The following is a 42,301-nucleotide window of genomic DNA, read 5'->3' on the forward strand; positions in this document are numbered from 1 at the left end:
AACTTCTTCGTCAATATCGTCGTAATTGCCGCCGTAAGCGTAGTCTTACCATGATCCACGTGCCCTATCGTTCCAACATTTACATGTGGCTTCGACCGCTCAAATTTACTCTTTGCCATGTCTTGTTTCCCCTTTACGTGCTTTAACCATAAAATCCATTCAACCTATGGAGCCCATGGCCAGAATTGAACTGGCGACCTCTCCCTTACCAAGGGAGTGCTCTACCACTGAGCTACATGGGCAAGCATACACAAACAACCATTAATACAATTGATACCATTCAAACTGGAGCGGGTGAAGGGAATCGAACCCTCGTCGTAAGCTTGGAAGGCTTCTGCTCTACCATTGAGCTACACCCGCATTACAAACTTTGCAAGAAAGCGCAAAATCTACCCATCAAAGCATGGCGCCCACTCCCTAAAACTAATGTTATTACTATTCTATTTGGTGGAGGGGGAAGGATTCGAACCTTCGAAGGCAGAGCCGTCAGATTTACAGTCTGATCCCTTTGACCGCTCGGGAACCCCTCCGAACGAAACGGGAGATTATGAATATATTGCCATCATAAGTCAATCTTGTTTTATATTAAGTAATATAAAAAACCAATAATATTTCAAAAATCATTAATACAAACCAGAAACGCCTGGTTTGACAAATCTTGTTGTCAGAAAATCAAGCCTAAGTAAGCCGAATTCTTGGATCAACAAACGTATAAGAAATATCGGTTAGAATCAAACCCACGATATAAAGCATTGAGCCCAAAAAAACCATCGCCCTGACAATCGCAAAATCCTGTGAATTAATCGCATCAATTGTATAACTGCCAAGTCCCGGGATACCGAAAAAAGACTCAACCAGCAAGCTGCCCAAAAACAATAGAGGCACCACAACAACCGCACCGGTTAGAATTGGAATTAATGCATTCTTGAGCACATGTCTGAACAAAACGATACGCTCCGATAACCCTTTCGCTCTAGCTGTGCGCACGTATTCTTTGTTCATCTCTTCTAAAAATATTGTACGATACCAACGAATATGGGATCCAGCACTAGTAATAATCCCGATTAAGACCGGCAGCACCAAAAATTTTGTTGCATCCAGCCCAGTTCCATAACCTGATATGGGCACCCAATGCCATAATTTGCTCACTAAAAACTGCCCAACGATAATATAGAATAAACTTGAAATAGACATCAACGCCACACATAGAACCACGCCCCAGAAATCGATATAAGTAGCACGAAAAAAAACCATCAGCAATGCGAAAGTAATATACACAAGCAATCCCACTACGAATACAGGTAGCGCAATGGCAAGACTTGGCATCATGCGTGATTTGATTTCTCGCGCGATATCCCGACCATCATCGGAACGCCCAAATTCAAAGACAAACATTGAAATTGATTTCTCAAAGAAAATGGTATTCGTCAGCTTTCCCAGTTTCTCAGCTTCAGAATTGAACAATAAAGGTTTATCGTAACCTCGCTCGACTTTCCATTTCTCAATTGCTTCGGGTGTAACATACTTAATACCCAACTGCATGCGCGCCATGTCGTCAGGTGTATTCACTACAAAAAACAAAGTGAATGTAAGCAAATTAACCCCGATTAAAATTGGTACCGCATAAAACAAACGCCTAATAATATAACTCAACATTATTAGTAGCTTATTGTCAATTCAGACTGCACGTATCGCAACACTACTTTCATGACGACGGAAAGCCCTTACAGCAGGGATAATACTAATCACCAGAATGAATGATATCAATGCGATAGGCCAAAATACCGGTCGATTCCATTCCTGCCGCTTAGCCTCTCGCAAATTGGCATCGATCTTGAAATATTTAAGATTATTATTCGATATTCTGTTAGGTTTAACATTCTGATACCAAGAATGATACAAACCATAGTCTTTGGGATGATACCCCCACAACCAAGGCGCATCGTAACGCAATATCTCCACCATGCGATCTATGATCAGCTGTCGCTCCGATCCATTCTCCATATTCTTCATCTTCTCAAATAACTGATTATATTCATTATTGTTATAATTCACAGCATTCTCACCGCTATTTCCAACCTTGCGTTGAGGACCATATAATAAAAACAAGAAATTCTCCGGGTCAGGATAATCCGCATTCCAGCCCCATTCGAAGATTTGTGCGTTACCTTTTCGAATTTTATCCTGGAAACGATTGTAATCTGTACTTCTGACTACCAATTGTATATTTAATTTTTGAAATTGCTTACGCATCCAATCAAGCTTGGACCTATCTTCAGAACTACGCGCTGTAACATCAAAATACAAAATTAATGGCGCCCCCGTTTTCCGATCAATTCCATTTGGATACCCCGCCTCCGCAAGTAAGGCCTTGGCGGCTTTTATTGATTTTCGCTGTGGCTGATCGCCAATCCAGTCATATACTATTGGATTAATACCTGCTCGACCATCACGATAGCCAAAAATCCCAGGAGAAATGGGGCTTTGCGCAGGTATCCCGCGACCATTTGCAAAAATTGAAATAAATTCTTCGTAATCTACCGCAATCGAGATTGCTTGCCGAAGCTTTCTAGCTGATTCACGTTCGCGATCATCTCTTCCGCCCACCACAGGATCCAACATGTTAAAACCCATGTAATAAGTTGAGACCGCCACGGTTGTTTCCAATCTGATCCCTTGTTCTTCCATTTCTCGAGTGACCGTAGCCTCTCCTTGTCCTACGAGCTGAACTGCTTGATCAAAACTGTCTGAGCCTATGCCGGTAGCATCATAATAGCCTTGTAAGAATTTATTCCATCTTGGAATGCTTTCTTTTTCCCGGGTATAAACAACTTTATCAATAAACGGCAGTTTTTTTCCTGCATCCTCTAGCAATCCATTTTTTTCATCTTCAGACATACCATTTGCCGGATAGTATTCGTCACGAAAATTTGGATTCTTTTCTAATACCATGCGCAGATTGGGATCATTTTCAGTGAGCATATAGGGGCCTGTACCCACCGGATACCAATCTAGCGTTATGTTCTTTTGCACTAATCCCGGCTGAGAATAAAAGCGATCTGCTTCCCAAGGAATCGGCGCAAAAAAAGGCATGGCCAACCAATATAGAAATTGAGGATACTTACCGTGTATCTTTATGCTATAAGTATATTTGTCAATTAGTTGAATCCCTTCTAACTGATACTTCCTCAGATCCAAGTATGTCTCATCCTCGGGCCGATTCTGTTCTGCGTGTTTCAATTTAACAGCGTAATCCTTCAACCCTACTATGTAATCCGCCATGAGCCCATATATTGGAGAATGCAATCTTGGATGAGCCAGACGCTTAACCTGATATACATAATCTTCGGCCTCTAATTCTCTAGTATCCGCGTATGAAAAATCGGACAGCTTAAATATCGATGTTAATGCGTCCTCGCTCAGTACATGATATAGCCAATTACCTTGTTCATCCATTACAAAAGCTGGATGTGGTTGAAAGGAAATCCCTGGTTTAATCGAGATCTCATAAATACTATAAGCAATATCGTCGGAATGCGCTTCATCCGGCAATTGATTACCTTCGGCATCAAAATATTTCACAACCGGTATTTTTTCCGCAGTTGCCGGAATTAAAACAAAAGGCCGTTTCAAATAATGATACTGCAATGGAGGCTCGTAAATCTGGGCAGTAAACTGAATTTCGTTTGAACTGTAAGATTGCACCGGATCAAGATGCTTAGGGCGTTCACTAAATACGCTATAAAGAATATTTTTCCCTGCATCCGACGCAGCATAAGGATTATTCCAACTATACTCGCCGCATGCGGCTAACTGCACAATGATAGCAATCAACAACCAAAATTTAATTAATGAAATCTTCATTGCACACGCGGCTTGCCGGAATCTGTTTAAAGCCAATAATGATACTCGCATCTTCAACTTATTCTTGTGTTTAACGCCACCTTATTCAACCCTTCGGCTATAATTTGCCAAAATGTTCAACTTTACAAGGAAAATTTATGGGATTTCTCGCAAATAAACGTGTGCTCATTACAGGATTACTCAGTAACCGCTCGATTGCTTATGGTATCGCCAAGGCCATGAAACGCGAAGGCGCATTGCTAGCGTTTACTTATCAAAGTGAAGAGCTTCGTGGACGAGTTGAGAAACTGGCCGCTGAATTTGATAGTAGCTTACTTTTTCCCTGCAATGTAGCTAGCGACGATGAAATATCGATGTGCTTTGAGCAACTGCAAAAACATTGGGATGGGCTGGATTGTATTATTCATTCAATTGCCTTCGCGCCCCGTGAAGCTCTAAGTGGAGATTACCTGGAAAATGTTAATAGAGAAGCTTTTCAAATTGCACACGATATCAGTACTTATAGTTTCTCAGCTCTCGCCAAAGCTGCTCTGCCATTAATGCAAGGTAGAAATGGCGCACTTTTAACATTAAGCTACTTAGGCGCTGTTCGCGTCATGCCCAACTACAATGTAATGGGATTAGCCAAAGCCAGCCTTGAAGCAAATGTTCGCTTCATGGCTTCCAGCTTGGGCCAGAAAGGAATACGCGTTAATGCTATCTCTGCTGGACCAATTAAAACTCTGGCAGCTTCCGGTATTGGAAACTTTGGAAAACTATTAGGTTATACCGAGAAGGTCTCCCCGCTACGGCGTAATGTCACCATCGAAGAAGTTGGCAATGTCGCCGCCTTTTTATGCAGTGATCTGGCTAGTGGAATTACCGGTGAGATAACTTATGTGGATGCAGGCTTTAATACAGTCGCATTTAGTCTCAATGATTAACCAAAATCAGAGATTATTCTGTTTGATTTTGACATCATACCGTTGCCTGATTGCAGCCAGATAAGACGATACTTCTTCTTGCGTTATCATCTGCTGCAATTGTTTAGCGAAGTTTTCAGATGCTATTTTTTCATCTGACTCAGGTTCTATGACTTTGCTAATCCGTATCAAATTGAATCCGCCTTCCGGCTCAACCACGCCGACATAAGCCGGAAGCTCATCAACTTCTGCCCTAAAAATAGCCCCTAAAGCCTCATGATCCAATTCCTGGGGCTGCATATAAGAAATCAACTGCGCATCATCCCAAGCAACATCATCAAGAACCTCTCCCGCCTGCAATCGAGCAAGCCTTTCTTGTCCCTCTACTACAGCCATTGATACAGCCATTTCTTTCTTGAGTTTCTCTACAATCTCATCCTTAACAACCGTTAATGATTGCGAAGTAGCCGGTTTATATTCAATAATACGAGCAGAAACAAACGTATCAGGCTTAACCTCGATAGCCTCCGTATTACGGCTATTTGAAATAACATCATCTGAGAAAATTGCTGACAACAAATTTTCATTGGCAAGGATTTCAGGCTCTTCTTTTAAATCTCTTGTAATCCAATCACTCTTTTCTATGGTTAATTCAAATTTTTCTGCTGCTGCTTGCAGGCTTTCACCTTGCTCATAGACAACATTACTAAAATCTTCAACAATCTCACCAAAAACACTTTCTACCATTTCAATCTTGAGCGTATTCTCAATTTGTTCGCGAACTTCTTCCAGTTCTGGATGTTGCTCTTCTTTAATTGCGGTTAATTTGATTATGTGCAGACCAAAATCTGTCTCCACTATGTCGCTGATTTCATCCAATTGCATCGAAAAAATATTATCTTCAAAAGATTTAACCATGACTCCACGGCCAAAGAAACCAAGATCGCCTCCTTGCATGGCTGAACCAGGATCATCTGAATGCTCCTTAGCTATTTCTGCGAATTGATCTGGATCTTGTTTAACCTGCTCCAAAATTCTCTCAGCCTTATCTCGCGCTATCTGCTTTTCTTCCTCCGGCACATCTGCAGATACACTGATTAATATGTGACTAGCCTTACGCTCTTCAGGTTGACCAAACTCCGATTGATGTTCTGAAAAATATGTATTGATCGCTTCGTCACTCACAAACTCATTTTTTGCTGCCCTGTCCAACGACAAAACCAGATATTCAACTTTGGCACGTTCCGGCAAATCAAAATCCGTTTTATGTTGTTCATAATAAGCCGAAATATCTACTTCTTCAGGTATGGCCTGAGAAAGGAACTGATCCGGTGCAATTTTCGATTGACTGATTTCACGCCGCACCTCACTAAGATACTGTACCTTTTCAGTAGCAGTTCTTGGCGTAATGGCATTTTCACTATATCCATCCAGTAATTGTTGCAGCAATAATTCATTACGCACACGCGATTCAAATATTGCAGGAGTAAGACCCTGATTACGCAACAATTCTTCATACTGCTGCTTGGAGAACTTATTATTCTTTTGGAATGCCTGGATATCTTGAATTGTCTTGATTAACTGTGAATCCAAAACAGCGAAGCCATTTTTAACAGCTTCTTGATACAATAACCGTTGCTGAATCAGTCTTTCAAGTACAGAATTTCTTACTTCAAAATTATCAAGTATCGCACTATCGAAATTTGCGCCAAGCATCGCCCGTAGTCTTTCATGGTGATCACGTAATGCTTGTTCAAATTCTCGTCGAGAGATCTCTTCACCTTCGACGACCGCAACATAACCTTCGCTACCATCGTTCCTATAGGATTCCACACCCCAAAACATAAATGGTAAAACCGCTAAGCCCAGAATTACTTGAACAACACGCTTTTTTCGATTGACTAGATCAAACACAATTAGAATCTGCGAAAACTATTTTAGTGGAAAAAACTCGAGGAATTAAAATTTTATTACTCATTTTTGTTTTTGGCGGAGTGGACGGGACTCGAACCCGCGACCCCCGGCGTGACAGGCCGGTATTCTAACCAACTGAACTACCACTCCCAAACTGGCTTATCGATTGGTGGGTGCTGACGGGATCGAACCGCCGACATTCGCCTTGTAAGGGCGACGCTCTACCAGCTGAGCTAAGCACCCCAATCAGAAAGTGCGCTAGTTTACTGCATCTTTGAGTGCTTTACCAGCACTGAATTTAGGAACCTTAGCCGCTTTGATCTTAATAGCTGCACCAGTGCGAGGATTACGACCCGTACGCGCAGCTCGTGTACCTACTTTAAAAGTCCCAAATCCGACCAAAGTTACACTCTCATTCTTTTTAAGCGCTCCCTTTATTGCAGTTAATGCTCCATCCAATGCGCTTCCTGCCGAGGCTTTGGAAATTTTAGCCGATTTTGCGATAGCTTCAATAAGTTCGGATTTGTTCATATAATTCCCCTTCTAAGTTTAATGGTAATTAAATCACAAGCAAATACTGCAGTCGCACTTATATCAAGCCGTTAACGCATGGTCAAGCAAATTAAGGCATTTCGGCAACATCATTTATTGATTGATCAACGTCACGAAAAAACATGTTTTATATTACTCAAATAAAGACATATAAAAACAATACCCTATGAAATAGGATAAAAAATGCCCACACTTCCTCACATCGATTAATTATCAATAAATTTCTGATTTCTGTTCACGATTTAACAACACCTCGACAGCACGTCGCGCTGACACACCTTCATGTAAAATACTGCAAATTGCCTGTGTGATGGGCATTTCAATATTTAATCTCTTACCTAATTGCAGCACTGATAGCGCTGCATGCACACCTTCAGCAACATGTCCAAGTTCATTTAAAATATCATGTAATGTTTTCCCTTCGGCTAACATCAATCCTACTTGTCTATTACGTGATAAATCACCAGTACTTGTCAGAATCAAATCACCTACACCCGCTAACCCGATAAAAGTCTCCATCTTTCCGCCCAGACTAAGACCCAGCCTAGTGATTTCCATTAATCCACGTGTGATTAATGCGGCACGCGCATTGTGACCAAACCCAATGCCGTCAGAAATACCTGCAGCGATAGTAATTACATTCTTTATCGCACCCCCAGTTTCTACACCAATAATGTCTTCACTTGTATAGATTCTCAGTCTTGGGCTATGTAATTCTACTGATATTCTGCTTGAAAACTCATGATCGTTAGAGGCAAATGTTAAAGCTGTCGGTAATCCTTGTGCAACTTCTTCCGCAAAACTGGGGCCCGATAAAACTCCGCAACAAGAAAGCGTTGCGTCATATTCTTCCGCAACGATCTGATGCGGAAGATAAGCAGTTCCCGTCTCTAAGCCCTTACATCCCCATATAAGCGGCACTCTGATATTGCCTGCAACGATAGTTCGTAAAGTTTCGCGTAAACCTGCAATGGGAACAACAAGCAAAGCAAGATCAACATTATCAAGCGCTTCAGTTAGTTGCGAGGTAATATTTAGCGATTCAGGTAACGAATGCTCTGGCAAAAAGGATTGGTTAATGCGCCTGCTATCCATGTCAGTCGCATGATCTGGATTCTTAGTCCACAAATTTATTTGATGACGTGCAGAAAAACTAATTGCTAATGCGGAACCCCATGCACCTGCGCCCAGTACAGCAATTTTCATGAACCCCAAACCTGATTGACTTTGATGTAGCCTGTCTGACCATCTCTATGCCGCACTTTTACCCATCCTTGGATATCCGACTGCATCCACTCCATAACAATATTCTCTTCAACCTGAAATATTAATTCTGATTTAATATCAGCAGACTGGTGAACATCAGCCAATGGTGCTGTCACAATAACATAGCGTTGCTGGCTCAGATCTTTCTTTTGAACCCAAGCAAGACTCCCGCTACTATCACGGACTTTTGTCCATCCATCGACATCCACTACGACCTCAACCGGAAGATGACGACCTGCAACAAATAATTTATCAGCTTGTAGAGACGGAGCATCATACATAACGATTGCATTCTCGGCTATTGAAAGAAATTCCATATCAGCCGCGACATACCCTGGATATAAAAGCAATATGCTCATCATCACAGTCAGCATTTTATATTCCAATCTAAGTGTTAGCGCCTGGAATCCTTTTTTCATCGTCAAATCACTTCTACTTTTCAAGTTTTTTTATTCGTTTAATGTGTACTGGGTTCTGCTTTTTTTTGTTGATAGATCGCTTCAAAATTTACCGGATTAAGGATTACTGGCGGAAAACCGGATCTAGTCACAATATCCGATACTACCTCACGCAAATAGGGAAAAAGAATATTAGGACATCCAATACCCAGAACGGGATCTATTTCCTCATTCGGAATATTTTGAATACGAAAAATACCGGCCTGCTGAGCCTCAACCAGAAACATTATCTTATCTTTAATCTTAGCAGTAACCGTTACCGTTAACTGCACTTCGTACAACCCAGTGTCAATACTCTGATTTCTAGTTCCAAGTTGCAGATTAATCTCGGGCGTATCCCTTTCTAAAAAGATATTGGGCGCATTGGGGATCTCTAAAGACAAATCCTTTACATAAATTTTTTCTATGGCAAAAACTGGTTGTAGTTGCTCACTCATATTTAATATCCAGGTGAATAAAAAGTTAACTTATATTTAAATCGCAATTAAATGCTCTGATTATGTGTTCACATTGCCAGTAATGCCGCCAACTCCCCCTTACGATCAAGTTGTGTTAAATCATCATAACCTCCCACATGATGTCCGTCGATATAAATCTGGGGAACAGTGCGTCGACCAGTTTTATCCATCATCTCAACACGCTGATCAGGCTCCAGGTCAATACGAATTTTCTCAATTACCTCAACGCCTTTTGAACGTAATAAGCTTTCCGCCATTTTGCAATAAGGGCAGAAACCTGTCGTATACATAATTACTTTGGGCATAGGATTCCCTAGCGCTTGGCAATAGGTAAACCAGCGCGTTTCCATGCGTCAATGCCACCCATGAGATTAATTACCTGAGCAAAGCCATTTTTCCTCAAAACCAAGCTGGGATTATTCGATCGAATACCACCACGATATATTACGATAATGGGTTTCTCTTTAAACTTCTGAATCTCTGTCCAGCGTTCCGCAATTTTTTCAGCCGGAATATGCTTAGAGTTGGGTAAATGACCTGCGGTATACTCGCTATCATCACGAACATCAAGCACTAGTGCATCCTGGTAGTTGATTAATTGTACAGCCGCTCGCGTATCAACCTCTTTTATGCCACGCTGTGTAAACATTGGCCAGAGCAACAACGATCCGCTGACCAATGCCGTAATAACAAAGAGTAAATTTTCCAATCTGAGCAAAAAATGATCTTGAAATAGTGATAATTCCATATAAATTTTATTCTGTTTTTAAACGACGATTTTATCAGAAACTAAAAAACTGCGGGATTCCTTTATCTTCCTACAAAGAACAAATTACTTAATTCAGATAACGCGCTGACTGAGTTCGGAAAATTAAATCTAACAAAGCTTGTGCTTACGCACAGCTTTGCTGCTCGGATCAAACTCATTCACTGATGAATAATAAAAATTTAACCGTTATTATGGCAGGTTAACCGCTCGTCCAATAATTCAATCCAGTGTTTAACGGGTACCGATATGCCGTTTTGCAGATGCATCAAACACCCGATATTCGCAGTAGCAACCTGAGCCGGTTTTCCGGACTCAAGAGCAATGACTTTGTTTTTCAATAACTGCTGCGAAAGTTCCGGCTGCAAAATTGAATACGTACCTGCTGAGCCGCAACACAGATGCGCATTAGGCACAACGGTTAAATCAAAACCGGCAAGAATCAGAATTTGCTCCACTACACCACGAATTTTCATGCCATGCTGCAAGGTACAGGGAGAATGAAAAGACAATTTCGTGTGATTCGGCTCTAATCTCAATTTGATCAATTCTTGGAGATTTCCGGCTTCAGCCAGTAGTACCTCACTAATATCTTTGGTCAAAGCTGAAATGTTTGCCGCTTTTTCTGCATAATCCGGATCATGGCTTAATAAATGTCCATATTCTCTGACCGTTACGCCACATCCACTGGCAGTCATCACAATCGCCTCGATCTCTTTTTGCTCAACTATAGGCCACCAAGCATCAATATTACGCCGCATATAATCGAGTCCATCCTGCTGAGCATTCAAATGAAAAGTAACCGCGCCACAACATCCCGCATTTTTAGCCTTGATCAGTGATATACCCAAGCTGTTCAGTATGCGTGCAGTAGCGATATTAATATTAGGTGCCAATGACGGTTGCACGCAACCAGCAAGAACCAGCATTTTGCGCGCGTGCCGCTCTGCAGGCCATGCGTTGATGAAACCAGACTTGACCGGAATTTTTCTTTTGAGACTTTGTGGCAAGAATGGTCGAACAACTTGACCAAGTCTTAATAATGTATTGAACAATAATGGATTAGGTAGAATTTTTCGTAATGTATAACGAAAAACTTCTGATCTAAGATTGCGTTTTACCTGTTTCTCGACAATATCACGGCCGATATCCACCAACGCGCCGTAACGCACTCCTGATGGGCAAGTTGTTTCACAGGCACGGCAAGTGAGACAACGATCCAGATGCAATTGCGTTTTTTGCGTTACCGGTTGCCCTTCCAGCATCTGCTTCATCAGATAAATACGACCGCGCGGACTATCCAGCTCATCCCCCAGAATCTGATAAGTGGGACAAGTAGCCAAACAAAAACCACAATGTACACAACTACGCAGAATAGCATCCGCTTCCTGTCCTTGCGGTGAATTCCTTATAAAATCAGCGAGCTTGGTTTGCATTTAAAATTCTGGATAAAGTCGACCGGGATTAAGGATTTTTGATGGGTCAAACTGCTCTTTCAACAGACGATGAATTTTCATCATAACTGGATCTAGCGGATGAAATACAGCATCGCGAAATTCATGGCTACGAAACAAGGTAGCGTGACCACCCGCATCTTTAGCCGTTTTACGAATAATTTTCTGATCCACACTTGCGTCGCAAAGCAACCACCGTAAACCGCCATTCCATTCCAGTAATTGTTTCCCAGGCAATGCAACCGGTATTGTTGTTGATTTAATTGATAAACGCCACAGAAGTTTATCTGACTGAAAAAAATCGTGCCACTGCTCACGCACCGATTGCCAGAAGTCCCTGTCTTCAACCAGCTCTTCACCTCCCAATTTTGCCTGCGCTGCGCGCACTGCTGATTCAGCACCAGACAGTCTGAGAAACAGCACACCCTCAACATAACAAGTTGCCGAAATTGGCAATGGCTTGCCAGCCCATTGATTCATTCTCTCGATCGCTGCAGCTTCATCCATAGGCATTCGCAATGTTATTTCAACCGGTGGTTTCGGCAAAACCTTCAATGAAATTTCCAGCAACACACCCAAAGTACCCATGGCACCCACCATTAATCGAGAAACATCATAACCAGCAACATTTTTCATCACCTGCCCGCCAAAGCGCAAATCTCTACCTTTCCCATCGAGCAAGCGCATACCCAATACAAAATCACGTGCCGCACCCGCAGCAGCACGGCGCGGACCCGATAAACCAACCGCCATACAACCGCCCAAAGTTGCATTAGCACCGAAATGGGATGGTTCGAATGCTAGCATTTGCCCATGCTGCGCCAGCAAAGACTCCAGATCTGTCAAGCGTGTTCCCGCACATGCTGTAATTACCAATTCCGTCGGCTCGTAATCAATAATACCGTGATACATCGTCGTATCTAACAATGTATCCCCCCGCCCAAATGAGGAATTACCATAAAAATGCTTGGTGCCACCGCCACGTATTTGCAATGGCGATTTGTTCTCAGATGCAGCACGAATGACTGCCTTATACTGATCGATAATAGCTTGTCGCATAGATTCTAAAATCGCGGTAATTCCGCAAACTTCTCCTCACCTCGATGTACATGCATGGCGCCCAATTCCGCACAACGATGCAAAGTCGGAACTGCCTTACCGGGATTCAACAATCCCATCGGATCAAATGCCGCCTTCACAGCATGAAACATTTCCAGCTCCTCCTTGCCGAATTGGATGCACATCTGATTGATTTTTTCTATCCCCACGCCATGTTCCCCGGTTATCGTACCACCTGCATGAATGCACATCTCCAGTATTTTTCCACCAAATTCTTCTGTCCTTTCTAATTCGCCAGCCTGATTGGCATCATATAAAATTAGAGGATGTAAGTTACCATCTCCGGCATGAAATACATTCATACATCGTAACCCATATTCCTGGGATAGCTTCTCAATACCGCGCAATACATCGGCTAACCGTTTGCGTGGAATCGTCCCATCCATGCAATAGTAATCCGGCGACACCCTTCCAGCGGCTGGAAATGCTGCTTTCCGTCCGGCCCAAAACCTAAGGCGCTCGGCTTCATCGCGCGAGGTACTGATTTTGGTTGCGCCACCTTGCTGCATAATGGCATAAATTCGCTTGATTTCATCCGCCACTTCTTCTGCGCTGCCATCGGATTCGCATAGTAAAATTGCCGCCGCATTCAGGTCATAACCCGCATGTAAAAATTCTTCCACTGCATGAATAGTAATTTTATCCATCATTTCCATCCCTGCCGGGATGATACCTGCGCCAATCACATTCGCCACCGCATTGCCTGCCTTGATCACATCATCAAATGCCGCCATCACCAGTTGCGCTTTTTCCGGCGTTGGAATCAGTTTCACGGTAATTTCCGTGACTATGCCGAGCATGCCTTCGCTTCCGGTCATTAACGCGAGCAAATCATACCCCGCACTGTCCAGACTTTCGCCACCGATTTCCAAATACTCTCCGTCAATCATCAGCACCCGCAATTTAACAATGTTGTGCACAGTAAGGCCATATTTCAGACAATGCACACCACCCGAATTTTCCGCCACATTACCACCAATCGAGCAAGCAATCTGCGATGAAGGATCAGGCGCATAATATAAACCATACATCGCCGCTGCTTCACTGATTGCCAGATTTCTGACCCCCGGCTGCACACGCGCCATACGCGCCAATGGATCTATCGCAACGATTTGATTTAACCTGGCCAATGACAGCAGAACACCTTGTGCATGCGGAAGCGCACCTCCTGACAAACCAGTACCCGCACCTCGTGCCACTACAGGAGTTCTCGTTGCATGGCAAAGCTGCAAAATTTTGATGATCTGCTCTTCCGTGTGCGGCAACACAACCACCAGCGGCAAAGCCCGATACGCTGATAAGCCATCGCATTCATACGGTTTCAAATCTTCGATTTCGTATAGCACCGCCTCATGCGGCAATATCATAAACAGTTTGTTAATAAGTTCTTGTAGAGCCATGCGGTTAATTATTCCAAATGCTTCCGGATTTCGTGATCAGCAAGTTTTTCCAGTATTTTCACAAGAGCGGAATTATCCCATTTTGCACCGCCATGTGCGATACAAGCAGAAAATAATTCACGCACAGTTGCAGTATTCGGCAAACTTACACCCAAGGCGGATGCGCTATCCAACGCGATATTCAAATCTTTTTGATGTAATTCAATGCGAAAACCGGGCTCAAAACATCGATTAATCATGCGTTCCCCATGTACTTCCAACACCCGAGAAGCCGCAAAACCACCCAACAAAGCTCGCCGAACCTTATCCGGATCTACTCCTGCCTTGGATACAAACAAGAGCGCTTCAGCCACTGCTTCGATCGCTGAAGACACAATAATTTGATTGGCAATCTTACAAACCTGACCTGCACCATTTTCCCCCACATGAGTTACATTTTTTCCTAACAATCCAAGAATAGGCTTCACTTTCTCGAACACTGTCACGCTCGTACCCACCATGATCGTCAGTGCCGCATTTTGTGCCCCGACATCACCGCCAGATACGGGCGCATCCACATAATCATGACCCAACGCATTAATACGCGCTGCAAATTTTCGCGTTTCCAGTGGCGAAATCGAACTCATATCCACAATCGTTTTAACCTGCCCCAAACCAAGCCTCAACCCTTCGACAATGCCATGCTCGCTAAACAAGACTTTCTCAACATCTGGTGTATCTGGCAACATAGTCATAATAATATCTGCGTGCTGTGCTACTTCCTTGGATGAAAGAAATTCCCTTCCACCCAATGCGATCAAATCTCCGGAAACCCCACTGCGCGAGTGCAGAAAAAGACTATGCCCACCCTTGATCAAATGCCCTGCCATAGGCTTCCCCATAATACCCAGACCGATAAAACCGATATTTGCCATAATTAAAATACAAGCCGGATTTTAAAAAAGATTAAATAAAAGAAGTTAATTACACCATACTTTAGCCATTTTTTAGAAACCATTTATTGGAGCAATTGTATCGGTAATCCTTCCATTTCTAATAGAAGCATGCAGTAGAGAGTTTAATTTGTAAACTTCTGCCGGTAATCCCTCGAATATTAAAGGAGCAAAGCAGTAGAATTTTCTATCCCAGACGAAGAGGAATTTTACTGATGAAGAAGGAGCGATTTACGGAAAGCCAGATGCAGAATGAATTGTTGAAGGAGGCACTAGGAAAAAAGTGGCAAAGCCCTTACAGCGCAAGATGATAGCGCAGAGGTGGTACAGAACAAGTCTGTTAGTATTGTTTTAGCCTGTGCAACATTTGGCATTTCTGAGAGTTGCTATCGTTATCGGCCGGTTCTCAACGATGAGAACGAGGAAATCGCCGATTGGTGGTTACTACGTCTGACGGCCTGTCACAAGCGCTGGGGCTTTGGTTTGTGTTTCCTTTATTTGCGTAATGTGAAGGGTTTTGGATGGAATCACAAACGTGTGTATCGTATTTACCGTGAGCTGGAACTGAATTTACGGATCAAGCCGCGCAAGCGGTTAAAGCGGGAGAAGCCGGAACCACTGGCTGTGCCAGAACGGCCCAATGACACATGGTCGATGGATTTCATGGCTGATCAACTCACCAATGGGAAGTCTTTCCGCACCTTCAATGTGCTGGATAACTTCAACCGCGAGGGATTGGGAATAGAAGTGGATATATCGCTTCGATCAGAACGGGTTACGCGCACCCTGGATCAGATTATTGAATGGCGTGGCAAACCAAGGAAGATTCTCTGTGACAATGGACCGGAAAATATCAGCGGTACGCTCAAAGTTGGGCAAAAAATCGCGAGGTATCCAGCTTGATTACATCCAACCAGGAAAGCCGCAACAGAATGTTTACGTAGAACGCCATAACAGAACTGTTCGGCATGAATGGTTGGAGATGAATGAATTTGCAACCATTGAAGAGGCACAGCTTACCGCTACACAATGGTTATGGATTTACAATAATGAACGTCCGAGTATGGCACTTGGAGGTATCACGCCAGCAATGAAGTTGGCATAAACTTTAAACTAAAACTCTCTACTGCAAGCCCCTATTAAAAATGGGAGGATTACCGCATGAGTCGCGCCGGAGATTGTTTCGACAATGCTGTGGCTGAAAGCTTCTTCGGCAGTCTTAAACAGGGACGAGTCCAGTAGGCGGCATTACCAAACCCGTTATGCAGCACAGCAAGATGTGTTGCAGTATATTTCCATGTTTTATACAGTCATCGACTGCATTCATACTTGGGATACAAAAGCCAAATCAATATGAGGTAGAAACGGAAGATTGAAAAAAACCGCTTAACTGGGCTGTTCGGTTTTATTTAACCAAACCAACCAGCACAATTACACAGCGATATATACAAATCTACTCACTGCATAAGCCAACAGACTTAATTTTAACGACACATCTCACTACTTCTAACTTCAGTCGATAAGAAAAGTACTCCTCACATTCTGACAAAACAGTTTATTGCCAGATCAAATGGAAACAGATACCTAATACTCATTCAACGACCTACCCACGGTTGATTCTATGTGTTGAAAATGTTGCTTAGCATAAGCAAATAAGCTGAATCTATTTTTAATTCCCAATTTGCTAAAAATAGAAGTTAAGTGATTACGCAAGGTATGTTCACTCATGCATAATTTCGCTGCAATTTGCTTGTTTTGCTCTCCACCAGTCCCATCTGAAAATGCTCTAAGAATTGTACACTCCTTACGAGTCAGCATCGTAATCTTATTAGTACTAGTATCAGGAGAAAATTTACCTCTTATACGTGAATTATGAAGTAAAATGCGACCTGTCGTTATTCGATCAAGCCATAATTCACCATCATGAATTTTTTCTATAGCCCTAAGCATCGTTTGCGTCGATTCTTTTCTATGAACAATACCTCGTGCACCACTTAGTACTGCACGATCAATTACCTCTTTATCATGTGTATCGGTAAAAATTACCACTCGTGTATTCCCATTACTAGAAAAATCTGAAATATAATTTACACAATCAATATCATTCAAATATGTATTTAGTATAATAATATCAGGTCTCTTCTTAATCGTAAGCTGTTTAGCATCAGAAATATTTGATGCTGTACCAATAACCACCATTCTTGGCTGCTTACTATTTATTAATTTCTCCAATCCCCATAATACTATTTGTTGATCATCAACCAGCAGAACTTTAATCGGCTGTACTACAAGCTGGTTGACCATACTATTAGCATCATCAATTCCAAAATGCCGGCAAAGACAAGACTCAAAATCAGCAGCTCTCTTCTCTGTACCATACTTATTGATACTACAACCCATCGCAGTAGCAATCATTGTTATATGTTGCACAATTGTATCACTTGTATAGGCCGTAAAATATATGCAAAGATTCACATTGTCCGATTGTAAATTTAAATGTTGTGTTAAATCTATTCCATCACAACTCTTTAATTCCATATCCGTTAGAATAAGATCTGGCTTATCTTTATTTATTCTTACTAAAGCTTCTTGACTTGAAGTACAGATACCGATGATATTGTATTCCCATTCTTCAGCTATATTCTTCAAAGTCTTACCAGAAACATATTTGTCAACGATCACCAACACGTTGATATCAACTTTATGTTTATGCGAAATTCTTACTAGTGCTTGCTCTGCTTTGTTGGCCATTATCTTTACCTTTAAACAGGTTTGCTACATATTTATTTTAACATATATCTCTTCATCTTACTGCAAGAGATAATTATTTAACCAATTGAATATAATATTAATTATATAAATATTTTTAGATGGCTATTACAATCATCAAAGTATATTTGTTTAAAATAAAGCAACCTCTAATAAGCTTCTCTGCTTAACATTTTTATTTTAATAATGTGTAATTAATAATCTAGATACTATAATTCAATATTAAAAATAATCATTAAAAACTTCTTTCTCATTAGATACTAAATTAGCATTTCAGAATCTAATTAAAAGATAAATACGGATTTTTTTGATATAACTTTAAATATTTTAATGTCACTTGTGAAAAGTTTTACAGATACGCATGTTATCCTTTTATTGATGGATTCTTTAAGATACAAATTAATCGCCACGCTGCCCCAGCTTATAAATTCTTAATTTTCAGTCAATTCTTAATCGATCTATCGGATTACATTCACATATTAACAAAATATACATAATTAGAATGTGACAAAACCCACATGACAAAACTGACATAGATGCTCATTGAATGGTTTTGAGAAAAAATCAATGCTCTTTTATTCATCTGCTTCGATCAGGGCTACAGCAGCAATTTCTTGTTGCGTGCACTATCAGCTTATGCGATCAATTCTCTAGTTCAGCCTTTTCTCGACAAAGCTAATAGCTATCGCACTCCATAAATCAAACAAGGCTCGTCGGTGCGTATTACCTCGCTTACTGAAGCCAAGTAAAATCTGCTTACCGCACTAGGGTCTATTGACACTTTACTGATCTGATCAGTTGCATGCTAGCCGCTGCAGTTTTTATTTCGTAAGCTACACGCCACATATATACTTTTTTGGCACTTTGATATTGTTGGAGTAGTAAGCACCCGTTTTATCAAATAACCTCCCGCAATTCGGAACGAGAACTAATCAGCGATCGTTTCTCATGGTTCAGCTGTCTTATCCTTATCTGTGTTTTCACTTGATAATCACTTTGATTTTCACAATGAACTATTGAACACACATCTTATAGTTATCCATATTTTTTCCGATTTCGCCGCCTGCGATTATGTGCGCGTCTCGCTTCTGCTTCAGTTGGCGGAGCAGGTTTTTTATCAGCGTATGGATTATGACCAATTTTAAAATCAACCCGTAATGGAGTACTCCACAGCTTAAAAGTTTCACGAAATGTATTTTCCAAATATCGTCGATAAGTTTCCGGCACATGATTCAGCATACTGCCATGTACAATAATCAATGGTGGATTAGATCCACCTTGGTGCGCATAACGCATTTTGGGACGCGACATGCCACCACGTGGCGGCGGGTGTTTCTCAACCGCAGCAATCAAAGCACGCGTCAACTTTGGAGTCGACAAATCGGCCATAGCTGCTGCATATGCTATATCTATCGAAGGCAGCAAATTTTTTATCCCGATACCATGCAGTGCAGAGATATAATGCAATTGTGCAAAACTCAGAAAAGCTAATTTGCGATTCAAGTCACTTTTGATAGTAGCGCGCTGGTATTCATCCAAGTTATCCCATTTGTTGACTGCGATGACCAACGCACGCCCCGTTTCCAGTATGAATCCGGCAATATGAGCATCTTGATCAGAAATCTCATTTCTAGCATCTAATATCAACACAACAACATTGGCATCTTCAATAGCCTGCAATGTCTTGATAGCTGAGAATTTTTCTATGGTCTCATGCACTTGACCACGACGCCGCAACCCGGCTGTATCAATCAGCGTATACTGTTTGTCTTTATGCGTAAAATCGACGTAGATACTATCCCGCGTCGTGCCAGGCTGATCAAAAGCAATGACCCGTTCTTCTCCTAGCAGTGTATTGATAAGTGTGGATTTTCCAACATTGGGACGACCAACAATGGCAATTTTAGGATGCTTGCTTGAGAATTCCTCTATAACTTCTGGGAAATCAGCTAATGCCAAGTCTGCCAACTCATGGATGTTATCACCATGCATCGCTGATACCGCACAGGGATCACCCAGGCCTAGCTCAAAAAACTCTGCCGTGACAACAGCAGCCGCCATGCCTTCTGTTTTATTTACGACCAGTAGGATTTTCTGCCCAGATTTGCGCAGTTGCTCAGCAATAATTTTGTCATGTGCAGTTAAACCCTGACGACCATCAACAATAAATAATACCTTATCTGCTTCATCAATTGCCTGAATCGTCTGCTTTGCCATGGCATGCAAAATACCCTCTTTAATTACAGGCTCAAAACCGCCGGTATCCATGACCAAGTAAGGTTTTTCCCCTACTCTACCTGTGCCATAATGTCGGTCTCGCGTCAAGCCTGGGATATCAGCAACGATAGCATCACGAGTACGAGTCAACCGGTTAAACAAAGTAGATTTACCGACATTAGGGCGGCCAACCAAAACAAGTGTAGGTTTCATGAATATTTACAGCTTTTTTCAGGACAGTAGCATTAATAAAGATATCGCTGAATCTTTAAGATTCTAGACGAATTTAGAAGAACAACTAAAATTGTGTACTATAAGCGTACACCCCACCCTTCGCTGTTTGAACTACAAACCCATCAGGCAATGGAGAAGCAGGATTTTGAATCATGCTACCATCGGTAGCTGAGCGGGCGATTAAAACTCCATCATAGTTTCGTAGCAAATTAACATTTCCTTGATCATCTCCGACAACTATATACTGTCCTTTGATAATAGGCTTCGTTAATTTCTTACTACCAAGTCTGCTCTGCTTCCATACACTGGCTCCACTGAGCAAATCATATGCAGAGACAACACCCTTATCTTCAGTTACATAAACATAATCATTATCCATTACCAAGCCTGCACTGCTGGAAGACTCACGAGTCCATATTTGGGTGCCGTCATTGATGGCAAAACATGCAACACGTCCTTGATATGCAACCGCGCAAACTAACCTATCGTTAACCACAGGCACACTGGTAATGTCTGTCATACGCTCTAGCTCCGTAACGCCTCGTGGGTGGGAAACGGCAACTTCCCATCCAATATTGCCATTAAACAAGCTCATTGCCACCATTTTTCCACCAGGAAAACCCGCAAATACAGCGCCATGCGCAAGTGTTATTCCTGCAGTGCTTCGCACTGTCAGTGGAGGAGTTGCGCCTTGATGAATCCATTTCCGTTTTCCATCAATGGCATCTAATCCAAATATTCTGCCATCAACGGTTCGCACAACCACAATATTATTTTGCGCTTGAGGTGGGCTTAAGATTTCGCTGGTGACTGATGCTTGCCATAGCATATGGCCAGATTCGTTATAAGCGAGCACTTCTCCTTTAAAAGTCCCGACCAGAATAAGCCCTTCTCCGACACCTACGCCAGCGGAAAACCTATGCTTAGTTTTGACTTGCCATAATTGCTTACCAGTTGCCGCTTCATATTTGGTAAGTTTTCCAGCCTCATCAGCTGAATATACTACATCATTTTCATAGACGACATAGAATGAGGCAATTTCATTTTCACTGACTTTATTTTTCCATTTTAATGGAATCCGATCAACGGACTTTAAAGCATCGAGCTCTTCCTTTTCATAAACGATGACTTCGTCTGTGACAAACATATCTGATAGTTGCGTACTCATTGCTTCAACAATACGCATATCAAATGGATTCATCGTACTACCACAACCTGGCAGCAATAAAAAAGACACTATCCAAAACGTAAATAATCGCCTAGTCCTAGTAAAATTCGATTCAACAATTATTAAATGTTTATTCAGAATTGCCCAGTCCATCCAATTTCATTTGTACAATATTATAGTAATTATTGCTCTTATCAAGCGCATTTATAGCTTCCTGATAGCTTAAACGCGCCTCAGAAATTCTCTGTGTAGCTACCTGAATATCTCCCTTACGATCCAAATATAATCCAGCAAAAGCTTCGCTATATCCAGCATCTAGAAGTCTTAGTGCTTCATCATATTTTCCTTCATCAAGTAAAATCCCGGAAATTCTCAATCGCACCAAATCACGCATCTCGATTTCTTTTGCATGATCAAGAATCCATTGTAAGTTTTGTATTGCACGTTTATTATTCCCTGCATGAACATCGGCTTGTGCCGCAATCAATGCAGCACGTGGCGCATAGCCACTGGATGAATAACCTTGCATAAGCAACTGGGCCGTATCATTAATTTTCTCTGAATCATTGCCTGCTTGCACCTGCTTTAACAAAACGTATAAATCCGCCGCCTGCTGTGCTTGCCGTTGTTGATAATACTCCCAGGCCTTTATAGCTCCCGCGGTTGCTAACATTACTGTCAGAATAATGACAATTGCAGCACCATACTTGTCCCACCAGCCTTTAAGTCCATCAACCCTTTCCTGATCTTCATGATTATAAGTTACCATGGCATTTCCCTGGTTAATTCTGAGTTATCGTTAATACAAATCTTTTTTATTAATTATTTCAGTAACACTGCTTAATTTCAGACTTACTTGTTCAATCAGCTCACGCAATGGCTTAATAGTTACTTCTTGCGCCTCGAATTCATCATTCCCGATAATCAATGCGTAAACAGCACCAGATGAATCAGCCTTTTTCATCTGAGATTTAAAGCCGCCGCCGCCGCAGTGCAAAATAACGTCGAATCCCTCATCACGAAGAAATTCTGCGCATTTCCAAGCATAATCCATAACCTGCTCATCACCTTGATAAACAATATAAATATCAGGAACTGACTGCTGAATCTTTTTTCCACATTCTTGCATCAATGACAACAACCGTTCTACTCCCATAGCAAAACCGCAAGCCGGAGTGGATTTCCCGCCCACCTGCTCTACTAAGCCATCATAGCGCCCACCAGCACAAACAGTCCCTTGCGCACCTAATTTATCGGTAACCCATTCAAATACAGTGCGATTATAATAATCCAATCCCCTTACCAAACGTAAGTTGATATCATAATTAATACCTTGCTCACGTAATATTCTTTGCAAGGATTCAAAATGGCTACATGATTCAGAATCCAGATCATCAATCAACTTTGGTGCATTCTCAATAATTTGCTGCATTCCTGGATTTTTACTGTCAAGTATGCGCAAGGGATTGGTATACAGACGTCGCAATGAATCTTCATCCAAATTGTCGCGATGCCGCTCAAAGTATTTAAGTAGTCGCGAACGATATAATGCGCGTGATTCAGTATTTCCCAAGGTACTTATTTCCAGACGCAAATCCGAGATTCCCAATAATTCCCATAATCGAACACACATCACTATTAGTTCTGCATCGATATCAGGACCAGCATAACCCAATGCCTCCACGCCAACCTGATGAAATTGACGATAACGCCCTTTTTGCGGGCGCTCATGCCGGAACATCGGCCCCGCATAATACAATCTTTGTGGTCCAGCATATAAAAGATTATGCTCAATAACTGCGCGCGCGCATGATGCAGTGCCTTCAGGCCTCAGCGTCAAGCTATCACCATTGAGATGGTCGATGAAAGTATACATCTCTTTCTCAACAATATCAGTTACTTCACCAATAGAACGGATAAACAAATCGGTTTGCTCGACAATCGGGGTACGAATATTCCGATACCCATAAGCAGTAAGCCACTGACGCACCGTTTGTTCAAAATATTCCCAGAGATAAGATTCATCCGGGAGGATATCATTCATTCCGCGAATTGCTTTAACACCACTAGCCATCAGACTACTTTTCTCGGGTACTTCTCACTTACATATTGATCAACAATTGCACGAAATTCATTGGCAATATTATCGCCTTTTAGCGTTACGGTTTTTTGTCCGTCGACGAACACAGGTGCCACAGGGGTTTCACCGGAACCTGGCAAACTAATTCCGATATTAGCATGCTTGCTTTCTCCCGGACCATTTACCACGCACCCCATCACAGCTAGTGTCATATTTTCGACACCATCATATTGTTTGCGCCAAACCACCATCTCATCACGCACATAAGCCTGGATACTTTCAGCCAATTCCTGGAAATAGGTACTGGTTGTACGCCCGCACCCTGGGCAGGCAGCGACTAGCGGAACAAATGCGCGCAACCCCATTGTCTGCAGAATTTCCTGAGCCACAATCACCTCGCGCGAGCGTGTCCCCCCTGGCTCTGGAGTTAATGAAATCCGAATAGTGTCACCAATTCCTTCCTGTAAAAGGATAGCCAATGCCGCTGTAGACGCCACAATCCCTTTAGAGCCCATACCCGCCTCTGTCAATCCCAAATGTAACGCATAATCGCAACGTGCAGCCAAATCGCGATATACTTTAATCAAATCTTGCACACCGCTTACTTTGCAGGATAATACAATCTTATTGCGATTAAGTCCGATTTCTTCTGCTTTTGCTGCGCTTTCCAATGCCGATGTAATTAATGCCTCCCGCATTACATACTTAGCGTCTTGCGGATCACTTGAAGTGGCATTTTCATCCATAATACGCGCCAGCATTTCTGGATCAAGGCTCCCCCAATTAACGCCAATACGCACAGGTTTATCGTATTTACAAGCTGTTTCAATCAAGGTAGTAAATTGCTCGTCACGTTTCTTACCATGACCAACATTTCCCGGATTAATGCGAAATTTTGCTAAAGCTTTAGCACATTCGGGGTAACTGGTGAGCAATTTATGCCCATTGAAATGAAAATCTCCAATCAAGGGCACATGGCACCCCATTTCATCGAGACGCGCACGAATTGCCGCTACCGCTTTTGCGGCCTCCATTGAATTGACAGTGATTCGAACCAACTCAGACCCAGCACGCGCTAACTGTGCAACCTGTTCTGCAGTAGCGGCTTCATCAACCGTATCAGTATTAGTCATTGATTGCACCACGACCGGCGCACCACCACCCAACATTACAGAACCAATCTGAACACCCACACTAGATCGGCGATTTATCGAGAAACTATTTTCAGGCATAATTAATTGTATAAAGTCTAGAGATTGCAGATACGCCTACTCAAGTGTAAAGCGCGCGGTCCCATCCCGCTTTTTATAAGAAGAAATATTAATTTCTTTGTCATTATAGGTGAGATTAACACCCGATGCATTGCCTATGACAATCGATAATGGTCTTTTACCTACGACAATTTGCTCGCTACCACCTTTCATAAGTTGCTCAAACAAAGCAACACCCTTAGCATCTACCACCTTCACCCATGAATCCGCAGTAAATTTAAAATATAAATTACCCGAATCACTGGATTTTGCGTTCTGCAAATCAGCAGATTGAGCAATAATATTTTCTTCAGCCGGAATGATCTCAGTTTTTGCATCTAGTTCTGCTACTGCATTTCCCTGATCATTAACTGTGCTAGGAGCCACTGATGCAATTACTGGCGAGTTAGCTGTGCTATCTACAGCTGTCGGGATTGGTAATCGAATCTCCATGGAAGTAGTGTCAGATTCTGATTGTGCGGCGCTACCCACCGGACTGATATTAGAATCTTTGTTCCATCCATTATTCTCAAAAATAAAATATATACCTAAAACCATAACAGCTAAAATTACGGCGATCACCAATGGGTTGTTACCAGAGTTCTCACGACTTGAAGAAAACGATAATTGTTTATTTCTAAATGGAGTGCGCTCATAGGTTGATATTATTCGAGTTGACTCTGGAAGTAATTGTAATAATTGCATGGGGTCTAGTTGTACAAGATTGGCATAATTACGAATAAACCCGCGCAAAAATGTTTTTCCAGGCAGCTTCTCAAAGTCCTCGTTCTCGATTGCCTCAATCTGCTGTATTGAAAGACGCAACTGCCTTGATACATCCTCAATACTCATATTTCTCCTAACTCTTGCTCTATGCAGCAAATGCCCAACACTTTGCACAATACCCATAGAATCAATATCATTTAATTCATTTTGGGCTTTTATATGTTCAAGACTGCTCACAACCTCATCCTGGCCATTACTTACTTCAATATGTTCATGGTGATGAACGTTTAAATTTGAAGCAATTGAATCGAGATTGTTATGCTGCTCCCCAACAACTGATTCGATACCTCTCATTTCTGCATTTTGCATATTTTCGTGTATCGCTTCATGCGACTTTGAAGTACCGTATCCAGGTGGGTTATTCTCGGTTGTTATACTAGAATCAGATGTGAGAGAATCAATATTCTCAGCGTATTGATTTACATTTTTGTTCATTTCATCATTAACATTCGTCATCTGATCTTTCCTTCTCGAATCGCCACGGCTTCTTTGGATTCAGGAAAATGCTTTTGCAGCTGATAGATATAACTATCAACTGCCAATTGATTATCCAAGGCTCGCTCAATTTTTATTCCCAACAATAAACTTTCAGCTGTAGGTACATAATTTTGCAGAAACTGAGAAAGCTTAGATTTTGCCTCTGTTAAATTTCCGCGTTCAAAATCAATATCAATCAACCCAATAATTGCAGGTGAATAATTGGGCTGGATTGATAATGCATTCTGAAAAAATAACTGCGCTTCAGTAAATTTTTGACGTTTAGTTTCACAGATCCCTGCATTAGTGTAAGACATTTCGGGTGTTGAATGGAGGGGATCTCTAGCAGCTACCATAAAGTGATTAATGGCATCATCCATGCGTTGCGAAAAACGCTGACATAAAAACCATCCATAATTATTATTAATTTCTGGATTTCTTGGCGCCATTCGAATAGCTCGCTCAAAATTTTCTAGCGCCTTACTGTTTTCATTCAAGGTCATATTTATAAGTCCCAACACACTGTATGCGGGCGCATAATTCGATTGCACCTTCAATGCCTCATTAACCTCTTCAATTGCAACATCTAATTGCCCCCGGTAAAAATATTCAGCCGCCAACTCTGTATGAATTTTTGCACTTTGTAATGCACGATCTCCCTTATCCTGAATTGGCATCCCGGTTTCTGCGTTGTGCTGCACACAGCTACCCAACCCTATGAGAAATAGAAATAATAAGAGCGAATATAATTTCACTGGATCGTTTCTATTTTTAATCGAGTCAAACGATGCGTTTTATCTTTCACCTGACCAGCAAGCTGACCGCAAGCAGCCGCGATATCATCGCCCCGTGTTTTTCTGACAGTTGTAACAAGTCCTGCATGCATTAACACATCACGAAACGCTCTTATTGCTTCAGCTGATGAACGCTTATATCCAGAATCTGAAAAAGAATTGAACGGAATTAAATTAAACTTGCAGGGAATGTCCTGTACCAATTTCGCAAGCTCACGCGCATGCGCCACACTATCATTAACGCCATCAAGCATGACATACTCAAAAGTTATAAAATCTCTGGGCGCTGCCGACAAATAACGCTGACAAGCGGCCAATAATTCTTTAATCGGATATTTCTTGTTGATTGGAACCAGTTGATCACGCAACGCATCATTCGGAGCATGTAATGAAACAGCCAAAGCAACCGGACAACGCTCGCGTAATCGATCGATAGCGGGCACTAGCCCGGAAGTACTAACCGTTACACGACGCCGGGAAAGACCATAAGCATGATCATCCAACATTAAATCTAAGGCGGTTACAACATTCTCAAAGTTGGCCAGAGGCTCGCCCATTCCCATCATGACAACATTAGTAACCGCTCTTTTGGCCTGTGATTTTGTATCACCACCACAAGTTTCAAGCATTTTATTTGCGATCCACAACTGTCCGATAATCTCAGCAACAGTTAAATTGCGATTAAATCCTTGTTTTCCCGTAGAACAGAAAGTGCAAGCCAATGCACATCCAACCTGACTTGAAATACATAGAGTGCCACGACTTGCTTCTGGAATAAAGACAGTCTCTATACCATTTCCTGCACCAACTGATAGCAACCATTTACGTGTGCCATCAGCTGCCGCATAATCAGACATAATCGATGGCAGATCAATAACCGCCTGCATTGCAAGCTTCTCTCGTAAACCTTTTGCCAGATCGCTCATTAAATCAAAATCAACTATGCCAAACTGGTGAATCCAGCGTAATAATTGCCTTGCACGAAAAGGTTTTTCACCAATTTCAGCGCAAAAATCAACCAGACTTTTGCCATCATAATTTAACAAATTAACCGACACGATTTAGATACTCATTACTTTTAACGAGAATAGATACTTAATGCGGGAAAAAAACAGGCAATCTCGGCTATTGCCGTTTCTAATGCATCTGAGCCATGTACTGCATTGGCATCAATACTATCAGCAAAATCAGCACGAATAGTTCCTTTTTCTGCTTTTTTAGGATCGGTTGCCCCCATTAAATCGCGATTTTTCTTAATAGCATTCTCTCCTTCCAGTACTTGCACCATCACAGGCCCGGATATCATAAAGCTAACCAGATCGTTAAAAAACGGTCGTTCACGATGCACCGCGTAAAATTGCTCCGCATCAGATTGTGACAAATGTACCATGCGCGCGGCAATAATTTTTAAGCCTCCTGATTCAAAACGAGAATAAATCTGCCCAATTACATTTTTTGCAACAGCATCCGGTTTAATAATTGATAAGGTTCTTTCAATTGCCATTAAATACTCCAATAAATTAGTAAATTTAACATTACATTTTAACAAAATACGTACCCAGTTCGCAAAAACACATAACCTCTGCCCTAAATAAAAAATATTTTCATAAAAATTTCCGCAGGGAGCTCATCCAGGGATAATAAGAAAATTATGGCTCTATCGCAAAAACTGGGTAGCCCTTCGAATTCCAATCTTTAATACCTTCGCGATAATAAAAAATATTTTTCCACCCCCACTCAACTGCTTTCTCTATTGCAATTGAACTACCCAAGCACGAAGTACCATTACAATACATAACAACGGGTTGATCTTTTTTTACAATCACACTTAATTTCTGCTCATCAAAATCACTTCTTACAGAAAGATGATACGCACCAGGAATATGCCCCGTTCTATAATCATTCAAGCTTCTAACATCAAGAAATAAATATCCCTTATCGAAAAGCAACTTAGCAGTTTCTGTACTCACAGTACGAGCACCCTCAACTCTTTCCGGCGACAAACTATCCGCCTTAGATATAGTGACGATAGAAAATAACGCGATTAATAGCGCTACTAAGATTTTTCTCATTTCTATTTTTCTAGTAATAAGTTATTCAGAATAAAATGTGATTTTATTTTTTAAGTGCACTTAAATTGACGACGCTCACGAAAATATTCCTTATTTTCATAATAGGATTCACGGAAATTATTTGCATCCCACTCTGGATAACCTAACAACGGGATTGGCGTCAAATCAGTACCGGATGATAGTGCACAAAGCAAAAATTGCTCTAGCATTAAATCAACTGAGTTGAGTTGATTTAATAAATCTTGCAAGAAAAAATCTTCCTTCACCTTAAAAATAATTGCCTTACCAGTCATACCTATATAAGGGTTCAATGCTTTTTCGTATATTCCGTGGCCAAAAACAAAAAATCGCATTGATGATAATACGGTGGCGCGCTGCTGCCAAAACAATTCTTTCCACTTGAAGTTCTTTATTAACCTAATCAATAATTCATGACTGCTGATGATAATGACGCCAGATTCATCGAAAAGCGTTGCTGCATCCCTTAACTTACACCTATTCACTGTCTTAATCGATAACTCAGATAGTTGCGCTTGATAATGCAATTGATTAAGTGCTGATTTAGCACGCGGTAATATTTTCCATACTAAAGCATTAAAAAAATCATGCCAATTATTAGCTCTAGTTTGCACTTGACCCGTTAAATAAATTTCCGATTCATAGTTTTGCTCATGACGATGTTTCACAATTTCTTGAGGTATAAATAAAATAGACTTACCCGATCGAGTATATATTTGTTGATTTGACATAGAACATAATTTATTAAGCTCATCGGGCTCAGGCCAGCATTGCATATTTGAGAAATCCTTTCTCAAATATGCAAATGGTTCAAATATAAGCGAAAGATCCATAAAATTTGGATCCCAACTACGCATGTTCACAGCTATTGGAAGCTTGATCAAAAAAGAAATCTGTTTGAATATCTAAAAGTTTATTTTTATTGACTAATATTTTGCCTTGCCATTTCTTCCGCACGCAAAAGCTTTAGATGCTCTAATCCAAAATGAATAAATGCAAGTGCAGTAAAAACTGGGGCCAATAAATTAAGAAAAGGTATAAATTGCACCAAGCCCGTCAACAGTCCCAGCCCCCATAACGAATATCTGTTCTCTGAGAAAATCCTATTAATCTCGTGCTTGGTAGCATGCTCCGATAACGCATCATAGCGAAATAATTGTTGATTCATAAAAGCTGCGGCCACGAAAGGGATAATAATTCCTGCTCCAACCGTCCACAATGGTAGTGAAACTACCCAGATAAATATAAAAACAATACTGGCGATTATCGCATTGACAATACTACCACTAATAGAACCCCCATACTCACGCTTCAAATCGGGATAAAAACGGCTCGCCACTAAACTAATTAATGCCGGCAATACAAATATGGCCGTAATAATCAGTGTCGTAACGATTACAAGAGGAATAAACACTAAAACATCAAATAAACCTAGAACTATCGATGCAATCCAATCTGGTTTCAAATTTTGCAGCCACTCACCAACACCAATTTTGTCCAAAATCTGATAAATTATTTCAGAAAAATTATCCTGAAAAATAAATCCGACTATCAACCAAAATAGCAATGAAGCTATAATCGGCCAAACAGTAATCCATGCAATTCTTAAACGAAACAAATCACGAAATGCACTCACAATCGCTCTGAATATTATAGACATTTTACTACTGACATAAGGTAATACATATGCTCACAATAAACGATAACATTAACATGACTAACCAGAAGTCAATTGAAAAGTATATTTTCTTTAAAACTTCTAAAGTTCCTACCAACTAACACCGTAGTAATCAAAACTAGCCTATTGTAAATCATTTCTCCTATACTCCAGAGCCCCAGCAAACACTTTAATTCTAAAGTTATAAATAAAGATGTCGATTAAGCATTTAATGAATTCGCTATGAGGTATAAAAATGAAAATAGATAAATCTTTACAGCCCGTATCAATTGTATCTGTTAGTGATGGAAAAAGACGCGCTGATCTCACACCGAACCCGAATACGAACCAAGAAAATAGCGTGCATTTAAGTCCTAATGCTACGAAACTACAAACAATCGACAGCACTTCCGTAAACGGTTCAGCTGTAAATACAGCGCGTATTCAGGAAATAAAACAAGCTATAAGTGAAGGAAATTTTCAAATTAATCCAGAAGTTGTTGCCGATAGATTACTTGAGACAGTAAAAGAGTTGATTCAATCCAAGAAAGGTGCTGCGTAATGTCTGTGCTGCAAGACGTCACATGCCTCATGAGTGAATTGAAAGATGAAAGCAACACACTGCGTATCTTTATAGAAATCCTTAAAAAAGAAGAAAATGCTCTTATTGAAGGAAAACTAGAAGAAATAGATTGTCTTGCTTTCAATAAAACAAAGCTGATTCAAGAACTAATAAAACACGATGATCATCGTAATGTCTTTTTCCTGAAAATAGGACTACCTTTAGAAAGAAAAAATATAGACTCCTGGCTAAATGAATTAGCGGAGCAGAGTTCCAGTTTTTCCGAAATAAAAGCTTTATGGAAAGAATTATTAGATCTTGCCAAAACAGCCCAACAATTCACTCATTCTAATGGTTTGATTATTACAAACCGACTGCAACACAATCTACGATCTTTTGCTGCTCTACATGGAGCAGCAAATAATGTTGCACTTTATGGACCTAAAGGTCAGACCTATATTTAAGGCACACTTTCTGAACAATCTCATTTGTGATTCCTAGAGTAGCGATAATATCTTTAAATCAGAGATATAAAATTATCTATCACGCTCGAAATCATAGCTACTCAAGAATCCCTTAAACTAATTTTCAGTGATGGGAATTTCAGTTATCTTATCAGGATCCGCAGATAAGATCATAACCGTCACGCGACGGTTTCTTTTTCTTCCTTCAAATGTCTCATTGCTTTCTATTGGTCTATTTTCACCGTAACCTATCGCAGTAAGCCGATGAGCTTCAACGCCCTTTTCGATGAATAACCTGATTACACTGCTTGCACGCGCGGATGATAATTCCCAGTTTGATGGGAAATTTTCTGTATTTATTGGTAGATTATCTGTATGACCTTCAACATTAATTTCATGCTCATGGTCTTTGATTACATTTGCAACCGCTTGAAGTGATAGGATCGAGTTTTCGGCAAGCTTAGCTTGTCCTGGTGAAAAAAGAACACTCGCATTAATCTCAACTGTAATCCCTAATGAATTTTGAGTCACTCTTACTTGACCATCTTTCACTAATGGTTCCAACGCATGAAGAATATTCTTAGCCATACCCTTCATCTTCTCCTGTTTTCTTACTTTCTGAATATTGAAATTATCTGTGAGCTTGATCAAGCTGCCTTGATTTGAATGCTCATTTTTAAGAGGTGAAAATTCTGTTGCCTGTGGAGATTCAGAAGTAAATGAGCTGCTGTTTTTAAATGCGCTAAACAATGAAGAGCTTAACACACGATATTTACCATCATTCACCGATGAAACTGCATACATTACTACGAAAAAAGCAAATAATAATGTTATAAAATCTGAATAGGATACAAGCCAACGCTCCTGATTGTCAGTTGGTCCGTCGTTCCTTTGCTTTCTTCTTATCATTCAATAGCCTAATAATGAAATTAACACTTAACGGGTATTAAATATAGTATCCTTTCAGCCGACTTTCTATCAATCGAGGATTTTCACCGTTCGCAATAGCGATAAAGCCATCCATCATCATTTCTTGCATAACGACATGCTCACTAATAATATTTTTTAGCTTATTTGAAATTGGCAAGAAAACCAGATTAGCCAAACCAACACCATAAATGGTTGCTACAAAAGCTACTGCAATGCCGCTACCCAACAAACTAGGATCCGATAAATTTTCCATCACATGAATCAAACCCAACACAGCGCCCAAAATGCCAATGGTTGGAGCATAACCACCAGCTGCTTCCCAAATTCGTGCAGATTGCCGTTGATGTGTTTCTAAAGCCGTGATATCAATTTCCAAGACTTCACGTAATTTCTCCGGAGTACTTCCATCAGCGAGCAATTGTAGACCTTTCTTTGAGAATGAGTCTCTAGCCGTAGATATATGCGATTCCAGCGCCAATAACCCTTCTTTGCGTGAAATATTGGACCAATTAACAACTTGCTTAATTAGATTCTGTGGAGAATTTTCAGGGGGATAAAATACCCAGCTGACCATTTTGACTCCATTGATAAAAACTTTGACTGGGCTTTGTAACAATACAGCGCCAACAGTCCCTCCCATAACAATCAAAAAAGCTGCTACCTGCAATAAAGAACCAACATGCCCCCCTTCAAGAAATTGTCCGCCGATGATCGCAACAAAAGCCAATACAATACCGGCAACACTATTCACATCCATCTTTGATTTTTTATTCATCCCAAAATCCAATTAGAGCACTGGATAATCAGCATTTCTTACTTCTCAAAGATTTCTCAAGCGACTACGAAGTCTTGCAATGGCTTGAGTATGCAGTTGACAAACCCTGGATTCGCTGACTCCAAGCACTTCGCCAATCTCTCTTAAATTCATTTCCTGCTCGTAATGCATCCCCATCATCTGTTTTTCCCGAGGAGGCAAATTATCAATCGCAGCAATCAACTGGTTGCGAAAATTCTCGTCCAACAACGCATTTAAAGGATCTCCCTCAGAGTCAATAAATAAACGATCCAAGAAAGGCTCTTCATCATCTTGTTGAAAATCTTCGTAATAAATTAATTGCGCACCTCGTGCGCTCTGCAAAGTTTCATGGTATTCCTCCAATGACATATCCAATTCTTTAGCCAAGTCCAGTTCATTAGGTGCGCAACCATTGCGCTGCTCTAATAAATTCACAGCTGCTTCAATACGACGCATTTTTTTTCGTATACTGCGCGGCAACCAATCCGCCTCGCGTAACTCATCCAATATTGAGCCCCGTATGCGCTGTGCCGCATAACTCTCAAATTGCCGCCCATATGACCCCTCGTAACGATTGATAGCATCCAGCAAACCCATCATGCCGACTTGAATCAGATCATCAACCTGAACACTAGCGGGTAATCGAGTCATCATGTGATACGCAATACGTTTCACCAGTGGCGTAAATTCAGCTATAAACTGATCTTTATCAATTGCTTTAGTTCCAGTCGCAGTATACATATTAATCACACCATAAAATTGGCCATACTCAGATGACTTGTTTGAATCAATCGTTGTATGAAATTATCAATCCCCCCGTGATACTTGTCCGGGCAAGAGGAGCGTAAAATATTCTGCACCACTTGCCCAAAACAAATTGCAGCCTGTGAAGACGGGTATGCTTCCAGCACAGGCTTGCATAATTGTGTTGCACTACGTAATCTCTCGTCATTTGGAATATAGCCAGCATATTCAAGCGTTACCGATAGATATTGACGGGCCACTTTGTAAAAATTTTGGTAAATTGCAAACGATTCGGCTTCCGATTCCGCTTTATTCACCAATATGAGAAAATGCCTTCTCGTATACTCCTGGCTCATGATCTTAATCAGTACATACGCACCCGTAAGGGATGCGGCTGATCCCGAGATCACCATCATCACTTGCTCTGAAGCCAAACTTAGCGGCAATACGTGTGTTGTGCCTGCAATAGCCGTATCTATCAAAACGATATCGACGGAATGAGTTAGCTCTGAGAAACTTCTAACGAGCCAATCTTGTTCGAGCGGGTTCAACTTGTTTAATGCATGAATACCACGCATAGCGGATAATATGGCGATATTTTCAGGACCCCGCAAAAGCACCTGATTTAACTTTTTATCCTTATAAATCACATGGAGTAAGTCAAAGCGTGCCTGCAATCCGAGACTAGTACAAATGTTGTTATGACAAGGATTCTCATCAATCAGCAATACGCGCTGCCCTCTCCGAGCCAAAGCAACAGCCAGATTCACAACAATACTGGTTTTCCCAATCCGAGATTTTCCTCCCGCAATAGTGAAAACACGCGCCGAATCAGGTGCCTGAAATGATGATAGTTTGCGTAGGCCCATCGCCTGATCGTGCAGCATCAATTTAGTCATAGAACAATCCTGCCGATGATTTTTTCCCGGATTGCGCTATTTCAGAACTATTCTTTGTCGCCATTACCAAAGCAAATTCGGCATCTTGCAGAGTAAAAGCCGAGTCACCAGGGGTAGATTTAAAAATACGATGCAATAAATAACGCGGATTAGCTGCGTGAATATCTTCCGGAACTTTCTGTCCGTTGGCGACATAATGCAGTACCAACTTCCTGCGAATAACGGCATCCAGTGCCACACCCAGGCTGGCAGCTTCATCGACTTTTGTGATGACACAACCGTAAATACCATTTTTATGATAGGCAGAAATCACCTCATCCAGTGTTTTCCCATTGGATGCTGCACTTAATATCAACAGGCGTTTGACATCGGGACCACAATTACTCAACATCGTAATCTGCTCGGCAAGCATTTGATCACGCTGACTCATCCCAACAGTATCAATCAACACCATATGCTTGTTTCTAAGCTCCGATAGCGTCAATTGCAAATCTTCAGTATCTTTAATCGTACGTACAGGAATACCTAGTAATCGTCCATAGATTCTCAACTGTTCATGACCACCGATGCGGTAGCTATCAGTAGTGAGTAATGCCACCCTATCCGCGCCATGCCGCATTACGCAACGAGCCGCCAATTTTGCAGTCGTCGTCGTCTTACCAACACCTGTGGGACCGATCAATGCATAAATGCCGCCCTTTTCAATTATTTCGTCGCTGGCAACAGTATGCAGATTAAAGGCTAATGCAGACATTGCCTGTTTCAGGCTCAACTCGTAATCAAGCTCGGAGGGTAATTTCTCCACTAACCGGCGTGATAATAGCGGACTAAAACCTGAATCCAGCAAAGTGCGAAGCAGTTTCAATTTTTCCGGTTTACGTTGGATAAAATTTCCCCATGCAACGGCGTTCAGTTGATCCTCCAGCGCATTTTTCATGGCTTGAATTTCAGCAATAATGTCGCGCGCAAATGAAGCTGTCATCCCATCATTTGCGTTTTTTCGGATGCCTTCCTGATCATGCGCTAACGAAAGCAGTTCCGAATATGATTCAGATGAAGCGATTTCTTTACTCAGTTTTTTATTTTGTTCATAGTAAGCAGCGCTCGCTGACGGCGATGCAGGCAAGGGCTGTGCTGGCACTAGATTAGACATTTCAGAGTCGGCCAATGCCATGATTTCCACACCATCTCTGGTTTTTCTGTTGGACAATATGACGGCATTGTCGCCAAGCTCTTCTTTAACCTGACGCATCGCCTCTCGGGATGTGGATGCAATATAACGCTTCACTTTCATTTGTTACCTCCAATGACGGAAGTGATCTTGATTCTTCTCGAATCGGGAATTTCGGAGTGAGCCAATACTCTTAATTGAGGCAGTGCCCGGCGCAAAAATCTAGCCAGTAAGAAACGAATAGCTCCCGGAACAAGCAATACAATCGGCAATCCGAGCTTCTCTTGCTGCTGTGCTGCACTGTGGGCTTCTTTTAACAATGTATCGGCTAGCCCGGGCTCAATCCCGGCGCTTTGTCCTCCGCCAGTCTGCATCACTTGACTAAGAATATTTTCCAATTCGTGATGCAAGCTCATCACCTGCACTTCTGAACCTGCAGGGTAGTATTGATCGAGAATGGCGCGCCCCAAGGCTATTCTGACAATTGCAGTCAACTCGATAGCATCCTGTGTTTGAACTGCATGCTCAGTCAAAACATCGATAATGGTACGCATGTCCCGGATATGTACACTCTCCTGCAGCAAGTTATGCAAAACTTTCTGCACTGTTGAAAGCGGTAATAATTTTGGAACCAGATCTTCAATAAGCTTGGGAAATTGTGTATTAAGATGATCCAGTAGTTTTTGCAATTCCTGTCTGCCTAATAATTCAGCAGCGTGCGAATGGATCAAGTGATTGATATGCGTCGTTACCACAGTACTGGCATCAACCACGGTGTAGCCATGCAATTGCGCCTGTTCGCGCAGGGCGGCTTCGATCCACACCGCCGGCAATCCGAATGCCGGGTCACTGGTTGCCGCACCCGGTAACTGCATCGTGACCTGTCCTGGATTTATCGCCAGATACATGCCGGAGTAGGACTCCCCCTGACCAATGACGGAACCTTTTAACGTAATACGATAGGCGTTAGGTCGTAACTCCAGGTTATCCCTGATATGTATCACCGGTGGCAAAAAACCGATTTCCTGAGCAAATTTCCTGCGTATGCCATTAATTCTTTTGAGCAGATCTCCTTGCTGCGCTTTATCGACCAAGGGAATCAAACGATAGCCGACTTCTAACCCCAATGTATCGATTGGAGTTACATCATTCCAACTGGCATCCGTCTTCTCAATCGTTGGTATTTCCGGAACAATGGATTCAACAGGTTGCATGATTGGACTTTTTCTCTTCCAATAAGCTATTGCACCCAGGACAGAAGCGATAAAGAGGAATACAAAATTTGGCATACCTGGAATGAGCCCCATCACGGCTAAAATTCCGGCAGTAATGACTAATACTTGCGGTTGATTGAATAACTGACTTAAAACTTGCTCACCCAGATCTTGATCAGTCGTCACACGACTTACCACCAAACCCGCAGCAGTTGAAATAATCAACGCTGGGATTTGTCCAACTAAACCATCACCAATCGTTAGCAAAGTATAGTTCTTCGCTGCTGAGCCTAATTCCATATCGTGCTGCATTACACCGACCGTCAATCCGCCGACAATAGTTATCAGCATGATCAATATGCCGGCAATTGCATCGCCGCGCACAAACTTGCTGGCACCATCCATGGATCCATAAAAATCGGCTTCCTGAGAGATGACTTGTCTACGTTTACGTGCGTCTTCCTCTCCGATTAATCCAGCATTCAAATCGGCATCGATAGCCATCTGTTTTCCGGGCATAGCGTCCAGTGTAAAACGTGCGCTGACTTCAGCAATGCGCCCTGCGCCTTTTGTAATCACGACAAAATTGATCACTACCAGAATAATGAATACCACCAGACCCACCGCATAATTTCCGCCCACCAGAAAGTGTCCGAATGCTTCGATCACTTTACCGGCAGCATCAGGTCCGGTATGCCCATCAAGCAAAACAACCCGGGTTGAAGCGATATTTAACGATAATCGCAATAAAGTTGTGATTAGCAGAATTGTCGGAAATACTGCGAAATCGAGCGGATTCCTGGTGTATAAGCTCACCATGAGCACGATAATGGCAATAGCAATATTGAAGGTAAACAGCAAATCCAGTATAAAAGGCGGCAATGGCAACACCATCATCGCCAGGATCATAATAATCAAAACAGGACCCGCCAAGGTTCTGAAATTATTGATATCTGCTAAGGATGACAATGTAACTGCAGTATTCATAGTGTCGAAATAAAAACTTAAGGAAAAATTAATTAAAAAGCTACTGACTCAACTAAACCGCAAGCTTTGCCTGATTCAGCTCCTCCGGAACCGGCACATCAACCGGTGGCTTCGGTTCAGCACCACCATATTCGTTATATCGCCGCAACTGAAAAACATAAGCCAGAACTTCGGCCACTGCGGTATACAGTTTTTCCGGTATCTCACTTTCCAGTTCCGTGTGGTGATACAAAGCCCGCGCAAGCGGTGGCGCTTCAAGAATGGGTATGCGATGCTCCGTAGCGATCTCCCGAATGCGCGCAGCCAGTAAATGCACTCCTTTTGCAACAACCTTGGGGGCACGCATGTTACTCTGATAGCGCAACGCCACGGCATAGTGTGTCGGATTAGTGACGATGACATCTGCTTTGGGAATTTCAGACATCATGCGACGGCGTGCAGCCTCCCGTTGCAGGTTACGGATGCGGGCCTTGACGTACGGATCGCCTTCACTTTCCTTGTGTTCTTTACGAACGTCTTCTTTCGTCATGCGTAATTGCTTCGCGTGTTCCCAAATTTGGAATGGCACGTCAACCGCAACTATTATGATCATTGCGCTAATGATCAGTAGAAAACTCATTGCCAGGAAATCACCGGTGCGGCTAATTCCCAAGTCAATGGATACTGTTAACAACGCCATCACGGAGTCTTTGTTATGCCAGATAACCAATACCGCGACGCCTCCGATGAGTATGGTTTTAAGAATGGCCTTGACCAGTTCTATCAAACTACGCACAGAGAAAATACGGCCAAAACCTTTAATCGGGTCAATACGTTTGAAATCGGGAATAATCGCCTTAGCACTGACAAGCCAGCCACTCAACAGCATTGGAGCAAGAAATGCGACAACCAAAAGCAAAAACAGCAATGGCGCCATCGAGACCAAGCCTTCAATCGCAAATTCATAAAAGCGATTAATCATCAATTCAGACTGAAACGCCAGTTCCCGGTCCAATTGCATGCCGGATTGCATGATTTTCACCAGCTTCTCCATCAAAGCCGAACCCATCATCAATATCCCGACAGCTGCAGCCATCAACAAGGTAAATGCAGTGAGTTCCTGAGAACGCACCACCTGACCCTCTTCCCGCGCCTTCTCCAGGCGCCTGGGCGTAGCCTCTTCCGTACGTTCTAAGTCACTTTCTTCAGACATGGCAAGCTCCAAATTTCTACGGATGAATTATCATGGGTATTATCTGAATTCCATAGTGGGAATAAAGAAGGAATCATCCCCTTTATTGCCGGAACATGAATAGTCGTCATATATCATTCCTGTTACCAATGCGTTAGATAATTTTTCAGCCAATCGGCTATGGCAAATCTGAAGTGGATTGAGATATGATTCACCCGTTTATTTTTGTGATGATCCGATGCAGCTTACTTTACGTTTTGCCCGATACATTTTTGCAACAGGGCTGCTTATCGCAGGTTTATTGATTCTTATCAGCGGCTCGCTGCTGCGCGCAAGTTTGCCGCAGTATGATGGCGAAGCGGCGCTTTTTGGATTATCCGCGCCTGTACTCATCGACCGGGATGCGCTCGGCAGCGTAACCTTCAAAGGCGAAAATCGATTGGATCTGGCGCTGGCGATGGGCTATGTACATGCACAGGAACGCTTCTTTGAAATGGATTTGATGCGCCGGCAGGCTGCAGGTGAATTATCCGAATTATTGGGCACTGCATCGCTCGCGCATGATCGCAAAACTCGCGCATTTCGTATGCGTGCCCGCGCTGGCGCAGTTTTACAGCAATTGCCCGAGACTCAGCTGCAATTACTCGATGCCTACCGGGATGGGATAAATCAAGGTATTACGGCGTTGACAGTACGTCCTTTTCCATACCTGCTGACACAAACTCAACCTGTGGAATGGCGCAATGAAGACAGCATCCTAGTGATTGCTGCAATGTTTTTTACTTTGAATGAATCCAATATTTATCGTGAGCTGGCACTATCCAGTCTGCGCGCGGCGCTACCCGAGACGGTTTATCAATTTCTCAACGCTCCAGCAGGCAATTGGGATGCACCGTTGATTGATGAACCCATCGCATTACCGGAACTCCCGTCAGCGGCACATATCAATCTGCAAACATTGAATAAAAAACTATTCAATGATAATACGCTACCCACCGAACAATCGCCGGGCAGCAACAGCTTTGCTGTTGCCGGCGGCCTAACCAACGGCCCTGCCATCGTCGCCAATGACATGCATTTGACGTTGCGCGTACCCAACCTTTGGTTCAGAACCCGTCTTATCTATCCTGATGCAACATCCACGGATCAGTTCCACGACATTACCGGCATCAGCTTACCGGGGGTACCTTCAATTGTAATCGGCTCAAATCGGCACATTGCCTGGAGCTTCACCAATAGTCATGGTGATTTTTCCGACTGGGTACGGATAAAAACTGATGCCGGCGATCAAACACGCTATCTTGGTTCAACCGGATGGCAACCGATCAGAATTCACCATGAAACCATCCGTATCCGCAATGCCGCCGATGAAACGCTACACATATCAGAAACTGAATGGGGTCCTATTCTGGCGCAAGATTACGATAAAACCCCATTGGCGTTAAGCTGGACGGCATTGCGCCCGGAAGCCATTAATCTTAGATTGATCGACCTGGAGCAGCTCAGATCGGCGCAACAGGCCGCAGAAATCGCACCCTTGTTTGGCATTCCGGTACAAAACTTTATCGCCGGTGATCGTCATGGCAATATCAGTTGGACGCTGGCAGGCCGCATCCCTATCCGGTCCGGCGCTTATGATCCTCACATACCCGCTGATTGGACTGCTGCGGCTACCGGCTGGAGCGGCTGGCTGGAACCTGAACGCTATCCGCTCATCAACAACCCTGCCACGCAGCGATTATGGTCAGCGAATTCACGGCCTGTTTCAGGCAACCTGCTGGATCTCCTGGGCAACGGCGGCTATGACCTGGGTGCAAGAGCTACGCAAATTCGCGACAGCTTATTTGCGCGCGACCGGTTTTCCGTAGCAGACCTGCAAGCCATCCAGCTGGATCAGCGCGCGCTCTTGTTAACACGATGGTATCAATTACTGAGCACTATACTGGAATCGGCGGACGATAAGCTACCGTGGGTTTCAGCTATGAAGAGTGCATTAGCTGATTGGGATGGACAGGCTTCCACGGACTCGATCGCCTACCGGATCGTGCGCACATATCGCCATGAAGTGACAAAAATGGTACTGAGCGGCTTTACCGCTCAAGTGCGGCAGTACGATGCAGCTTTTATACTACCCCAGCTGAGCCAGACGGAAGTAATCGTGTGGCAACTGATCGAACAGCAACCTCAACACCTGCTGCCGGCGCTGTATAAAAACTGGGAGGAATTGCTCTATCTTTGTGCGCAACAGAGCGCGGAACAAATGCAACAGGATGGCGGCATTACCGAGAGAAGCTGGGGGGAAGTCAATGCAGCACGTATCCGGCATCCGCTCAGTCAGAAACTTCCACTCTGGGTTGCACGATGGCTCGATATGCCGGGTGATCCGCTACCCGGTGACCACAACATGCCGCGCGTGCAATCCCCCAACTTCGGCGCCTCGCAACGCTCCGTAGTGGCTCCAGGCCAGGAAGAGCATGGCTATTTTGATATGCCGGGAGGTCAAAGCGGCCACCCGCTCTCGCCATACTACGGCCGCGGACATGCCGACTGGGTTAATGGGAATCTCACGCCTTTTCTTCCAGGCGTCGCGGAAAGGCAATTAAAGCTTATTGCAGTTCAATCCAAGTGAATGAACTTTAGTGAAGAGTTTACTTGGCTAATTAGTCGATTCTGAAAAACCCTTAAGCATTTGATATTAGTTATAAATGCACTGTATGTTAGTGATCATAGCGACCGAAGATGTTAAAATGGCGCTG

General features: G+C 42.4%; 38 protein-coding genes, 5 tRNA genes and 2 pseudogenes. 6 read left to right on the forward strand and 39 right to left on the reverse strand.

The window, feature by feature from the left end:
* From C4S39_RS12480 to C4S39_RS12505, 6 genes are all read right to left on the reverse strand, one after another.
* Positions 1-119, reverse strand: a 119-nt coding sequence (locus C4S39_RS12480) for a GTP-binding protein (RefSeq protein WP_219817924.1), incomplete at its 3' end; no start/stop codon positions are given.
* Positions 120-167: 48 nt separating this feature from the next.
* Positions 168-242: transfer RNA gene (locus tag C4S39_RS12485), tRNA-Thr, on the reverse strand.
* A gap of 44 nt (positions 243-286) precedes the next feature.
* Positions 287-360 (reverse strand) — tRNA-Gly (locus tag C4S39_RS12490).
* An 85-nt stretch (positions 361-445) separates the two neighbouring features.
* Positions 446-530: transfer RNA gene (locus tag C4S39_RS12495), tRNA-Tyr, on the reverse strand.
* 148 nt (positions 531-678) lie between these two features.
* Entirely contained in the window at positions 679-1,656 is a 978-nt protein-coding gene (locus C4S39_RS12500; RefSeq protein WP_103967308.1) for an ABC transporter permease, read from the reverse strand.
* Between the two features lie 21 nt (positions 1,657-1,677).
* A complete protein-coding gene (locus C4S39_RS12505) occupies positions 1,678-3,864 on the reverse strand; it encodes an ABC transporter substrate-binding protein (RefSeq protein ID WP_103967309.1) in 2,187 nt (728 codons plus the stop codon).
* Between the two features lie 137 nt (positions 3,865-4,001).
* Here C4S39_RS12505 and C4S39_RS12510 point away from each other — a divergent pair, with 137 nt between their 5' ends.
* Entirely contained in the window at positions 4,002-4,787 is a 786-nt protein-coding gene (locus tag C4S39_RS12510; RefSeq protein ID WP_103967310.1) for an enoyl-ACP reductase FabI, read from the forward strand.
* Positions 4,788-4,793: 6 nt separating this feature from the next.
* Here C4S39_RS12510 and C4S39_RS12515 read toward each other — a convergent pair whose 3' ends face one another.
* The 13 genes from C4S39_RS12515 to C4S39_RS12575 form a co-directional block, all read right to left on the reverse strand.
* A complete protein-coding gene (locus C4S39_RS12515) occupies positions 4,794-6,680 on the reverse strand; it encodes a SurA N-terminal domain-containing protein (RefSeq protein ID WP_103967311.1) in 1,887 nt (628 codons plus the stop codon).
* A gap of 73 nt (positions 6,681-6,753) precedes the next feature.
* Positions 6,754-6,830, reverse strand: a tRNA-Asp gene (locus C4S39_RS12520).
* Between the two features lie 17 nt (positions 6,831-6,847).
* Positions 6,848-6,923, reverse strand: a tRNA-Val gene (locus C4S39_RS12525).
* Positions 6,924-6,938: 15 nt separating this feature from the next.
* On the reverse strand, positions 6,939-7,211 hold the full coding sequence (locus tag C4S39_RS12530; RefSeq protein WP_013648000.1) for an HU family DNA-binding protein: 273 nt from the start codon (positions 7,209-7,211) through the stop codon (positions 6,939-6,941).
* 234 nt (positions 7,212-7,445) lie between these two features.
* Complete coding sequence (locus tag C4S39_RS12535; protein WP_103967312.1) at positions 7,446-8,438, reverse strand: NAD(P)H-dependent glycerol-3-phosphate dehydrogenase; 993 nt, start codon at positions 8,436-8,438, stop codon at positions 7,446-7,448.
* Positions 8,435-8,917, reverse strand: a complete 483-nt coding sequence (locus C4S39_RS12540) for an SH3 domain-containing protein (protein ID WP_103967313.1) — start codon at positions 8,915-8,917, stop codon at positions 8,435-8,437. Before C4S39_RS12540 ends, C4S39_RS12535 begins: the two co-directional genes overlap by 4 nt.
* Before the next feature lie 38 nt (positions 8,918-8,955).
* Positions 8,956-9,393, reverse strand: coding sequence for a protein-export chaperone SecB (gene secB, locus C4S39_RS12545; protein ID WP_103967314.1), 438 nt, complete (start codon positions 9,391-9,393; stop codon positions 8,956-8,958).
* 68 nt (positions 9,394-9,461) lie between these two features.
* Entirely contained in the window at positions 9,462-9,719 is a 258-nt protein-coding gene (gene grxC, locus C4S39_RS12550) for a glutaredoxin 3 (RefSeq protein ID WP_103967315.1), read from the reverse strand.
* 8 nt (positions 9,720-9,727) lie between these two features.
* Positions 9,728-10,162 (reverse strand): rhodanese-like domain-containing protein, encoded by a 435-nt coding sequence (locus tag C4S39_RS12555; protein ID WP_103967316.1) that lies wholly within the window; start codon positions 10,160-10,162, stop codon positions 9,728-9,730.
* A gap of 200 nt (positions 10,163-10,362) precedes the next feature.
* A complete protein-coding gene (glcF, locus tag C4S39_RS12560) occupies positions 10,363-11,616 on the reverse strand; it encodes a glycolate oxidase subunit GlcF (protein WP_103967317.1) in 1,254 nt (417 codons plus the stop codon).
* On the reverse strand, positions 11,617-12,693 hold the full coding sequence (gene glcE, locus C4S39_RS12565) for a glycolate oxidase subunit GlcE (protein ID WP_103967318.1): 1,077 nt from the start codon (positions 12,691-12,693) through the stop codon (positions 11,617-11,619).
* 5 nt (positions 12,694-12,698) lie between these two features.
* Positions 12,699-14,153 carry an FAD-linked oxidase C-terminal domain-containing protein gene (locus C4S39_RS12570; protein ID WP_103967319.1) on the reverse strand — a complete coding sequence of 485 codons (1,455 nt, stop codon included), beginning with the start codon at positions 14,151-14,153 and terminating at the stop codon, positions 12,699-12,701.
* Between the two features lie 8 nt (positions 14,154-14,161).
* Positions 14,162-15,067: a 2-hydroxy-3-oxopropionate reductase gene (locus C4S39_RS12575; protein ID WP_103967320.1), complete on the reverse strand. Its 906-nt coding sequence runs from the start codon at positions 15,065-15,067 to the stop codon at positions 14,162-14,164.
* 239 nt (positions 15,068-15,306) lie between these two features.
* On the opposite strand from C4S39_RS12575, the pseudogene C4S39_RS12580 reads away from it, so the two are divergent.
* A pseudogene (locus tag C4S39_RS12580) lies at positions 15,307-16,190 on the forward strand (IS3 family transposase); the annotation flags it as partial.
* 56 nt (positions 16,191-16,246) lie between these two features.
* Positions 16,247-16,461, forward strand: a pseudogene (locus C4S39_RS12590) (IS3 family transposase); the annotation flags it as partial.
* 208 nt (positions 16,462-16,669) lie between these two features.
* On the opposite strand, the gene C4S39_RS12595 reads toward C4S39_RS12590, so the two are convergent.
* The 13 genes from C4S39_RS12595 to C4S39_RS12655 form a co-directional block, all read right to left on the reverse strand.
* A complete protein-coding gene (locus C4S39_RS12595; protein ID WP_103967323.1) occupies positions 16,670-17,836 on the reverse strand; it encodes a response regulator transcription factor in 1,167 nt (388 codons plus the stop codon).
* Between the two features lie 1,053 nt (positions 17,837-18,889).
* Positions 18,890-20,284 (reverse strand): ribosome biogenesis GTPase Der, encoded by a 1,395-nt coding sequence (gene der, locus C4S39_RS12600; RefSeq protein ID WP_103967324.1) that lies wholly within the window; start codon positions 20,282-20,284, stop codon positions 18,890-18,892.
* An 85-nt stretch (positions 20,285-20,369) separates the two neighbouring features.
* A complete protein-coding gene (gene bamB, locus C4S39_RS12605; protein ID WP_103967325.1) occupies positions 20,370-21,626 on the reverse strand; it encodes an outer membrane protein assembly factor BamB in 1,257 nt (418 codons plus the stop codon).
* A complete protein-coding gene (locus C4S39_RS12610; protein ID WP_103967326.1) occupies positions 21,604-22,242 on the reverse strand; it encodes a YfgM family protein in 639 nt (212 codons plus the stop codon). The genes bamB and C4S39_RS12610 overlap by 23 nt, the downstream gene beginning before the upstream one ends.
* Before the next feature lie 30 nt (positions 22,243-22,272).
* Positions 22,273-23,547: a histidine--tRNA ligase gene (hisS, locus tag C4S39_RS12615; RefSeq protein WP_103967327.1), complete on the reverse strand. Its 1,275-nt coding sequence runs from the start codon at positions 23,545-23,547 to the stop codon at positions 22,273-22,275.
* Positions 23,547-24,785, reverse strand: a complete 1,239-nt coding sequence (ispG, locus tag C4S39_RS12620; protein ID WP_103967328.1) for a flavodoxin-dependent (E)-4-hydroxy-3-methylbut-2-enyl-diphosphate synthase — start codon at positions 24,783-24,785, stop codon at positions 23,547-23,549. The genes hisS and ispG overlap by 1 nt, the downstream gene beginning before the upstream one ends.
* 36 nt (positions 24,786-24,821) lie before the next feature.
* Positions 24,822-26,045, reverse strand: coding sequence for a RodZ domain-containing protein (locus C4S39_RS12625; RefSeq protein WP_103967329.1), 1,224 nt, complete (start codon positions 26,043-26,045; stop codon positions 24,822-24,824).
* On the reverse strand, positions 26,042-26,821 hold the full coding sequence (gene pilW, locus C4S39_RS12630) for a type IV pilus biogenesis/stability protein PilW (protein ID WP_103967330.1): 780 nt from the start codon (positions 26,819-26,821) through the stop codon (positions 26,042-26,044). The genes C4S39_RS12625 and pilW overlap by 4 nt, the downstream gene beginning before the upstream one ends.
* Positions 26,818-27,918, reverse strand: coding sequence for a 23S rRNA (adenine(2503)-C(2))-methyltransferase RlmN (rlmN, locus tag C4S39_RS12635; protein ID WP_103967331.1), 1,101 nt, complete (start codon positions 27,916-27,918; stop codon positions 26,818-26,820). The genes pilW and rlmN overlap by 4 nt, the downstream gene beginning before the upstream one ends.
* A gap of 20 nt (positions 27,919-27,938) precedes the next feature.
* Positions 27,939-28,364 carry a nucleoside-diphosphate kinase gene (ndk, locus tag C4S39_RS12640; RefSeq protein WP_103967332.1) on the reverse strand — a complete coding sequence of 142 codons (426 nt, stop codon included), beginning with the start codon at positions 28,362-28,364 and terminating at the stop codon, positions 27,939-27,941.
* A gap of 145 nt (positions 28,365-28,509) precedes the next feature.
* On the reverse strand, positions 28,510-28,932 hold the full coding sequence (locus tag C4S39_RS12645; RefSeq protein WP_103967333.1) for a rhodanese-like domain-containing protein: 423 nt from the start codon (positions 28,930-28,932) through the stop codon (positions 28,510-28,512).
* A gap of 50 nt (positions 28,933-28,982) precedes the next feature.
* Complete coding sequence (locus C4S39_RS12650; RefSeq protein WP_258039440.1) at positions 28,983-29,807, reverse strand: DUF3025 domain-containing protein; 825 nt, start codon at positions 29,805-29,807, stop codon at positions 28,983-28,985.
* A 62-nt stretch (positions 29,808-29,869) separates the two neighbouring features.
* A complete protein-coding gene (locus C4S39_RS12655) occupies positions 29,870-30,610 on the reverse strand; it encodes an EI24 domain-containing protein (RefSeq protein WP_103967335.1) in 741 nt (246 codons plus the stop codon).
* Positions 30,611-30,863: 253 nt separating this feature from the next.
* On the opposite strand from C4S39_RS12655, the gene flgM reads away from it, so the two are divergent.
* Together flgM and C4S39_RS12665 are read left to right on the forward strand one after the other, a co-directional pair.
* Positions 30,864-31,169: a flagellar biosynthesis anti-sigma factor FlgM gene (flgM, locus tag C4S39_RS12660; protein WP_103967336.1), complete on the forward strand. Its 306-nt coding sequence runs from the start codon at positions 30,864-30,866 to the stop codon at positions 31,167-31,169.
* Positions 31,169-31,633: a flagella synthesis protein FlgN gene (locus C4S39_RS12665; protein ID WP_103967337.1), complete on the forward strand. Its 465-nt coding sequence runs from the start codon at positions 31,169-31,171 to the stop codon at positions 31,631-31,633. Before flgM ends, C4S39_RS12665 begins: the two co-directional genes overlap by 1 nt.
* A gap of 117 nt (positions 31,634-31,750) precedes the next feature.
* Here the strand turns inward: C4S39_RS12665 and motD are convergent, their stop codons facing one another.
* The 7 genes from motD to flhB form a co-directional block, all read right to left on the reverse strand.
* Positions 31,751-32,542: a flagellar motor protein MotD gene (gene motD, locus C4S39_RS12670; protein WP_103967338.1), complete on the reverse strand. Its 792-nt coding sequence runs from the start codon at positions 32,540-32,542 to the stop codon at positions 31,751-31,753.
* A gap of 37 nt (positions 32,543-32,579) precedes the next feature.
* A complete protein-coding gene (locus C4S39_RS12675; RefSeq protein ID WP_103967345.1) occupies positions 32,580-33,320 on the reverse strand; it encodes a flagellar motor protein in 741 nt (246 codons plus the stop codon).
* A 63-nt stretch (positions 33,321-33,383) separates the two neighbouring features.
* Positions 33,384-34,100 (reverse strand): RNA polymerase sigma factor FliA, encoded by a 717-nt coding sequence (locus C4S39_RS12680; protein ID WP_103967339.1) that lies wholly within the window; start codon positions 34,098-34,100, stop codon positions 33,384-33,386.
* Positions 34,101-34,105: 5 nt separating this feature from the next.
* A complete protein-coding gene (locus C4S39_RS12685; RefSeq protein WP_103967340.1) occupies positions 34,106-35,002 on the reverse strand; it encodes a MinD/ParA family ATP-binding protein in 897 nt (298 codons plus the stop codon).
* A complete protein-coding gene (gene flhF, locus C4S39_RS12690; protein ID WP_103967341.1) occupies positions 34,995-36,296 on the reverse strand; it encodes a flagellar biosynthesis protein FlhF in 1,302 nt (433 codons plus the stop codon). The genes C4S39_RS12685 and flhF overlap by 8 nt, the downstream gene beginning before the upstream one ends.
* The gene (gene flhA / locus C4S39_RS12695) at positions 36,293-38,374 is read right to left on the reverse strand and encodes a flagellar biosynthesis protein FlhA (RefSeq protein ID WP_103967342.1); all 2,082 of its coding nucleotides are present in this window, start codon (positions 38,372-38,374) and stop codon (positions 36,293-36,295) included. Before flhA ends, flhF begins: the two co-directional genes overlap by 4 nt.
* Positions 38,375-38,426: 52 nt before the next feature.
* A complete protein-coding gene (gene flhB / locus C4S39_RS12700) occupies positions 38,427-39,566 on the reverse strand; it encodes a flagellar biosynthesis protein FlhB (protein ID WP_103967343.1) in 1,140 nt (379 codons plus the stop codon).
* 217 nt (positions 39,567-39,783) lie between these two features.
* On the opposite strand from flhB, the gene C4S39_RS12705 reads away from it, so the two are divergent.
* On the forward strand, positions 39,784-42,174 hold the full coding sequence (locus tag C4S39_RS12705) for a penicillin acylase family protein (RefSeq protein ID WP_103967344.1): 2,391 nt from the start codon (positions 39,784-39,786) through the stop codon (positions 42,172-42,174).
* Positions 42,175-42,301: the final 127 nt, after the last annotated feature.

The organism is Nitrosomonas ureae (genome assembly GCF_900108305.1).
In the GTDB taxonomy this organism is placed as follows: Bacteria; Pseudomonadota; Gammaproteobacteria; order Burkholderiales; family Nitrosomonadaceae; genus Nitrosomonas; species Nitrosomonas ureae_B.

Excerpts from the sequence above, each read along its gene's own strand:
- C4S39_RS12500 (WP_103967308.1), bottom strand. The coding sequence starts at position 1,656 with ATGTTGAGTTATATTATTAGGCGTTTGTTTTATGCGGTACCAATTTTA.
- C4S39_RS12505 (WP_103967309.1), bottom strand. The coding sequence starts at position 3,864 with ATGAAGATTTCATTAATTAAATTTTGGTTGTTGATTGCTATCATTGTG.
- C4S39_RS12510 (WP_103967310.1), top strand. The coding sequence starts at position 4,002 with ATGGGATTTCTCGCAAATAAACGTGTGCTCATTACAGGATTACTCAGT.
- C4S39_RS12530 (WP_013648000.1), bottom strand. The coding sequence starts at position 7,211 with ATGAACAAATCCGAACTTATTGAAGCTATCGCAAAATCGGCTAAAATT.
- C4S39_RS12535 (WP_103967312.1), bottom strand. The coding sequence starts at position 8,438 with ATGAAAATTGCTGTACTGGGCGCAGGTGCATGGGGTTCCGCATTAGCA.
- C4S39_RS12540 (WP_103967313.1), bottom strand. The coding sequence starts at position 8,917 with ATGAAAAAAGGATTCCAGGCGCTAACACTTAGATTGGAATATAAAATG.
- secB (WP_103967314.1), bottom strand. The coding sequence starts at position 9,393 with ATGAGTGAGCAACTACAACCAGTTTTTGCCATAGAAAAAATTTATGTA.
- grxC (WP_103967315.1), bottom strand. The coding sequence starts at position 9,719 with ATGCCCAAAGTAATTATGTATACGACAGGTTTCTGCCCTTATTGCAAA.
- C4S39_RS12555 (WP_103967316.1), bottom strand. The coding sequence starts at position 10,162 with ATGGAATTATCACTATTTCAAGATCATTTTTTGCTCAGATTGGAAAAT.
- glcF (WP_103967317.1), bottom strand. The coding sequence starts at position 11,616 with ATGCAAACCAAGCTCGCTGATTTTATAAGGAATTCACCGCAAGGACAG.
- glcE (WP_103967318.1), bottom strand. The coding sequence starts at position 12,693 with ATGCGACAAGCTATTATCGATCAGTATAAGGCAGTCATTCGTGCTGCA.
- C4S39_RS12570 (WP_103967319.1), bottom strand. The coding sequence starts at position 14,153 with ATGGCTCTACAAGAACTTATTAACAAACTGTTTATGATATTGCCGCAT.
- C4S39_RS12575 (WP_103967320.1), bottom strand. The coding sequence starts at position 15,067 with ATGGCAAATATCGGTTTTATCGGTCTGGGTATTATGGGGAAGCCTATG.
- C4S39_RS12595 (WP_103967323.1), bottom strand. The coding sequence starts at position 17,836 with ATGGCCAACAAAGCAGAGCAAGCACTAGTAAGAATTTCGCATAAACAT.
- der (WP_103967324.1), bottom strand. The coding sequence starts at position 20,284 with ATGAAACCTACACTTGTTTTGGTTGGCCGCCCTAATGTCGGTAAATCT.
- bamB (WP_103967325.1), bottom strand. The coding sequence starts at position 21,626 with ATGGACTGGGCAATTCTGAATAAACATTTAATAATTGTTGAATCGAAT.
- C4S39_RS12610 (WP_103967326.1), bottom strand. The coding sequence starts at position 22,242 with ATGGTAACTTATAATCATGAAGATCAGGAAAGGGTTGATGGACTTAAA.
- hisS (WP_103967327.1), bottom strand. The coding sequence starts at position 23,547 with ATGGCTAGTGGTGTTAAAGCAATTCGCGGAATGAATGATATCCTCCCG.
- ispG (WP_103967328.1), bottom strand. The coding sequence starts at position 24,785 with ATGCCTGAAAATAGTTTCTCGATAAATCGCCGATCTAGTGTGGGTGTT.
- C4S39_RS12625 (WP_103967329.1), bottom strand. The coding sequence starts at position 26,045 with ATGACGAATGTTAATGATGAAATGAACAAAAATGTAAATCAATACGCT.
- ndk (WP_103967332.1), bottom strand. The coding sequence starts at position 28,364 with ATGGCAATTGAAAGAACCTTATCAATTATTAAACCGGATGCTGTTGCA.
- C4S39_RS12645 (WP_103967333.1), bottom strand. The coding sequence starts at position 28,932 with ATGAGAAAAATCTTAGTAGCGCTATTAATCGCGTTATTTTCTATCGTC.
- C4S39_RS12650 (WP_258039440.1), bottom strand. The coding sequence starts at position 29,807 with ATGCGTAGTTGGGATCCAAATTTTATGGATCTTTCGCTTATATTTGAA.
- C4S39_RS12655 (WP_103967335.1), bottom strand. The coding sequence starts at position 30,610 with ATGTCTATAATATTCAGAGCGATTGTGAGTGCATTTCGTGATTTGTTT.
- flgM (WP_103967336.1), top strand. The coding sequence starts at position 30,864 with ATGAAAATAGATAAATCTTTACAGCCCGTATCAATTGTATCTGTTAGT.
- C4S39_RS12665 (WP_103967337.1), top strand. The coding sequence starts at position 31,169 with ATGTCTGTGCTGCAAGACGTCACATGCCTCATGAGTGAATTGAAAGAT.
- motD (WP_103967338.1), bottom strand. The coding sequence starts at position 32,542 with ATGATAAGAAGAAAGCAAAGGAACGACGGACCAACTGACAATCAGGAG.
- C4S39_RS12675 (WP_103967345.1), bottom strand. The coding sequence starts at position 33,320 with ATGGATGTGAATAGTGTTGCCGGTATTGTATTGGCTTTTGTTGCGATC.
- C4S39_RS12680 (WP_103967339.1), bottom strand. The coding sequence starts at position 34,100 with ATGTATACTGCGACTGGAACTAAAGCAATTGATAAAGATCAGTTTATA.
- C4S39_RS12685 (WP_103967340.1), bottom strand. The coding sequence starts at position 35,002 with ATGACTAAATTGATGCTGCACGATCAGGCGATGGGCCTACGCAAACTA.
- flhF (WP_103967341.1), bottom strand. The coding sequence starts at position 36,296 with ATGAAAGTGAAGCGTTATATTGCATCCACATCCCGAGAGGCGATGCGT.
- flhA (WP_103967342.1), bottom strand. The coding sequence starts at position 38,374 with ATGAATACTGCAGTTACATTGTCATCCTTAGCAGATATCAATAATTTC.
- flhB (WP_103967343.1), bottom strand. The coding sequence starts at position 39,566 with ATGTCTGAAGAAAGTGACTTAGAACGTACGGAAGAGGCTACGCCCAGG.
- C4S39_RS12705 (WP_103967344.1), top strand. The coding sequence starts at position 39,784 with ATGCAGCTTACTTTACGTTTTGCCCGATACATTTTTGCAACAGGGCTG.